Raw genomic sequence first — 56,521 nt, 5'->3', positions numbered from 1 at the left:
GTGACTGCATTCGCGCGGGATGGCAGAGGACGGCGCGACGCGCGCAAAGCACATGAAACCAAGCCTTGAGCAGATCATCGCAGAGCATGCGCACCGCGAAGGGCCGCTGCTGCCGATCCTCCACGATGTGCAGGCAAGCTTCGGCCATGTTTCCGACGACGCTATCCGATCCATCGCCCATGCGCTGAATCTCAGCCGAGCCGAGGTTCATGGGGTGGTCAGCTTCTACCACGACTTCATTCAGACGCCCGATCCGCGCCCATCGCTCAAGCTCTGCCGGGCCGAGGCGTGCCAAGCCCGCGGGGTGGAAGCGCTGGCCGCGACGATCACAGTGCCCGATGGCGTCAGGATCGAAACGGTCTACTGCCTTGGCCTGTGCAGCGTCGGCCCCAATGCCATGGCGCACGGCAAGCTGCACGCAAGGCTCGATGCGGCAAAGCTTGCGGCGCTGATGGAGATGCTGGCGTGACTGTGGTGCGCATCAGCAACGATTCCCTCGCGCTGGCCTGCGGCGCCGATGAAGTTGCAGCGGCCTTCGACGCCGCTGGCTGCACCGTCGAGCGCGTGTCCTCGTGGGGCATGCACTGGCTCGAGCCGCTGGCCGAAATCGACGGTCAGGGCTTCGGCCCGTTGCAGCCGCAAGACGTCGCGGCGGTACTGTCGGGCCAGTCCGCCAAGGCGATCGGCCCGATCGAGCAGCACCCTTTCATCGCCCGCCAGCAGCGCCGCACGTTCGTACGCGCCGGAAAGACGCGGCCGCTCAGCCTCGAAGACTATGCCGCAACCGGCGGGTGGGAAGGCTTGCGGCGCGCGCGCGACATCGGCAGCGAAGCGATCGTGACCGAAGTCACTACTTCAGGGCTTCGCGGCCGTGGCGGCGCGGGCTTTCCGACCGGCATCAAGTGGCAGACCGTGGCCCGGGCGCAGGCGGCGCAGAAGTACATCGTCTGCAATGCGGACGAAGGCGATAGCGGCACCTTCGCCGATCGCATGGTGATGGAAGGCGATCCCTTCCTGCTCATCGAAGGGATGGCCATCGCCGGTCTCGCAGTGGAGGCAATGCGCGGATACATCTACATCCGCAGCGAATACCCACATGCGATCGCCACGATGGAAGCGGCGATCCGCGCCAGTGCAGACATCGTCGCGCCATTCGTGCTGGAAGTGCGGGTGGGCGCGGGCGCCTATGTCTGTGGTGAAGAGACATCGCTGCTCAACAGCATCGAAGGCAAGCGAGGCGAAGTGCGCGCCAAGCCGCCGCTGCCTGCGCTCGAAGGCCTGTTCGGCAAGCCCACCGTGGTCAACAACGTGCTGACGCTGGCAGCGGTGCCGTGGCTTCTAGCGCACGGCGGCGCGGCCTATGCCGAAGTCGGCTTCAGCCGTTCGCGCGGGACGATGCCTATTCAAATCGCGGGCAATGTGAAGCACGGCGGCCTGTTCGAAACGGGCTTCGGAGTCACACTTGGCGACCTCGTCGACGACATCGGCGGCGGCACTGCATCGGGTCGTCCGGTGCGCGCGGTGCAGGTTGGCGGACCGTTGGGCGCGTATCATCCACCGTCCGACTTCCATCTGCCCTTCGACTACGAAGCCTTTGCTGCTGCCGACGGCCTCATCGGCCATGCCGGCATCACAGTGTTTGACGACAGCGTCGACATGAGCCGGCAGGCGCGCTTTGCGATGTCGTTCTGCGCGGCAGAGTCTTGCGGCAAGTGCACGCCCTGCCGCATCGGCTCTACCCGCGGGGTCGAACTCATCGACCGCATTAGCGAGCGCAAGGGCCGCGCGCCCGACCGGATCGAAACGCTGCCCCAGATGCACAACGCCCCCAAGGTGGAGCGCACGCTGGGCGACGAAATCGCGCTGCTGGAAGACTTGTGCGAGACGATGAAGTTCGGCTCGCTCTGCGCGCTCGGCGGGTTCACGCCCTACCCGGTGCTCTCGGCGCTGCACCGGTTCCCCGAGGACTTTGGCATCACGCCGGTGGTGGAGCCAGCCGAATGATCCTGGGCGCGGTCCTCGCAGGCGGCCGCTCCAGCCGCTTCGGCAGCGACAAAGCACTGGCCGAACTCAACGGACGCACACTGTTGGCCCGCGCGGTGGATCAGTTGCAGCCGTTTTGCGATGCCGTCGTGATTGTCGGCCGGATGGAAGGTCCTGCGCTTTGCATTCCCGACTGGCCTGCCCCGGATGCTGGCCCGCTGGGTGGCTTTGCCGGCGCGCTGAACTTTGCGCGGGCCAACGGCTACGCCTCGGTACTGACATGCGGTGTGGACTCTGTAGACATACCTGACGACCTGCCTGACCTGCTTTCGCCCCCGCCACGCTACATCGAAACGCAGCCGGTCATCGGCCACTGGCCCGCAGGTGCAGCCGATGCGCTCGAAAGACTGCTGCTGAGTCCCCGCAAGCATTCGGTGCGCGCTTTTGCCGAGATGATCGGGGCAAGACCGGTGACATCCCCGCATGCGCCCGCCAACATCAACACGCCAGCGGACCTGAAGGCCGCGCAGGAGCGAAGCCATGGGTTATGAGCGCCAGGCCGATTTCGGCACGCCGGAAGTGCACGGCGATCACCACGTCACCTGCACTATCGACGGACGCGCCGTCACCGTGCCCGCCGGCACCAGCGTGATGCGTGCCGCCGCGCTCGCCGGGGGATCGATCCCCAAGCTCTGCGCCAGCGACAACCTGAAGGCCTTCGGTTCATGCCGCCTCTGCCTTGTCGAGATCGAGGGCATGCGCGGCACCCCCGCTTCGTGCACGACGCCCGTGGCCGAAGGCATGAAGGTGCAGACCCAGACGCCACGCCTGCAGAAGCTGCGTCGCGGGGTCATGGAGCTCTACATCTCAGACCACCCGCTCGATTGCCTCACCTGCAGCGCCAACAACGATTGCGAGCTTCAGGACCAGGCCGCCGCCGTGGGCCTGCGCGACGTGCGCTACGGCTATGAGGGGGAAACCCATCTCGGCGCCGCGATCGACACCTCGAACCCCTACTTCGACTTCGACCCGTCCAAGTGCATCGCCTGCTCGCGTTGCGTGCGCGCCTGCGACGAGGTCCAGGGCACGCTCGCGCTGACCATCGAGGGACGCGGATTTGCCTCGAAGGTTTCGGCGGGCCTTGCCGGAGAGGACTTCTTCTCGTCCGAGTGCGTCTCGTGCGGGGCCTGCGTCCAGGCCTGCCCCACCGCCACCTTGCAGGAAAAGGCGGTCAAGGACATCGGCAAGCCCGAACGCGCCGTCGTCACCACTTGCGCCTATTGCGGTGTCGGCTGCACCTTCCGCGCCGAAATGCGGGGCGAGCAGCTCGTCCGGATGATCCCGTGGAAGGACGGCAAGGCCAACCACGGCCATTCCTGCGTGAAAGGCCGTTTCGCCTGGGGCTATGCCCAGCATGCCGACCGGATCCTTTCGCCGATGATCCGCGATGCGATCGACCAACCCTGGCGCGAAGTCAGCTGGGAAGAGGCGCTGTCCTATACTGCCCGTCGCCTTCAAGAACTGCGCGAACGCCACGGCCGCAATGCGCTTGGCGGCATCACTTCCAGCCGCTGCACCAACGAAGAGACATTCCTCGTCCAGAAGCTGGTACGCGCAGGGTTCGGCACCAACAACGTCGATACCTGCGCCCGCGTCTGCCACTCGCCGACCGGTTATGGTCTCAAGACCACGTTCGGCACCTCAGCCGGCACGCAGGATTTCGACAGCGTCGACGACAGCGACGTAATCCTCGTGATCGGCGCCAACCCCACCGACGCGCACCCCGTGTTCGCCAGCCGGATGAAGCGGCGCATCCGCGGCAAGGACGGCAGGCCGGGCGCCCGGTTGATCGTGATCGACCCGCGCCGAACCGACCTCGTTCGTTCGCCGCACATTGCGGCGGATTTGCACCTGCCGCTGCGGCCCGGCACCAATGTCGCGGTGCTGACCGCGATGGCGCACGTGATCGTGATCGAAGGTCTCGCCGATGAAGAATTCATCCGCGCGCGCTGCGATTGGGAAGAATACCGGCACTGGGCCGACTTCGTCGCGATTGATCGCAACAGCCCTGAGGTTCTCGCGGAGGTCACCGGTGTCACACCGCAGGATGTGAGGGCCGCGGCTCGGCTTTATGCGACCGGCGGCAATGCAGCAATCTACTACGGCCTCGGCGTTACCGAACACAGCCAGGGCTCCTCTACCGTCATGGCCATCGCCAATCTCGCCATGGCGACGGGCAATATCGGCCGGCGCGGTGTTGGCGTGAACCCGCTGCGCGGCCAGAACAACGTGCAAGGCGCCTGCGACATGGGCAGCTTCCCGCACGAGCTGTCGGGATATCGCCACGTCTCCGACGCCGCGACACGCGCGCTGTTCGAAGCGGAATGGGGCGTTCCGATCGATCCCGAACCGGGCTTGCGCATCCCGAACATGCTCGATGCGGCGGTCGAGGGAGCGTTCAAGGCGCTTTACATCCAGGGCGAGGACATCCTCCAGTCCGACCCGGACACCCGCCACGTCGCGGCCGGACTAGCCGCCATGGAACTGGTCATCGTCCACGACCTGTTCCTCAACGAAACCGCCAACTACGCGCACGTCTTTCTGCCGGGCTCGACCTTCCTCGAAAAGGACGGCACGTTCACCAACGCCGAACGCCGCATCCAGCGGGTGCGCAAGGTGATGGAGCCGCGCAACGGCCTTGCCGACTGGGAAGTGACGCAGGAACTCGCCAGGGCCATGGGGCTCGGCTGGAACTACACCCACCCTTCGCAGATCATGGACGAGATCGCGCGCCTCACGCCCACGTTCTCGGGCGTGAACTACGCAAGGCTCGATGCGGAAGGATCGCTGCAGTGGCCGGTCAACGCCGCTGCGCCCGATGGCAGCCCGATCATGCACGTCGACGGATTTGTCCGGGGCAAGGGCCGGTTCGTGGTCACCGACTACGTTCCGACCGATGAGCGAACCGGCCCGCGCTTTCCGCTGCTGCTCACCACGGGCCGCATCCTCAGCCAATACAACGTCGGCGCACAGACGCGGCGCACCGCCAACGCGATGTGGCACGGCGAGGACGTGCTCGAGATCCATCCGACCGATGCCGAGAACCGCGGGCTGCAGGATGGCGACTGGGTGCGACTTGCCAGCCGCTCGGGCGAGACGACGTTGCGCGCCAAGGTTACCGAGCGCGTTGCCCCCGGCGTCGTCTACACCACGTTCCACCACCCCGAGACGCAGGCCAACGTCGTCACCACCGATTTCTCCGACTGGGCCACCAATTGCCCGGAATACAAGGTCACCGCCGTCCAGGTTTCGCCCAGCAACGGCCCCAGCGACTGGCAGGCGGACTATGCCGAGCAGGCGCGCCGTTCGCGACGGATCGAACTGCACCGCGCAGAGCCTGCCGAATGACGATGGACCCGCTCGACAAGCTGGTGGCGATGGCCAACCAGATCGCCCGCAACCTTGCCCATGATGACGATCCGGCCGGCGCGACGGCAGCCCACATTGCGACCTATTGGTCCCCCCGGATGCGGGCGCAGATCGCGGCTTGCGAAGGCGAAGGGCTGACGGAGGTCTCCCGCGATGCCATAGCTCGCCTGGGCGTGCGCCATGCCGATTGACGGCGCCCGCACCGACGATTTTCTCGAACACTTTTCCGACGGTCGCCCCCAGCGCGAAGCCACCCGCGCGCTGGCGCTTGAGGCACCGGTTGCGATCGAGATCAACGGCATCGGCTACGCCGTGATGATGGCAACGCCAACGGATCTTGCCGACTATGCGCTCGGGTTCTGTCTCTCGGAACAGCTGATCGCCTCGCCGGCAGAGTTCGTGTCGGCCGAAGCGAGCGAAGTGCAGCACGGCGGCTGGATGCTGCGGATCCAGCTATCTAGCAAGGGCGCCGGCCCGCTGCTGGAACGTGCGCGATTGCGCTTGGCCGAGGGCAGCTGCGGCCTGTGCGGCATCGAAAGTCTCGAACAGGTCTTGCGGCCGCTCGAAGCCATTAAGGCTGCGCTCGCTGTCACGGACGACGCGGTATTTCGCGCGCTCGCCGCACTTAATGAGCATCAACCGCTGGGCGCCCATACCCGCGCCGCCCACGCTGCGGCGTTCTGCACGCCGGCTGGCGAAATCGTCATGGTCCGCGAGGACGTGGGACGTCACAACGCGTTCGATAAGCTGCTGGGCGGGCTTGGCCGAGCCGGGATCGATCCCGCAACCGGTTTCGTCCTACTCACCGCGCGGTGCAGCTTCGAGCTCGTGCAAAAGGCTATCATCGCTCGGGTTTCACTGCTCGTAACGATCTCGGCCGCATCGAGCTTGGCGGTCGATCAGGCGCGGGCGCACGGCTTGCGCTTGATGACGCTCGCACGACCGGACAGCCTGCTCGAAAGCTGACAAATCGCGCGTTGCTCCCATCGCCCGATCGGTCAGCTTGTGGTAATGTTGCGACAGATTAAGAATTGTACGATTGTACAAGTCAAGCACAGCAAGGCGCGCCGATGCCCGATCGCTATCGCAAGGTTCCTTCAGCGCGGCTGTCGCGGCTCGCAGCCTTCGGTCAGCTTGCGGGTGGCCTTGCCGGTGGCGTGATTGCCGAAGGCGCTCGGAGGCTTGCCAAGGGCGAACGTCCGCAACTTTCCAGCCTCGTGCTCACCCCCGGCAACGTGGGCCGGGTGACCGAGCAGCTGTCGCGCCTGCGCGGCGCCGCGATGAAGCTCGGACAGATGATCTCGCTCGATGCCGGGGATGTCCTGCCGGCCGAGCTCACGGAAATCCTTTCCCGCCTGCGCGACGCGGCGCACTTCATGCCGCCCGCCCAGCTCCAAAAGGTTCTTTCGGGCCATTGGGGACCGGATTGGCGCAAGCGCTTTGCGCGTTTCGATCCGATCCCGCTCGCCGCCGCGTCGATCGGGCAGGTTCATCGGGCGGAACTGCACGATGGCCGGGACGTGGCGGTGAAGGTCCAGTATCCGGGCGTCGCCTCAAGCATCGAGGCGGATGTCGACAACGTCGCCACGCTGCTTCATTTTTCCGGCCTGCTGCCTGCCGGGCTCGATATCGCACCCCTGCTGAGCGAGGCGAAGCGCCAGCTGGCCGAGGAAACCGACTACTTGCGCGAGGCCGCTCAGATGCGGCGCTATGGCGGGCTTCTGGCCGACGACCGGCGTTTCGTCGTCCCCTCGCCGATCGAGGAACTGACCGGACGGCAGGTGCTGGTGATGGACTTCGTGCCCGGCCGCCCGATCGACGATCTGGCGCAGGCCCCGCAGGAAGAGCGCGATGAGGCCATGGGTGCGCTGCTCGGCCTGGTCCTGGGCGAACTGTTTCGCTTCGGCTTCATGCAGACCGATCCCAACTTCGCCAACTATCGCTGGCAGCCCGATACTGGCCGGATTGTCCTGCTCGATTTCGGGGCGGCACGCCCGGTCGCTCCGGAAACGAGTGCTGCATACACGCGGCTGATGCGCGCCGGGCTGGCAGACGATCACGATGCCCTGCGCGAAGCCCTGCTCGACATAGGCTTCGTATCGAACTTGCAGCTTGGCAAGCACCGCGTGCAGATCGACGCCATGATCGCCGTCCTGCTCGCGCACGTGGGCAAGCCCGGTCTGTTCGATTTCGCCGATCGCCGTTTCGTCGAACAGGTCCGCGAACATGCCATGCCGGTGTTCGAAGATCGCGCCAGCTGGCACCTTCCCCCGGCCGAAACCCTGTTCGTCCAGCGGAAGGTGAGCGGTACAGCGCTGCTCGCCGTGCGGATGAAGGCCCGCCTGCCGCTGCGCGACATGGTCGAGGCCGCTGTCAGTAACGCCGAAGCAGATCAGGCGGCGTAGCGCTCCAGCCGCAATTCGCCGGGCACGTCGAACTGGAACCGCGCCACTGCGCCGGCAAGGTTGCGCGATGTTTCCGCCATGCTCCTCGTCGCGGCGGCCGTCTGCTCCACCATCGCAGCGTTCTGCTGCGTCATCAGGTCCATTTCGGCGATCGCGCGATCGACCTGCGCCGCGTTTTCCGCCTGCTCCTGCGTCAGGCTTGCCGCGTCCGAAACAGCCCCGCTGATATCAGTCACGCGGCCGATGATGCCATGCAGCATGCCACCCGCGCTCTTCACCAGCTCGGCACCACGGTCGACCTGCTCGCGGCTGGTGGAAAGCAGCTTCTTGATGCTTTCGGCGGCTTCGCCGGATCGCTGGGCGAGCGCCCGGACTTCATTGGCCACCACCGCGAAGCCGCGGCCAACCTCGCCGACACGGGCCGCTTCCACCCCGGCATTCAGCGCGAGTAGGTTGGTCTGGAACGCGATTCCGTCGATGATCTCGGCAATCTGGACCACTTCCTGCGCGCTGCGCTGGGCATCGTCCATCGCGCTCACCGCCTGGCCCACCGCCGTGCGACCCTCTGTGGCCTGCCGCTCGGTCTCGCCCGCCGACTTGCGCAGCGCGGCCATGGCCTCCGAACTTTCTGCGAGCGCACGGGACAGCGAACCGATCGCGGCCGCGCATTGCTGGACGCTGTCGGCCTGCCGTTCGGTACGGCTGGCGAGGTTTTCGGATGCCGCGCGGATTTCCTCGGTCCCATTGGCGATGCTTCCGCTGCTCGCCGCCACGATGCCCAGCGTCTGGGCCAACTGCGCGACGGCAGCGTTGAAATCCTCTTCGGCCTGCCGGTAATCGGCGGGCAGCCCGCTCATCCGGGTGGTGAGATTGCCGACCGCGAGCGAGCGCAATGCGCTACCCATCTGGCCCAGGACGATCTCTCGCGTGTTTTGCTCGGCCTTGGCGAAGTAGGTCGACAGCGCCAGGTCCATGTCGATCATCGCCGCCTTGACCAGCGCCGCCGTATCGCGCGCCAGCCGCCTTTGCCCGGGAAGGAAGCGGCGGATTCCGCGCAGCGCCATGCTCTCGATCAGATGCTCCAAGATCAGCGCATAGCCGCCGATGTACCACTGCGGGGCAAGGCCAATGCGCGCATGCGTCATGCCGATGTGATTGGCGCGCTCGAAATAGGCCTGGTCGATCCCGTGTTCGAACAGCTTTACCCAATGGTCGCGCTGGGCGTTCCGCGCGTAGTCGATCTTCTGCTGCGAGGAAAAGAAGCCTGACAGCGCCGGCGTGCTCGACAGCTTCTCGTAGAATTTTGCTAGGCCCTGATCGACCGACCGCGCGATCACGGCGCCGAGGCGCGCGAAGCTACCCCGGTTGCGCTCCAACTCATAGAATTCGATGCGCTGCTGCAATTCCTGGTTGTTTGCCACGGCCGGTTGGTCCCTGCTGACGAGTTGCGATCCTCGTTGCAGGAATGGCGAATAGGAACGAATTAGTCTGAAATTGTAACCTCGGGTGATTCCTGATGTACCGAAGGGCAAGAGCCGGCCTTAGAGCCAGCCCGCTTCGCGATACCAGGCCGCCGTCGCGTGAAGGCCCATCCTCGTCTCGACCTTGGCGCGCCACAGCGCCTCGGGCGGCTGGTTGCTCTCACCCGCAAGCCAGTCGGGATGGCACATGTATCCGACCCGGTCCTCGGTCAGCTTGGCCTTGTCCTTGCGGAAGAAGCGATCCGCCCGGGCGCCGAAGCGGAGCAGGCCAGGTGGCAGCGACATCGGCGTCACGCGCCGCCCCACCGCAACGCCGATCGCTTTTGCCAGCGAATGATGGGTCCATCCGCCCGGCTGTCCATCATCGGGCTCGAACACCCGGCCGGTGACGTCTTCGCCGGGCGGCAACAGCGCAAGCAACAGCCTTGCCAGATCGTTCACGTGGATGATCGACAGTCGTCCCTCGGGCGGCAAAGGCATGAAGCCCTTGCGCGCCAGCCGGAACAGCTCGAGCATCTCGGTATCGCGCGGGCCGTAGACCGCAGGCGGGCGCACCACCGTCCAATCGAGCGGCGCCGCCTTTACCAGTCGCTCGCCCTTCAGCTTGCTGGCGCCATACAGCGAAAGCTGCGGCTCGCGCGCCGAAAGCGACGAGACATGGACCAGCCGTGGAACGCCCACACGCAGCGCGGTCTCGATCACGTTCATCGTCCCCGTGACGTTTCCTGCCTCGAAGCCAGCCGCATCGGGCGCGTTCACCACGCCGGCGATGTGCACCACTACCGTCGCCCGGCCGAACAGCCGCCGCAGCGCAGCCTTGTCGGCCAGATCGCCCTGCACCCATTCCACCCCGGCGCGCGGTTCCTGCGGGCGCCGGGCCAGCGCCCTCACCTCGAGCCCGCGCCGCTGTGCCAGGTCGAGCACCGCCTGCCCGACGAACCCTGTCGCGCCGGTTACCGCCAGCAGGTCTGCTCCCATCAGATCAGGACCAACTGGTCGCGGTGAATCAGCGCGGAACGGGGGGCATAACCAAGAATGTCCTCGTGCTCGCGGCTGTGGTGGCCCATGATCCGGGCGCATTCGGCGGCGTCGTATTCGCTCAGCCCCCGCGCCAGCGTGGTCCCGTCGGGGCCGAGCACCGCGATCGCATCGCCCCGCTCGAAATCCCCGTCGACCGCGCGCACACCCGCGGCAAGCAGGCTCGATCCCCGCCCCAGTGCAGCCGCAGCGCCTGCATCGACATGGACCGCGCCGCGCAGGCGCATCCGGCCGCCGAGCCAGGCCTTGCGCGCCCGCTTTCGCCCGCGCGGTACGAACAGGGTGCCCCGATCGGACTCCAGCGCCGTCGCCACTGGCAGAAGCGGCTGCCCGTCGATGATGGCCAGCGCCATGCCCGCCAGTTCGGCGATCTCGGCCGCCTGGAGCTTGCTGGTCATGCCGCCTGAGCCGAGGCCGGAGGACGAGCCGCCCGTCGCCATCGCATGAATGTCGGCCGTAACGCCGCGCACTACCGGGATCCGCACCGCGCCCGGCTGGCGCGGATCGCGGTCGTACAGCCCGTCGATGTCCGAAAGCAGCAGTACGCCCTTTGCCGCAGCGGCCTGCCCCACGCGCGCTGCCAGCCGGTCGTTGTCGCCGAAGCGGATTTCCTGCGTCGCAACGGTGTCGTTCTCGTTGATCACCGGGACGGCACCAGCCGCCAGCAATGTGCCCAGCGTTGCCGTCACGTTCAGATAGCGGCGCCGGTCCTCCAGATCCTCGAGCGTCAGCAGGACCTGCGCGGCCGTCAGGCCGTGGGCCGCCAGCAGCTCGGCCCAGAGCCCGGCCAGCGCGATCTGCCCAACCGCAGCAGCGGCTTGCGCATCCGAAAGGCTGCCCCGACCGCCCTTCGCCAGGCCGAGCCTGCGCGCGCCGAGTGCAATCGCGCCCGAAGACACGACGATCACTTCCTGGCCGCGCGCCCGCATGGCCGCGATCTCGCCCACCAGCGCAGTCAACCACTCGCGGCGCGGTGCGCCATCCTTGCCCACGAGCAGCGCCGACCCGACCTTGACCACGAGACGGGGACAGGCGGCGGAATCGGCTAGGTCTGCGAGCTGGTGGATGGTCATGGCCGCACGGGGCTTAGGTGAATTGTGGCACAAGGTGAAGGGCGGTTCGGGCCGCGCAGGGCACGTCCCGACGAACGCTGCCCACCGCGATGCATTACTGGCCGGATCACCTGGCCAAGCAGCAGGTGGAGCGCTTCATCCGATCGGCGACCACGGCTTGCGGTCTTCCTCTTCCTCGACTTCCCCATCGGGCCGCTCGGTCACGGTCGCGGCGGGCAAATAGTCGAGCACGGCGTCGAGCAACGCTTCGATGCCCCGCCCGGTCGCGCCCGAAATCGGGAAGACTTCGTCTGCCCCTGCCGCGAGCAGCTCCTCGCGGAACGCCTGGATCAGTTCCTTGTCGACAAGGTCGATCTTGTTGAGCGCAACCAGGCGCGGCTTTTCGTCCAGCCCCGCGCCATAGGCTTCGAGTTCGCCCTCCACGATGCGCATCGCCTCGACCGGATCGGTCTCGCTATGGATGTCGATCAGGTGGATCAGCACGCGGCAGCGCTCGATGTGCCCCAGGAAGCGATCGCCGATGCCCGCGCCCTCTGCCGCGCCCTCGATCAGGCCCGGAATGTCGGCCAGCACGAATTCGCGACTGCGATGGCTGACCACGCCGAGCTGCGGCCGGGTCGTGGTAAAGGCATAGGCGCCCACCTTGGCCTTGGTATTGGTGACCTGGTTGATGAAGGTCGACTTGCCGGCGTTGGGCAGCCCGACGAGCCCGGCATCGGCCAGCAGTTTGAGCCGCAGCCACACATACATTTCCTGGCCCGGCCAGCCCGGTCCGCACTGTCGCGGGGCCCGGTTGGTCGACGTCTTGTACGACAGGTTGCCACGCCCGCCGTCGCCGCCACGCAGCAGCACTTCGCGCTGACCGGCCTCGACCAGGTCGAGCAGCACCGTCTCGCGATCGTCGTCGAGCACTTGCGTACCGACCGGAACCTTGATGACCAGATCATCGCCGCCAGCGCCGGTGCGGTTCTTGCCCGCGCCGCCCATCCCGCGCCGCGCCTTGAAATGCTGGGTGTAGCGGAAATCGATCAGAGTGTTGAGCCCGGCCACCGCCTCGAACACGATGTCGCCGCCCTTGCCGCCGTTGCCGCCGTCAGGGCCGCCGTACTGGAGGTACTTTTCGCGACGGAAGCTGACAGCGCCGGGTCCGCCCGCGCCCGAACGGATGAAGATCTTGGCCTGGTCGAGAAAATGCATGGGCTGGGCAATCCGAAGCGAGAGACGGTAACTTGCGCCGGGGCGCTCGGGTCTGCAAGGCGCATCGGCAAAAGCGAAAAGGCCGCCGGAAGACCGGCGGCCTTTCAGGATCTGGTGGAGCCGAGGGGGATCGAACCCCTGACCTCGTCATTGCGAACGACGCGCTCTCCCAGCTGAGCTACGGCCCCGTTCCAGTATCAACCCTCTCGAAGCCTCGCAGGACGAAGCGCCGTTCGGGAGCGCGGCCCTTAGCGCAGGCGCCAAGCCCTTGCCAAGAACAAAATTCGCCGCCGAAGGTTCAGAAGGCGCCAGTCCCTGCCCCCGCCTGCACGGTCGGCAGCACGATCGCGGGCGCGGAAGATGCAGACGGCGATCCCATTCCCCCGCCAGTGCTGGTCTGCCCCGCAGCGGTCTGGCCATATTGCGACTGCCAGGTCGCCAGATCGGCGCGATACTTCTCGTACCGGCGATAGAAGTCGTCGAACACCACCTCGATGTTTGGCAGGTTCACCGCCGCGAAGCTCTCGAGATCTGCCGGCTTGACGGCCACGCCATCACGGCTGACCGCCAGCACCGCATCACAGAAGTCCGACAGCGTCGGCGGCAACGCAAAGTGGTTGTAGACTGAAGTCATGTACGCTTCGCGCGGAGCGACGAACTTGGCGCCGTACTTCTTGCGGAATTCCGCATCGACCGTCTTGTTGGCGGCCGTCAGCACTTTGGCGTTGCTGGTCAGGAAGGCGCGATAGCGCACCAGGATGTCAGCGTGCTTGGGCGCGCTGCAGTTCAGCGCCGCGACGTTGTAAGCCGAACGCAGGTTCCACAACGCCTGGGCCGGGCTGATGTTGCGGTTGACCGACTGGCGAAGGCCGAGCGCATCGACCGGCGGAATGTCGAGATTGTTGCTCGCACCGTTGGGCGGCATCGGCTTGGGCGGGATCACCACGACCTTGGGCGGCGGTGGAGGCGGCGGCGGTGGAGGCGGCGGCTTGGCGCACGATGCCAGCAAGACGGCGAGCGAAGTCGCTGCGATGAACGGTACTGGACGGAACAGCACCCCAAGGCGCTTCGAATTCGACATCAACACTCCCCCGAGATCCCCGCTACGACGTAACGCCATGAACCGTTGGGACTTTCTCCAGACTGAACAGCGACGATAGCGGCATTGTCCAGCAATGAAAATGCCCGGCCGGCTTTCAGGGCCAACCGGGCATCGCAAACCTGTGCGTTAATCCCGAACGATCAGCGACGATCGCCCATGAACTGCAGCAGGAAGGTGAACATGTTGATGAAGTCGAGGTACAGCGTCAGCGCACCCATCACCACCGCCTTGCCAGCAAAATCGGTGCCGGCAAGATAGGCATACTGGTCCTTAAGGCGCTGGGTATCGTAGGCGGTCAGGCCCGCGAAGATCAGCACGCCCAGGAAGCTGATGCCCCAGGCAAGACCCGGCGACTGCAGGAAGATGTTGATCAGCGATGCGATCAGGATCCCGAACAGGCCCATGATCAGGAACGTGCCCATGCCCGACAGGCTCTTCTTCGTGGTGTAGCCAAAAAGGCTAAGGCCAGCGAAGGCGCCCGCCGTGGCGAAGAACGTCGCCGCGATCGAAGGACCGGTGTAGACGAAGAAGATCGAAGACAGGCTCATGCCCATCACCACGCTGAACGCCCAGAACAGGCCGCGCACCGCGTTGGTCGACAGGCGGTTGATGCCGAAGCTCATGATCATGACGAAGGCGAGCGGCGCCAGCGCCACTAGCCAGCGCAGCGGGGTGCCGAACACCGCGGCCGCGGCGCCAGTCGTGGCGAACAGCAGCGCAACGATGCCCGAAAGCAGAATGCCCGAGGCCATGTAGTTGTAGATCGACAGCATGTAGCGCCGCAGGCCCGCGTCGAAGACCTCGCTGCGGCTGGTGGCGCCCGAAAGGCTCGGAGACGCGCCGAAGCCCGTCCGGGGCTGAGGGTCGTTCCAGTTTGCCATAATGCTCGTTTCACTCCATGCGGAACCGGGATCGGCTCCAATGCATGCGAATATCGCGCTTGGGGGCCCGGGTTTCAAGCGAAACCGGAGCCCTGCCTTTGTGACAAATTGTAAATCAGCCTTTCGGAATCCGGTCAGGATTTGCGGGCTTCGCGGGTCATCTCTGCGCTGCGATCCCGCGCCGCGCGCAACGTGTCCTGCATCAGGCGCAGCATCCGCTCGTCCGCATCGAGCACGTCGAGGCCTTTTTGCGTCGTGCCGCCTGGGCTCGCGACACGGCGCGCAAGCTCGCCCGGCGCGTGGGGCGATTGGGCCGCCAGCAGCGCCGCACCTTCTACCATGGCCAGCGCCAGCCGATCGGCCTGCTCGCGCGGAAGCCCCAGATCGGCCGCGCCCTGCGCCAGCGCATCGATGAAGCGGTAGACGAACGCCGGACCCGATCCCGCCAGCGCGGTAACCAGGTCCATCTGGTCCTCGCCCGAGAGCCATTCGCCCTGCCCCAGCGGTTTCATCAGCGCATCGGTCAGCTCGCGCGCGGCTCCTTCGGCATCGCCCACGAGCGCGATCGGCGATTTGCCCAGCGCGACCGAAAGATTGGGCATGACCCGGACGATCGCTCCCGCATCAGGGAAAGCGCCGCGCAGCGTTTCCATGTCCACGCCGGCAAGAATCGACAGGACGAGCGTGTTCGCGCCGACATGCGGGGCCACGGCGGCAATGGCCTCGGCAAATTGCTGCGGCTTGAAGCCCAGCAGCACGACATCGCCCGGTGCTTCACCCTCCGGCGCGGCGCGCAGCAGTCGCACGCCATCAGGCGCGCTTTCCAGAAACGGATCGACCACGGTGAAAGTGTCTGGCGCCAACCCGCCTGCCAGCCACCCGGCGAGCATGGCGCCGCCCATATTGCCGCAACCGAACTGAAGGATGTGCATCGGAATTTCCTGCTTCATGCTTCGCCGGCAGCGTCGACCAGCGCGCTCGCCAAGGCATCAGCCGGACTCTTGTCGCCCCACAGGATGAACTGGAAGGCGGGATAGAAGCGATCGCATTCGTCGATCGCCGCTTCAACCGCGGATTGCGCCTGACCAAGACTTAGCAGGCCATCGTCGCCAAGCATCAGCGCGTGGCGATAAAGCAGCACCGAACCGTTCGACCACACGTCGAAATGGCCCAGCCAGACCTGTTCGTTGATCAGCGCCATGACTTCATAAACCGCGGCGCGCTTGTCATCGGGCACGCGGATGTCGGGCAGGCACAGGATCTGCAGCACATGATCCTCGGTCCGCCACACGCAGCGAACCTGATAGGTGGCCCATGACCCCTGGATCTCGCCGTGGATCTCGTCGTCGGAAACGAACTCGCAAGGCCACCCACGCGCCTCGAACAGCGAGGCGAGCATGTCGACGGGCGCCGCATCGTCGCGTTCGCTGTCGTCGTGGCCGGTCCGCATCATCGCTCTCCGGGGCCGGAGCCCATGGCGGTCGGGAGGATCCCGACGCGCGCTCCCCGGTTCCATCGCGAAGTACGGCCGGGGGAACAATCACAGGTTAACAGCCGCTTGGGCAAAACTACACAAGCCTGTGCAAAAGCTGTGGACAGACGGTGAACGCGCGAGATGCCCCGCCGGTTTCAATCAAGCGGAAGAGTGTCCACCGGCTGGCCTGCCGGGCTCGTCCACTGATAGCTCGAAACCCCGTCCTTCTTCAGCGACTTGACGAAATCCTGCGCAGCCGCGTCGCTTTCGAAGGGCCCGGTCAGAAGACGGAAATTGCCGCGCCAAGGACTGAGGTAGGGCTTGCGCCCCTTCAGCACGGCGGCGTCCTTGACCAGCCGACGCCATTCCTTGCCCATCTGGTCGCGGTTGCCGCCGGTCAGGACCTGCACCCAGATCCGGCTCGGATGGCTCGGAGCCGCCTTGCCCTTGGCATCCTTCGCCGACTTGGCGTCCTTGCTCGACTTGGCATCCTTCGTCGACTTGGCGTCCTTGTCCGCCTTCGCGTCCTTGCCGGTAGTGCCTTTGGCACCCTTGGCAGACTTGTCGCCCTTGCCCGGCACGGTCTCATCGTCGGCTTGCGCGACGCGGACTTCCTTCTCGGTCGTGCGCGATACCGCGGTCGGCCCGTCGGGGCGCTCGCCCCGGGCTCCGACGCGACCGGCCGTCCTGGCATCCCTGGCACCCAGCGGCGCGTCCGTGGTCGCCACCTTCTCCGTCTTTGCCGATGCGACGGCCTTGGCGTCGCTCGTCCGCGGGCGCGGGCGGATCGTCGACAGATCGACCGCCGCCACCGCGCTCTTCTGCTCGTCCTCAGGCGCCTTGAACCCGTCGAAGAGCGCGCGGAAATCAGCCGGGGGCGGCGGCGCCTCGACACTCGCCACACGCGTCGACGTTGTGGCGGCGCCTGTCGCCGGCGGCGGTGCCGGCGTCGGCTGCACCACGGGGCTCGCCACGAGCGAAGGCCCCGCTGCCGCGACCGAGGACGCGGGCGCCGAAGCAGCCTGCGCCGACGCGAACGTAGTCGAAGGCGAACTCGCCACGCCTGATGGTGATGGCACCTGGGCCGCAAGCACGGGCGTGCCGGGCGTTGCAGCCGTGGCGGCAGCGGGTGCAGGCACGCTCTGCCGCGGCATCGTGAAGGTCTGGACCGAGCTCGCTGGCGCGCTCGCAAGCGGTCCGGGCCCGGAAGCGGAAGCAACCGTACCCGGCGCGCGCGTCACGGGAATGCTCGTGACCCGGGGCGGCAGCGGCGCACCGGGCGGCAGGTCGAGTCGCGACAGCGGGTAGTTGGCGCCGGCTGCCGAAGAACCCTTGGCGAGAGCAGTCCCCGCCCCACCGCTAGAGATTGCCGCCAGCCCTTGCGGCTGGGATGACACGCCCGCCCCTGCCACGGATTGTATTGTCGCGGATTGCGCCGGCGCGGATTGAACCGGCGTGGGCTGGACGACAGGAACGGCAACAGACGACGCTGCAACGCTCGTCGCCGGCGCGCGCGAAGGCGTTGTCAGCAGCGAGCTGGAGGTTGCCGGTCGATTGGCGCTCGCCGCGGGCGTTGCCAATGCCAGTTGCTGGTCGCGTCCGGGCCTGCGCCGCTTCTCGCGACTGGCCACTTGCGTGCCCTCGCCACCGAGAGCCTCACCCGCAGGGATCAGGCTGCGGTCGACGCGCGGCGCGCGTGGATGAAGCGCGGCATACTGCACGACCTTGGGATCGTCGCGCCCGATGTCCGCCGCCCGTGGAAAGCGACCGAGGTTGGCCGCAGCGGCCTGTTGCGCCGGCGTGAGACGTGGCATGAACCGAAGATACGGCGCGATGCCCGAGGCGAGGTCCTGCGGCATCGACGAGTACGCGACCGAAACAGCCTCGTCCGGGTTGCCGCTGATCGCCATGATAAAGGTACGAGCGCGCCACGCCGCGCGATCCTGCCGCTGGATCAGCGGCGCCAGCACGGTTTCCGCTCCGCGCCGGTCACCCGCGATGGCCAAGCTCAACGCATAGCGGCGGACCAGCTCGTCGTTGCTGCCCCGCGCCATCGCCTGCTGATAAAGCCGCTGCGCCGCCGCGTTATCGCCAACCAGATCGTAGGCGAGCCCACGGTCCTGCGCGAACATCGACAGATCCGAGCCTGCCGCCTGCGCTTCATCGAAATAGCGGATCGCATCGAGCGGCTGGTCGGCCTTGAGCATGGCCGTGGCAATCTGCGCCTTGACCTGCCCGTTGCCCGGCGCAACCTCGTTGGCGCGCGAGAAGAACCCGACGGCCGCATCGGTATCGCCAAGCTGCAGCGCCGCCGTGCCCGCGTCTATCAGCGCCGTCAGGTTACGCGGATCGCGCGCCAGCCGAGTGAGCGCCGAATTCAGCGCTTGGGTCGGTGACAGGGTCCCTGTGCCCGTGGTCGACTGGACCACCGGCTGCGAAGTCGTGGCGGTCTGGGCATCTGCGACCAACGGCACGGCCGACAGGGCGATCAGGCAGACGCCACGGCGAAGCATGGCAAAGGGCGAGCTGGTTGTCCGGCGCATCATCGTGCCGACCCCATAGCGGCGCTGACCTTAAGCGGCGGCAACGAACCGACCGCCGCGTGGAGACGGCGCCACTCGCAAGCAAGCGGCGCCATGTTCCGGTTTACTGGTTGTTCTGGCGACCCAGGAAGCGAGGGATGTTGAGCGAACCGCCATCATCCTGCGCCTCGTCTTCAGATGCGCGCGACGTCCCGCGCGAAAGGTTCGCCATGCGTTCGAACAGCGTGCTGCCCGCCGCCGGCCGTGCCGGCGCAGGCTGCGGAGCTGGAGCTGCACGGCCAAAGCGCGGCGGCGTGGGCTCTTCCTCCGCCGGACCGAGTTGCAATTCGTCAGCAACCGGCGCGGAAGGCGCGGGCTCGGCCTGTTCTTCGCTCAGATCGAGCGTCAGGTCGAGCGCACTTTCCTCGGGCTGTTCGAGCGAGGCAAAACCGGGCTGGACCGGCGCCGCAGCTGGCGCCGGCGTCCAGGCGTCGGGCGCAGGCTCGGCCACCGAAGGCGGCTCAGCAGCGGCAACCGGGGCAGCCGGGGCTGCCGGCACGGCGGGGCCACGCGCGGGCGCGGCGCCCGGGAAAGCGGGACCACGCGATGCGCCGGGGATCGAGGCCGGGCGGGCGGCGATCTCGGCCTGCTCGGCGCTCTGCTCGATGCCGGTGGCAACGACCGAGACGCGGATCTTGCCATCGAGGTCGGGATTGAAGGCCGAACCCCAGATGATGTTCGCGTTGGGATCGACCAGTTCGCGAATGTGGTTCGCGGCTTCGTCGACTTCGAGCAGCTTCATGTCGTCGCCGCCGATGATCGAGATGATCACGCCTTTGGCGCCCTGCATCGACACGCCGTCGAGCAACGGATTGGCGATGGCGCGCTCGGCGGCTTCCAGCGCGCGGTTCGGGCCTTCGCCCTCGCCCGTGCCCATCATCGCCTTGCCCATCTCGCCCATGACCGAGCGCACGTCGGCAAAGTCGAGGTTGATCAGGCCCGGCATGACCATCAGGTCGGTGATCGAACGCACGCCCTGCTGCAGCACTTCGTCCGCCAGCTGGAACGCTTCCTTGAACGTGGTCTCCGCCTTGGCGACCAGGAACAGGTTCTGGTTCGGAATGACGATCAGCGTATCGACGTGCTTCTGCAGCTCCTCGATGCCGCTGTCGGCGCTGCGCATGCGGCGCGTGCCTTCGAACAGGAACGGCTTGGTCACCACGCCAACGGTCAGTACGCCCTTGCGACGCGCTGCCTCGGCGATCACCGGCGCAGCGCCGGTGCCGGTGCCGCCGCCCATGCCGGCCGCGATGAACACCATGTGCACGCCTTCGAGCGCGCGCTCGATTTCCTCGATCGTCTCTTCGGCGGCGGCACGTCCGACTTCTGGACGGGCGCCCGCACCAAGGCCCTGCGTGATATCGGGGCCCAGCTGGATGCGGGTATCCGCGATCGAGTTGTTGAGCGCCTGCGCGTCAGTGTTGACGACGATGAAGTCCACGCCTTCGATACCGGCGTGGATCATGTTGGCGATGGCGTTGCCGCCTGCACCGCCCACGCCGATGACCGTGATGCGGGGCCGAAGTTCGTCGATCGCCGGCGGTCCGATGTTGATGCTCATGTCGGTCTCTCCCTCAGCGGGTCAGATTGGTGGCGCGACGCGTGAGACGCCGTGCGATGCGGCTTTGCACAATCCTTGGCACACAACGTTTCGTCGAATCAAAGTTAAACTCGGCTTTTCCACAGGATGGAGTGGCGAAATGCTCCGCTTTCCAGCCGATCCGGGCGCCTGCCCTGCTCAGAAGTATTCCCGCAGCGCGCGCCAGACGCGGTTGATGAGCTTCATCCCCTTGTAGCTGCTTTCCGCGGGGTTCCATTTCGGTCCCACCGCGCGGATATCGACCGGGTCTGCGGCGGCGTAGAGAACCAGCCCGACAAGCGTCGACGAACTCGGCGTCGCATGCCCCGGTGGCAGGCCCAGCATCGTCGGCGGGGAGCCGATGCGTACTGGCCGGCCCAGCGCGCCTTGCGCGAAATCGGCAAGGCCAGGAAGCTGTGCCCCCCCGCCGGTCAGCACCACCTGCTGGCCACTCTGTCCCGTAAAGCCCATGGCCTTCAGCGCCTTGGCCACTTCTTCGGTAAACCGCCCGAGCTGCTGGGTGATGACCGAGATCAGTTCGGCACGCGGGATGCGGTTCTTGTCGTCGGCATGCCTTGCCACCGGCCCGCCTTCGGGATCGCCCGGAGCGTTTACCGGGATCATCTCGCGATGGTCGGCGGGGCTGGCGATGGCCGAACCCGACATGCACTTCAGCCGTTCGGCCTGATAACGGCGAATGCCGAAAGCCGAAGCGATGGCATCGGTAATGTCGCCCGATCCGAACGGGACCACCTGCATGCCAAGCAGCATGCCCGCTGCGTAGACCGAAACCGTGGTCACTTCCGCGCCGAACTCCACCAGAGCGACGCCAAGCTCGCGCTCCTCGGGCGTCAGGCAGGCATGGCCCGCCGCAACCGGCGATCCGACCACCGCCTCGACCTTCAGGTGCGCGTTTTCGACGGTTTCCTTGATGTTGCGGATGGGAGCGCCATCGGCCAGCATCACGTGGATGTCGACCGCCAGCCGTTCGGCGTGGAGCCCCTTGGGGTTTGGCACGCCGTGCGCACCGTCGAGCGTGTAGTGCGCAGGCTGCGCGTGCAGCACGGTGCGGCCATCGGGCTGGATCACCTCGCGTCCGGCGACCAGCAGGTGCTCGATGTCGTCCTGTTCGATCCGCCGCCCGCCGACTTCCACCTCGACCCGGGCTGTTGTGCTGACCAGCCCGGCGCCCGAACAGCCGATCCACACCGACTGCACGCTGGCATTGGCCATCTTCTCGGCCCGTTCGATGGCGTCGCGCACCGAATGGGTCGCGGCCTGCATGTCGGTGACATAGCCGCGCTTGATCCCTTGGCTGGCGCGATGGCCGGACCCGAGGACGACCATCTCGCCGGTTTCCGAAAGCCCGGCGATCATCGCCGACGTCCGGAACGAGCCAAGATTGACGGCGGCAAAGACCTTGGTGATGCGCGGCACGGCCATTGGTCAGTCCTGCGCGGTCGCGGTGGGCTTGGGCAGCGCCGCCGCGCTCGATGCGGCGACCTGCCGCCCAGCCTTGGCGGCCGCCTTGGCCTGCGCCGCTGCCTTCTGCTGCGCTGCCAGTTCGTCGGCATGGCCTGGCACCCGCAGGTAGATGCGGTCGGGGGCCCGCATGTCGAAGCTGGCGACCCGGCCACCCAACAGGCGATCGACGCCATCCATCCTTGCAAAGGTCACCAAGGCAGCCGCTGATTCATCCTCGCCTTCGGGAAGGGCAAGGATCTGTCCGGTCTTGAAGGTCAGGTTCCAGCGCCGGTTGCCGATCCACTCGGCCTCTGCCACCTGCGGCTTCAACGCGGGCGCGGCTTCCAGCAGCTTGCCCAGATCGATGACATGACCTTCGGCCCCTTCGCCCGAAAGCACGAACATGCCCTTGGCCTTGGTCGCGCTCACCGGCTCTAGCTCGTGCCCGGTCTCGTCGATCAGCACCAGCTTGCCGCCCTCGCGCATCACCGCGTGCGGGCTGCGCTCGACCACGTCGACCACCAGAGTGTCGGGAAGCTGGCGCGAAACGCGGGCGTCCTTCACCCAGGGAAGCTGCAGCAGGCCATCGCGCAAAGCCGCAAGGTCCAGCCTGCTCATCGCCTGATCGCGCTGGCCCAGCACGTGCTCGTAGATCGTCAGCTCGTTCATGCGATTGACGCCGCGCACTTCGACCCGCTTGACCTCGAAGCCGGAATTGGCGGCGACTTGCGCCAGCTTGTCTTCGGCCAGCGCAGGCACTCCGGCCACGCTAGCAAGCGTCCATACGAGCGCCGCGGCAATCGCCAGGAACCCGGTCAGCAGAATGCGGTGGAGCGTTTCGTCGCTGAACGGCAGCCAGCGACGCGCTTGGTTGACGGCGCTGCCGGTCTGCTTCTTCGCGGTTGCCACTTTCGCGCGCGCGCCCTTGGCTGCGGTTGCCCGCCGAACGCCTTTGCCTCCTCGCCGGATCGTCTGCGCCATGGCGACCTAGCCCTTCCCCCCGTCGGATGCCTTGCCCGCCGCTGCGTTGGCCTTGCCGGCCAGCGCATCGGCGATGATCGCCTCGACCAGCTCCTCGTAGCTCATGCCCAGCTTGCGCGCCTGTTCGGGCACAAGGCTCAGCGGCGTCATGCCCGGCTGGGTGTTGACCTCCAGCAGGAACAGCCCGTCGATCCCCTGCTCGTCATCCCAGCGGAAGTCGCTACGGCTGGTGCCCTTGCAACCCAACAGGCGGTGCGCCCGCAGTGCAATATCCTTGCACGCTTCGGCCACATCTTCGGGGATTTCCGCCGGACAGATGTGGTCGGTCATGCCTTCGGTATACTTGGCATCGAAGTCGTAGAAGCCCGACTTGGGCTTCAGTTCGGTCACCAGCAGGGCCTTGTCGGCGATGACGGCAGTCGTCAGTTCCTTGCCACGGATGAAGGGCTCGGCCAGCAGCTCGTCGAACTCCTGCCACGGACCGATGCTGTCGCGCGCGATTGGCGTGCCATAGTTGCCGTCGGCGGTCACGATCGCGACGCCGACCGAGGATCCCTCGTTCACGGGCTTGAGCACGTAAGGACGCGGCAGCGGATCGCGCTCGAACAGCTCGGCGGTCTGCACGATGCGCCCGCCCGGCATGGGAATGCCGTGGGGCACCAGCGCCTGCTTGGTCAGCTCCTTGTCGATGGCAATAACTGATGTGGCGAGGCCGGAATGCGTATAGGTCAGCCCCATCAGGTCCATCATGCCCTGCACGGTTCCGTCCTCGCCGGGCGTGCCGTGCAGCGCATTGAACACGACATCGGGCTTCGCCTCGGCCAGCCGCAGCGCCACTTCGCGATCCATGTCGATGCGCGTCACCGTATGGCCGCGCGCTTCCAGCGCCTTGGCGACGCCCTCGCCGCTCATCAGCGACACCGGCCGCTCGCTCGACCAGCCGCCCATCAGCACTGCGACGTGAAGTTTGGGAAGGGTCACTGCTTGCCTACTCTCTGAATTTCCCACTGCAGTTCGACGCCCGACTGCTCTTTGACCCGGCGTCGCACTTCCTCGCCCAGCGCTTCGATCTCGGCGCTGGTCGCCGCGCCGGTGTTGATCAGGAAGTTCGTGTGCTTCTCGCTCACTTGCGCCCCGCCCAGCGTCAGCCCGCGGCAACCGGCCTTGTCGACCAGTTCCCACGCCTTCGCGCCATCTGGGTTCTTGAAGGTCGAACCGCCTGTCTTGCTGCGCAGCGGCTGGCTGGCTTCCCGCGCGGCGCTGATCCGGTCCATCTCCGCCTGGATCGCGCTCGGCTCCCCCGCTTCGCCCCGAAAGCGCGCGGCAACCACGATGGCGCCATCGGTCAGTTCACTGTGGCGATAAGTGTAACCAAGCTCCGAAAGCGGCATGGTGACGAGTTCGCCAGAACGAATTACAACATCGCAATCGATCAGGATGTCCTTGACTTCCCTGCCATATGCGCCGCCGTTCATGCGCACGAACCCGCCCACCGTGCCGGGGATGGAGCGGAGGAACTCAAGCCCCGCGATACCGCTGTCCCGCGCCGTGGAGGACACCAGGATCCCCGATGCCCCACCGCCGCAGTCCAAAGTCTGATCGTCGATACGCGTGACCTTGGAAAAGTTCTTCCCCAGCCGCACCACAACCCCGGGCACGCCACCATCGCGGACGATCAGGTTCGAACCGAGGCCCAGCGCCATGACCGGAACGTCGGGTGCAAGGCCTGCAAGGAAATCCTGCAGGTCCGCCACGTCCTTCGGCTCGAACAGCCATTGCGCCTTGCCGCCGGACTTGAACCACACCAGCGGCGCAAGTGGAGCGTCGGGGGTGAGCTTGCCGCGCACCGGCGGCAGGGCAAGCGCGGTCACACCGCCGCCCTTTCCTGCTCGATGGAACTGGCAAGGCCCGCGGCCCACTTGGTGATGTCGCCTGCGCCAAGGCACACGACCATGTCGCCAGGTTCGAGCGTGCCGGCGAGTTCCTTTGCTAGCGCGGCGGGTCCGTCGATCAGGTGGGCGCTGCGGTGGCCGCGGGCCTTGATCCCTTCGACCATGGCGGCGCTGTCGACGCCCTCGATCGGCTGCTCGCCTGCCGGATAGACCGGAGCTGCATAGACCACGTCGGCGTCGTTGAACGCGCCCTGGAAGTCCTCCATGTGATCGCGCAGCCGGGTAAATCGGTGCGGCTGCACCACGGCGATCACGCGGCCGCGCACCCCTTCGCGCGCCGCAGCGAGCACCGCGCGGATCTCGACCGGGTGATGGCCGTAATCGTCAATGATCGCAGCGCCCGAAACCTCACCCACCTTGGTGAAGCGGCGCTTGACCCCGCCGAACTTGGCAAAGCCGGTGCGGATCAGATCTTCGGACACGCCCATCTCGCGCGCCACGGCCACCGCCGCCAGCGCGTTCTGCACGTTGTGACGGCCGGGCATCGGCAATTCGATGTCCTCGATCCGGCGGAAGCTGCCATCGCGCTGGCGCAGCACGGCGGTGAAGCGGTTGCCGCCCGGGATAGGCGTCACGGCTTCGCCGCGCACGTCGGCCTGCGCCGAAAAGCCGTACGTCACCACGCGGCGATCGCGCACCTTGGGGATGACCGCCTGAACTTCGGGGTGGTCGATGCACAGCATCGCCGCGCCATAGAATGGCACGTTCTCGATGAATTCGACGAAGGCATCCTTGACCCGCTCGAACGAGCCGTAGTGATCGAGATGCTCGGGATCGATGTTGGTGACGACCGCAATGGTGCCGTCAAGGCGCAGGAACGAGCCGTCGCTCTCGTCGGCTTCAACCACCATCCATTCGCTGTCGCCCAGCCGCGCGTTCGAGCCATAGGAGTTGATGATGCCGCCATTGATCACGGTCGGATCGATCCCGCCGGCATCGAGCAGGCAAGCGACCATCGAGGTCGTGGTGGTCTTGCCATGCGTTCCCGCCACGGCGACCGTGCTCTTGAGCCGCATCAGTTCGGCGAGCATTTCCGCGCGGCGCACAACCGGCACGCGTGCTTCGAGCGCGGCAACGACTTCGGGGTTGTCGCGCCGGACCGCAGTCGAGGTGACGACGACCGAGACGCCCTCGACGTTTTCGGCGCGCTGGCCGATCATCACCTTGATGCCCCGGCTGCGCAGCCCTTCGACGACATAGCTTTCTGCAAGGTCCGAGCCTTGCACGGCATAGCCCATGTTGTGCATCACTTCGGCAATCCCCGACATGCCGATGCCGCCGATCCCGACGAAGTGGATCGTGCCGATATCGATGCCGACGCCCTTCACCGAGCCGCTCCCTGTGCCCGTGACTGACGCGCCAGCGCCTCGTTCGCCTGCGCGAGCGCGCTCTGCGATTCGCCAACGCGGATCACGTCCATCAGCGGCGCGCCGCCGAACCCTTCGACAAGGTCGGCAAGATCGCTGACGGCATTGGGCAGGCCGCAGTTCCAGGCGGCGTGCGCGGCATTGGCAAGGGTCTGGGGATGAAGCGCCATCGTCTGGATTTGCTTTGCGAGTTCCTTGGGGGTGAAGCCGTTCTGGCGGATGGCACGCGCCCCGCCCGCCCGCACCAGTTCGCGCGTGTTCGCGGCCTGGTGGTCGTCGGTGGCGATCGGCAAGGGAACGAGGATTGCAGGCCGACCGACCGCGGTCAGTTCCGCGATGGTCGATGCCCCGGCGCGCCCGATGAACAGGTGCGCGTCGGCAAGCCTGCTTGCCATGTCTTCGAAATAGGTACCGAGTTCGGCGGGAATCTGGTGGCCGGCATAGCGCGCGCGCACTGCTTCGAGATCTTCAGCCCGGCACTGCTGCGTCACCTGCAGGCGGTGGCGGAGAACGGCGGGCAGCATTGCCAACCCGTCAGGCACGACATCGGACAGGACCGATGCACCCTGGCTACCGCCTGTTACCAGCACGCGAAACAGCGTATCGTCGCCGAAATCGGGGAACGGCTCGCTGCGCAAGGCCAGCACTTCGGGCCGCACGGGGTTGCCGACGCAGTGCACCTTGCCATCGAGCTTCGGGTCGAGCCGATCGACTTCGGCATAAGCCGTGGCGATGGCATCGACGCGCGGCGCAAGGTAGCGGTTGACCCGCCCCAGCACGGCGTTCTGTTCGTGGATCACCGTGGGGATCTTTGCCGCGCGCGCCGCCAGCAGCGCGGGGAGCGCGGGATAGCCGCCAAAGCCGACCACGCAAGATGGCTGGAAGCTATCGAACAGGCGCAGCGCCATCGCCCGGCCACGCCAGATCGCGGCCAACCCCTTGGCCAGCGCCACCGGATTCCTGCCCAGGCGCCCCGCCGGCAGCACGTGCGCGGGCATGAAGTCGGGCTTGCCAGGGATCTTCGCGCCGCGCTCGTCGGTCACCAGCGCAACGTGGTGGCCGCGCCGTTCAAGTTCCACTGCAAGCGCGAAGGCGGGCAACATGTGCCCGCCCGTACCGCCTGCTGCGAGGACGAAGTGCCGCGAGACACCCGGTGGCCTGGTACCGCTCATTTGCGGGGAAGCTCCCTGAAATCGAAGGATTCGCGGCTCAGATAGGGATTTCGCCGGGTAATGGCGAGCAGGAAGCCGACGCCCAGGAGCAGTGCGATGGTCGAAGAGCCGCCATAGCTGATGAGCGGCAGAGTCATCCCCTTCGACGGAAACAGCTGCAGGTTGACGAGGATGTTGATGAACGCCTGCCCCGCCAGCTGCGCGGTCAGGCCAGCGCCGGCAAGGATCGTGAACAGGTCGTCTTCGTCGACCAGGCGAAGCATCACGCGCACCACGATCGCGCAATAAAGCAAAACGATAGCGGCGCAGGCGATCAGGCCGAATTCTTCGCCGATGACCGAGAAGATGTAGTCAGTCTGGGCTTCGGGCAGCGCCATCTTGCGGCTACCCAGCCACAGACCCGTGCCGTTCCACCCACCGTTGAGCAGCGTGCGCATCGCAAGGTCGACCTGGTCGAACTCGCTGCCGCCCGAAATGAAGCTGTCGATGCGGTGCGTTGCGTTGGGGTAGAACAGGTAGGCGAGGATCACGACGACGATGCCGCCCGCCATCGACCACAGGATGCGATTGACCGGCAGGCCTGAAAGCAGCACCAGCACGAACCACACGCCGCCGAACAGCACGGTCGAGCCGAAATCGGGCTGCGCCATCAACAGCACGCCCGTCAGCCCCATCAGCCCCATGGTGATGGCAATCACCGGGATATTGGGATCGCGCAGCCGCCACGACAGGATCCAGGCGACAGCTATGGCGAAGCCGGGTTTCAGGAATTCCGACGGTTGCAGGCTGAACCCGATATAGAGCCAGCGCTTGGCGCCCTTCACTTCGCTGCCGACGAGCGGCACGAGGACGAGCGCAACGAGCATCGCACCTGCGATCAGGATGGCTAGTCGCCGCGCCGATTCCTTGGGCAGGAGCGAAGCAAGGAACATCGCCACCAGCCCCACCGCCAGCCAGCGCAAGTGCAGCCAGAAGAAATACAGATCGCCCAGCGTCTTCTGCGCGGTCGACAACCGGTGCGCGCCCGCCGGCGACGCTGCTGCGACGGCGATCATGCCGACGACGACCAGCGCCATGATCAGGCCGAGCAGCACGCGATCGATCTCGCGCCACCAGATCACCAGTTCGCTACGCCGGCTGCGGCGATAGCGGTTGCCCCGGCCGACGACGCGAACGCCGCCATCCTTGGTCGGCGTGGTGACGTGGCGGGTCGGCTCGGCCGTCGTGCTCACGCGCCATCTCCTGTCGGACAGGGCGCATCGCGATCGGCGATCAGCGCCTCGACGATCTGGCGAAAGCTGTCGCCCCGCGCCTCGAAGTTGCGGAACTGGTCGAAGCTGGCGCAAGCGGGCGACAGCATGATCACTTCCCCGGGCTTGGCCGCGTCCATGGCGTGGCGCACGGCATCGCACAGCATTTCGCTGCGCTGCACGGGCATGATTGGATCGAGGATCTCGGCAAAGCGCGGGCCGGCCTCGCCGATGGTGTAGGCCTGGACCACGTGCTCGAAATAAGGGGCGCACTCGTCCAGATCGTCGCCCTTTGGCAGGCCGCCGAGGATCCAGTGAATTCGCGGGAAGGCGCCGAGCGCCGGCGCGGTCGACGCCGGGTTTGTCGCCTTGCTGTCGTTGATGAACAGCACGCCGCCCGCTTCGGCGACGCGCTCCATCCGGTGCGGCAGGCCGACGAACGTCTCGAGCCCCTTGCGCCAGACGTCCTCGCCGATGCCGAGCGCCGAGACGATGGCAATCGCGATGGCCGCGTTCTGCAGGTTGTGCGGGCCCTGTAGCGATGGCCAGGCAGCCTGCCCCGCGATCGCATTGGGATCGACGATCTGGACCAGATCGCCTGGCCGGCTGCCCGACACTTCGCCCGCAATGCGCAGGGTGTGCGGATCGCCTCGTCCGAACACGGCGTGCTGTTCGGCCCGCTGCAGCGCGAACAGCCGCGCCTTGGATGCTGCATAGGCATCGAAGCCGTCGTAGCGGTCTAGGTGGTCCGGGCTGAGGTTGATCAACGCAGCGACGTCGGCTTGCAGGCTGTAGGTCAGATCGATCTGGTAGCTCGAGAGTTCGAGCACGTAGACCCCGCCTGCGGGCAGCGGGTCCTGACCCAGCACCGGCAGGCCGATATTCCCGCCCATCCGCGTGGGAATGCCCGCCGCCTTGATCAGGTGGTGGACCAGTGCGGTGGTGGTCGACTTGCCGTTCGTTCCGGTGATGCCGACGACGCGGTGTGCCGGCAGGCTGGGCCGCGCCAGCGCGAACAGCTCGATATCGCCGATCACCGGCACGCCGAAGCTCGCCGCATGAGGTCCGATCGGGTGACGGTTGAGCGGCACGCCCGGCGAAACGACCACGCCGGCAAACCCGGTCAGGTCCATGGCCAGCGGATCGGCCAGCGTCGCCCGGCCATCACAGGCGGCGCGCGCTTCCTCGCGCGCGTCCCACGCAACGACATCCGCCCCGCTCTCCAGCAGCGTCTCGACACTGGTCAGGCCCGATCGGGCAAGGCCGAGCACCGCGTAGCGCTTGCCGGAAAAGGCGGGCGAGACGATCATCCGCTCATCGGACCTTCAGCGTGGCGAGGCCGATCAGCGCCAGAACGATCGACACGATCCAGAAGCGGATCACGACGGTCGATTCCTTCCAGCCCAGTTGCTCGAAGTGGTGATGGATCGGCGCCATGCGGAACACGCGCTTGCCGGTCCGCTTGTAGACGAACACCTGCACGATGACCGAGACGGCCTCCATCACGAACAGACCGCCGACGATGGCGAGCACGATTTCATGGTGCGCCGAGACCGCGATCACGCCCAGCGTGCCGCCCAGCGCGAGGCTGCCGGTATCGCCCATGAACACGGCGGCGGGTGGCGCATTGAACCACAGAAAGGCAAGCCCTGCCCCCATCACGGCGCCGCAGAAGATCGCAAGCTCACCCGCACCGGGCACGTGCGGGATGCCGAGGTAATGCGCAAAGTCCGAACGGCCGGCGAGATAGGCGATGATCGCGAACGTACCCGACGCGATGATCACCGGCATGATGGCGAGGCCGTCGAGCCCGTCGGTCAGGTTCACCGCGTTGCCCGCACCGACGATCACGAAGGCGGCAAAGACGTAATAGAGCGGGCCAAGCGGAATGTAGAGGTTGCTGAACACGGGGACGTAGAGGTTCGTCTCCGTCACCACCAGGGCCGCGGCGATGCCTGCCACCACGAACTCGCCCAGCAGGCGCACCTTGGCCGGAACGCCCTTGTGGGCGTACTTGGTCACCTTGTCGTAATCGTCGAGGAAACCGATCAGGCCGAAGCCCCAGGTCACCGCAAGGCACGCCCAGACATAGCGGCTGGTGACGTCCATCCACAGCAGCAGGCCCAGCGTCGCCGAGATGACGATCATCAGCCCGCCCATCGTCGGCGTGCCGCGCTTGGCAAGGTGGCTCTGCGGTCCGTCCTCACGGATCGGCTGGCCTTTGCCCTGGCGGATGCGCAGCATGTTGATGAAGCGCGGGCCTATCACCAGACCGATCAGAAGCGCCGTCAGCAACGCCGCCCCGGCGCGGAAGGTCTGGTAGCGGAAGAGGTTGCTGAACCCCTCGTAGTGAAGCAGGTGCGCCAGCAGGTAGAGCATTCAGTTTTCCCTGGCCGTCAGGGCACGCACCAGCGCACCCAGCCCGACCGAATTCGACCCTTTCACGAGGATGGCGTCACCACCCTGCGGTCCTTCTGCAGCAAGGCATTCCGCCGCTTCGGCCGCCGTAGGGACATGATCGACTTCGATCGCCCGGGCAAGCGCGCCACCATCGCTTTTCCCCAGTGCCTGCGCCAGCGCGGCCATTTCCGGCCCCACCAGGATGACCCGGTCGATCTTCGCGGCGAGCAGCGGTTCGGCAAGGTCGCGGTGGTAGCGCTCTTCCTCGGCACCCAGTTCGCGCATCGAACCGAGAACGGCGACGCGGCGCGCTGCCGGCGTTGCGCCCAGCTGCTCGATCGTCACCCGCATCGAAGCGGGATTGGCGTTGTAGCTTTCGTCGATCAGGAGCGCTTCACCCGACCCATCGCCCGCGCGCGCGGCCACGGTATGGCGCGCCCCGCGGCCGGCAAGGCCCTCCATCTCAGCAAGCGCAAGGCCCGCCGCGCCCAGGTCGCCGCCGATTGCCTCGACCGCGGCCATCACCGCCAGCGAATTGGCGACCCAGTGCGCGCCGGGCTGGGCGATGGTGTAGCACAGCTTGCGGCCAGCCAGTTCCGCCGTCACCAGCGTGCCGCCGCCAGGTGCCGCCACCGCGTCCAGCAGCCGCGCATCGGCATGGGCTGCGCTGCCGAAGGCGATGATCCTGGCGGCATGCTGCGCTGCCTTGGCGCGCAGGCGCTCGTAGTGGCGATTGTCCGCCGGAATGATCGCAACGCCGTCCGCTTCGAGCCCTTCGAAGATCTCCGCCTTGGCATCGGCGATCGCTTCCTCGCCCGAGAAGTGCCCGATATGCGCGGGCGCGATCGTGGTGACGATGGCGACGTGCGGACGCACCAGCCGGGTCAGCGCGGCCAATTCGCCGGCATGGTTCATGCCCATCTCGAACACGCCGAAGCTCGTGCGCGATGGCATGCGCGCCAGGCTCAGCGGAACGCCGACATGGTTGTTGTAGCTCTTCACCGAACGGTGCGCGCGGCCGCGGCTGCCGCGGTCGAGCGCAGCGAAAAGGGCTTCCTTGACCCCGGTCTTGCCCGCCGATCCGGTAACGCCGATAATCCCCGCATCGACACGGTTTCGCGCGGCTTTTCCAAGATCCTCAAGCGCACTTGAGGTATCCGATACAAGCACATGCGGGTGCTCGATCGCCCGATCCACGATCGCGCCAGCAGCCCCTTTGTCGAAGGCGCCGGTCACGAAGCGGTGACCATCGGCACTTTCGCCCTTGAGCGCAAAGAACAGGTCGCCATCGCGAACTTCGCGGCTGTCGATTTCGCAGCCCGACACTTCGAACGGGCCGGATGCCACCCCGCCTGTTGCCGCAACGATCTCTTCGGACGTCCACAGCGCCGTGCCGCGCGCATCAGCCGGATCGGTCGGCCATGCCATCAATGCGGGGCGAGCGGTCATGCGGTGCACTCCCTTGCCACCTGCACATCATCGAAGGGCAGTACCCGAACCGCGTCGCCGCGCCCGATGATCTGGCCCTGTTCGTGGCCCTTCCCGGCCACGAGCACGATGTCGTCACGGCCAGCCATGGCGATGGCGGCGCCGATGGCCTCGCGCCGGTCGCCGATCTCCTGTGCCTTTGCGTCGCAACCCGTCATCACCGCGGCACGGATCGCTGCCGGATCTTCGCCGCGCGGATTGTCGTCGGTCACGATCACCACGTCCGATCCGGCACAGGCGCTACGGCCCATCTCGGGGCGCTTGCCCCCGTCACGATCGCCACCAGCGCCGAACACCGTGATCAGCCGGCCGCCGACGTGCGGGCGAAGCGCCGCAATCGCTGCCTCGATGGCATCGGGCGTGTGGGCGTAGTCGACATAGACCGGCGCACCCGCCCGATTGATCGCGGCGCGTTCCAGCCGACCCCGCACTGGTTGCAGGCGCGACAGCGCATCGAATGTGGCGGACGCTTCGCCGCCGCTCGCCAGCACGAGCCCCGCCGAAACGAGCGCGTTGGCCGCCTGGTAGGCGCCAATCAGTGGCAGCGTAACCTTGCGGCGCGTGCCCTCGTGCTCGATCTCCAGCACCTGGCCGAGCTGTGTGGGGGTACGGGAGAGCAGGCGGACCGCAGTCCCCTGCTCTCCCACCGTGAGCAGCCGCAACCCCCTACGTCCGGCATGCTCGACTGCCCGTTGCGACCAGGCATCGTCAGCCCAGATGACGGCGGCACCGTCACTGGCGACAACCTCGTCGAACAGGCGCATCTTGGCCGCAAAGTAGTCTTCCATCGTCGCATGGTAATCGAGATGGTCGCGGCTGAGATTGGTGAAGGCGCCCGCGACCACGCGCAGGCCCTCGTTGCGGAACTGGTCGAGCCCGTGGCTCGAAGCTTCGTAGGCGACATGAGTCACGCCTTCGCGGGCAAGGCCGGTCATGTTCGACAGGAAAGTGACGATATCCGGCGTGGTGAGGCCGGTCGAAACGCTCTCGTCGGCCGTGGTCACGCCGAGCGTGCCGATCGAGGCCGCCGGGTGCCCGGCCATGCGCCACAGCTGGCGCGTCATCTCCACGGTCGATGTCTTGCCGTTGGTCCCCGTCACCGCAACGATCGTCGCCGGCACCGGGGTAAAGAACCCAGCTGCCAGCCGCGCGAAGGCGCGGCGCGGTTCGGCATCGGCGATATGCGCCGCGCCTTCGACTTTCGCGTCCGGGCGCGCCACGATCGCCACCGCACCGGCCTGCACGGCGGCTTCAATGAAATCCTCGCCATTGAAGCGCGTGCCAGGGAACGCGCCGAACACCGTGCCGGGCGCCACCTTGCGATGATCGATGGCAAAGCCGGTGACGTTGGCATCGCCATCGCCGCTCGCGCCGAGCGCCAAGCCCGCCTGCGCGATGAGCGTTGCCAGCCTCATTCACCCTCTCCATTGCCGATCAGCGGGCTGAGGTCGGAAATATCAACGTCGCGCGTCGCATCGGGCACGACGCCGAGCAGCGGCCCGATGCGCGGGACCACCCGGCCCACCACCGGCGCCGCGTTCCACGCCGCCGTGCGCTGGAACGAAGTCGCCTGCGTGCCTTGCGGCTCGTCAAGCATGGCGATGACCACATAGCGCGGCTTGTCCATAGGGAAGGCCGCCGCGAACGTCGCGATGAGCGAGGTCTTGCGGTAGCCGCCGCTGCCGGGCTTTTCTGCCGAGCCGGTCTTGCCGCCGACGCGGAAGCCGGGCGCATCGGCTTTCTTGCCGGTGCCGTCGACCACGATCATCCGCAGCAGCTGTCGCAGGCGGGCGCTGGTCGACGCCTTGAACACGCGCTGGCCTTCGGGAACCTTGTCCGGCGCTACCTTGAACAGCGTCGCCGGGCGCCACACACCGCCGTTGACCAGCGCGGCATAGGCCGAGGCGAGGTGCAGCGGGCTCACCGCCATGCCATGGCCATAGCTGACCGTCATCGTGGTGATCCGCGCCCAGTCGCCCTTGGGCCAGATCGGAAAACCACGGGCGGGCAATTCTATGCCCGGCCGCTCGTTCATGTGCAGTGCCATCATCGTGCTGCGCAGTGCCGGCCCGCCGAGCTTGTCGGCAACCTGCGCCGTCACGATGTTCGACGAGTGGATCAGCGCTTCGGGCACGTTGAGCGAAGCGCCGAAATTGTGGCTGTCGTGAATGGTGAAGCGGCCGATGTGCAACTGTGCCGCGGGATAGCGCACGGACATGTCGCCGATCACCCCCGCATCGAGCGCCGAGGCGACCGTCACCGGCTTCATCACCGAACCGAGTTCGTAGACCTGGTTGGTCACGCGGTTGAACACCAGCCCGTTGAAGGCCCGGTCCGAACGGTTGGGATTGAACGAAGGCAGCGAAGCGAGCGCGATGACCTCACCGGTATCGCTGTCGAGCACCACGCCTGCGGCACCCTTGGCATTGGATTCGAGCATGCCGCGGCTGAGTTCGTCCTCCAGCGCGCCCTGCGCCCGCGCGTCGATCGACAGGGCGAAGGGCTGGCCGCGCTGCGCCGGATCGAGCAGCCGCTGCTGCAGCACCTGCTCCATGCCGACATGGCCCTCGCCCGCTTCGTCGACGTAGCCGAGCACGTGCGCGGCAAGGGAGCCTTGCGGGTAGTAGCGCTGGTTCTCGCGCGGGAATTCCAGAGCCGGCTCGCCCAGCGCGAAGACCTTGTTCGCTTCTTCCGGCAGCACCCGCTTGCGCAGATAGCTCGGCTTGTCCGACTTCAGCCGCTCCACCAGGTCGGCATAGTCGGCGTCCGGAAAGATCGTCATCAGCGCCTTGGCGACTTCCTCGGGCGTCTTGACGAGTGCGGAACCGCCTTCGCCCAGTGCCTTGGGATTGAACCACAGCGAATAGGACGGGAACGCCCGCGCCAGCACCACGCCGTTGCGGTCGGTAATCTCGCCGCGCGGGGGGAGCAGCGCTTCGGCCATCGAACGGCGCTCGGGCGCATCCTCAAACAGGCCCAGTTGGCCGATCCGCACCAGCGCGGTCAGCGTGGCGAAGACGAACAGCAGCAGCACCCACAGCGCGCGCACCTTGGCCGTCACCAGCGAGCGCTGGCGGACGTTGGCCAGCTGGACGCGGCCAGAAGCGATCGCGGCCGAGGCGGTCAGCGCGTTCACTTGGTTGCCTTCACCTCCCTCTTGCCCGCCGCAGCAGGCTTCTTCGCAACCGGCGACTTAGTCGCCGATGCAACCTTTGCGGAAGGCTTGGCTGAGGGCTTGTCCACCGGCTTGTCCTTCCTGGTGGCAACCTTGGCCGGCTTGTCCTTGCTGTCGGCCTTGGCCTGCTTGGTATCCTTCGCAGGCTTTGCCTTGCGGGCAGACTTGACGCTGTCGTCGCCATCCTTGGCGACGAGCTGACGGATGCGCGGCTTGACGGTCGCATCATCGCCACGATCGACCTTGGCCAGCCGCTCGCCGAGAGATGCCGCGGCCTTGGCATGGTCGATCTTTTCCGCCTTGGGCTTGTCCTCGTCCGCCTCGGCGCCAAGCGGCTTGCCCGAGAGCGGCGAAACCATCGCCGGGAAGGCCGCCTGCGCCACCACCGCATCGTCGGCGCTGGCCACGCGGATCGGCTCGGGCGCATCGGGCTCGACCGGCTTCGACAGCGCGGCAAGCTGGCGCTCGTTCTCGAGGTATTGGCCGGCAGTCGGCGCAACGTAGCCGAACTCGACGTCGTTCCAGGCCTTCAGCTGCTGCTGGTTGGCACGCGTCTCGAACTCGGTTTCGAGGTACATCTTCTCCTGGCGCAGCGCGACGATCTTCATCTCGGCGTGGTGCACCTGGCTGCGCAGCGCGTTGACGCGGAAGGCGAGCACCATGACCAGCGCGGCGCAGATCGCGAGCAACGCGATCCAGCCGATCGAACGCAGGCGATGGGCGGTGACGATCATGCCGCGATGCTCCCCTGATGTTCCCGCGCCGGGGCGGACGTGCGGACCGCCCAGCGCAAGGTTGCCGACCGCGCGCGTGGATTGCGCGCCTCTTCCGCAGCGGTCGGACGGATCGCGGCGGAAGGCTTCTCGAAAACGGGCTTCAGGGTGGGCGCGGTCTGCGGCAGGTGGCGCGAGCCGCCCGGCGTTGCGCCCGCGCCTTCGCGCAGGAACTGCTTGACGATGCGATCTTCCAGGCTGTGGAACGTGACCACCGCCAGCCGGCCACCCGGCGCCAGCACCTTTTCCGCCGCAGCAAGACCCGCCGCCAGCTCGTCGAGCTCGCCGTTGACGTGGATGCGCACCGCCTGGAAGCTGCGGATCGCCGGGTCCTTGGGCGCATTCTTGCCGCGCATGCCGGGGACGTAGCCCAGCGACTTGCGCACCACCGCCGCGAACTGCCCGGTCGTCTCGAGCGGCCGCGCCGCGACAATGGCGCGCGCCACGCGGCGCGACTGACGCTCTTCCCCGTAGCGGTAGAGGACGTCGGCAATTTCCCCCTCGTCGGCTTCGTTCAGGAAATCGGCCGCGCTTGGCCCCTCCTGCGACATCCGCATATCCAGCGGCCCATCGACGGAAAATGCAAACCCGCGCTCGCCCTGGTCGATCTGCATCGAAGAGACGCCGATATCGAGCACGACGCCCTGAACCTGCGCAATTCCGGCCTCTGCAAGCCCTTCGGCAAGCTCGGAAAAGCGCCGGTGGTGCAGCACCAGCCGCACAGGATTTCCACAGGTTTCTCCCCAGAGTCGCCCGGCTTCGATCGCATCGGGGTCCCGATCGAAGGCGTGGACGGTAACCCCGGCGGCGAGCAGGCGGCGGGTATACCCGCCCGCACCGAACGTACCGTCAACCACCACGTCGCCGGCGGCAGGCGCCAACGCCTGTTCGACTTCATCGAGCAGCACGGGAATGTGCGGGGCGTCGGCGGGAAGATCGGGATACTGCGTCACTTGCGCCGCCCCTTGCTCGATGCCTCGGCCATCAGCGCACGGCAGGTCGCCTTGGCGGCATCCCAGCCCGCGCCCATCTCGAACAGCACTTCGGGCGCCCAGATGGTGAAGTGCGAACCGCCGCCATGGAAATAGAGCGCCTCGCCGATCGAGGCCTGCTCCCCCAGGTGCTCGGGCAGGACGAAGCGGCCCGAATCATCGAAGCTCACGCGCATGAAGCCGAACAGCTGCGCGGCGCGCATGTCGGGGTCGAACTCCTCGCGCCGTTCCAGCGCGACGCGCTCTTCGTGGGCAATCTGCTCGGCAAAGCTTTCGGCGCGGGACAGGCCGAAACCGACGAGGCAGGGATGCTTGGCATGCTTGTCGAGACACAGCACGCGCTGGCCGGCGGAGGCATCGCGGACGGTGCTGCGGAAATCTGCGGGGAGGACGAAGCGGCTCTTTTCGCCGCGCGGCGAAAAGCCCTGCCCCCAATAATTTGACGGCCCTCCAGCCACGTCAAAAGCCCCCGCGCCCGAGACAAAAAGCTCCTGCCTTCCGGCAAGCGCTAGGCGCTGCCGGCCATCCCCCGCGGATGCGACATGGAGTTCGTCCCGATGAACCTAAGTCTTAACTCGGGAAGCAGCGGGCCACAACGGGATTTTACGGGAATTTGCGGTCAGGCGTTCGTTTTGCTCGAGTTTTTCGCAAGCAATGATCCACTATCGGCCGACAATGAATAGTGGGGAAACCACGATCACCCGCACAAATCCGCGAGTTTTAGAAAATGACCTGCACCCGCCCCAGCCGATCCCTCTGCCCTGCCCGTATTTTCCCGTAAAAATCCGGACCCCACCCGATCGCGCCCGCTGAGATGGCGAATCGGCAAGTCAGCCGCGGTCACGGCGTGCGCCGAGCCGCACACGGTGACGGTATTCGGGATGCTGGAGGAACAGGCGGCCGAACCGCCGGCCGATCAGGGCTTGGGCCGCGCGGCGGGTTGCTGTGCGGGCGCGGCGGCCCCGCCGCCGTTGACCGGAAGCTCGGGCGCGACGCCCATGTCCACCAGCGGATCGTTGGCGGCGCTCGAACTTGCTGCCGCGTCGGGCATGGCGGCTGCGGAATCGCCCACTTGCGCGCGGTCCATGATCACGTTGGCCAGGCTGACCAGCAACAGCATGCCGGCAAGCCCGAACAGCCCGACCTGCAGCCGGTGTACCGCCTGCGCCCGCAGAGCGCGCGGGGACAGCGGCACGTGGTGGATGGGGGCAATCGGCGCTTCCGCCCGTGCGGCCGCACTTTGTGTCTTGCGCTTGGGAATGCCGGGGAACGCCATTCCCGCAATCCTAGCTTATTGCTTGAGCCAGGGAAAGACCGGCAGCCCCTTGGCCTCGAGCCAGGCGGGATTGTACAGCGATGACAGATAGCGGAAGCCGGTGTCGCACAGGATCGTCGCAACCCGGCTGCCCTTGCCCAGCTGCCGGGCCAGCGCCACGGCCCCCGCCACGTTGATCCCGCTGGACAGACCAAGGCACAGCCCTTCCTCGGCGAGCAGCCGCTCGACCCAGTAGAGCCCTTCCTCGTCCGAGATGCGGAACTGCGTGTCGATCGGCGCGCCTTCGAGGTTGGCGGTGATCCGCCCCTGCCCGATGCCTTCGGCCACCGACGATCCTTCGGCCTTCAGCTCGCCATTCGCGTAATAGTTGTACAGCGCCGCGCCATGCGGGTCGGTCAGCGCAATCGTCACGTTCTCGTCGAACGATTTGAGGCCGAGGCCCGTGCCTGCGATCGTCCCGCCGGTGCCGGCAGCGCAGGTGAAGCCGTCGATGCGGTGGCCCATCTGCTCCCAGATCTCGGGCGCGGTGCTTTCGATGTGAGCGCGGCGGTTGGCGATGTTGTCGAACTGGTTGGCCCAGATCGCGCCATCGGTTTCCTCTGCGATGCGGCGCGAGGTGTGGACGAAGTGCCCGGGGTTGGAGAACGGCGCTGCAGGCACCAGCACCAGCTCCGCCCGCAGCGCGCGCAGCGTGTCCATCTTTTCGCGCGAATGCGTCTCGGGCATCACGATCACGGTCTTGTAGCCCAGCGCATTGGCAACCAGGGCAAGGCCGATGCCCGTGTTGCCGGCCGTGCCTTCGACGATCGTCCCGCCGGGCTTGAGCAGGCCCTTCTCCTCGGCATCGCGCACGATCCACAGCGCGGCGCGGTCCTTTACCGACGCACCGGGATTGGCAAATTCGCACTTGCCATAGATATCGCAGCCGGTCTCCTCGGACGGGCCGGCAAGGCGGACGAGCGGCGTGTTGCCGATGAGCGAAAGCGAATTGGGGGTAAGCGCAGAAACGGTCATGGCGAACGAGTTAGGATGCGTCCGCGCAATCGGCAACGAAATTGCGCTTGGGTGAAGGCAAGTGCCTATTCCCGGGCCGCGCGCAGCGCCGCGCCGCCGGCAAAGGGCGCTATGGCGAGCGCGGCGAGGCTGCTCGCACCAAGCAGGGCAAGACCGCCTTCTCCGCCCGGCTGCAGCGAACCTGCGCCAAAGATCAGCAACGGCACGGCCAGCGGGATCGCCAGCATGCCGCCGAGTGCCGACCCTGCGCGCAGCCCGGCCGTCAGCGCGGCGATTGTCACGCCGATGGCGGCAAGCCCCGGTGTCCCCAGCAGCAGGCCCTGCTCGATCGTGATCAGTTGCGCCCGGTCGAGTGACAGCAGCCCGGCCGAAATCGGCGCGGCCAGCATCAGCGGCACGCCAAAGCTCAGCCAGTGGGCCACGATCCGCACCATCAGCACGGCTTCTTCGGCAAGCCCGCGCAGCGCCCACTGGTCGAAGAAGCCCGCCTCGACATCGGGTTCGACCAGCCGGTCGAGCGGCAGGATCGCGGCAAGCAGCGCCGCCACCCAGATCACGCCGGCGCCGGTGCGGCCCAGCAGCTTCGCATCCGGCCCCACCGCGAACGGGAACAGCATCGCGACCGCCAGGAAGAACAGCAGCGGAAGCACCGCCCCGCCGCGCCCCAGCGCACCCTTGAGCAGGAGTGCAAGGTCACGCGCAAAGATCGTCGCCAGTGCTTTCCCGGCGTTCCCGGTCCCGCCACTCATGGCAGGTGCTCCAGCAACGAGATGGTCCGCAACCGCTGCAGACCTAGCGGCTGGTGCGAGGCTATCACCGCGATGCCGCCCATCGCCCGATGCGCCTCGATCGCCGCCTGCGCAGCCGCGCCCCAGTGCGTGTCGAGTCCATTGAGCGGCTCGTCGAGCAGCCAGATCTGCGCCCCGCTTGCCGCCAGTCGCGCAAGCCCGGCGCGCTTGCGCTGCCCGGTCGAAAGATAGCCGACCGGCACGTCGCGCAGGTTTTCAAGCCCGAAGTCGGCGCGCGTCGCCTCGCCACCGTCGATCCGCTGCCAGAACGCCAGTGCCTCGCCCAGCGGCCTGTGCGCATCGAGCGCCAGCCGTTCGTCCGACAGCGCCAGCGCGCCTTCGCGCTCGACATGGCCCCAGGCCGGGCGGAGCAGTCCGGCGAGGATGCGGATCACGCTCGACTTGCCGATGCCGTTGGGGCCCGCCAGATGCAGCGCCTCGCCCGGCTTCAGATCGAACGACAGCGCGCGCACCAGCACCCGGTCGCCGCGCCGGCAGGCGATATCGTAGGCGGCAAGGCGGGCGGGTTGCATGAACGCGCGCGATAGGGGAAAGGACGGGGCCTGCCAAGGAGAGCGAAACAATGGCCATCGCGCGCCTGTCCCAGTCAGAGATCGAAACCGCGCTTGCCGATCTGTCCGGCTGGGCCCTGCGCGAAGACGGCCTCGCCATCTTGAAAGCCTTCCGCTTCGCCGATTTCAGCGAAGCGTTCGCCTTCATGTCGCGCGTCGCGCTGGAGGCGGAAAAGACGGACCATCATCCCGAATGGTTCAACGTCTACAATCGCGTCGATGTCACGTTGACCACCCACGATGCGGGCGGGATCAGCGCGCGCGATCTTGCCATGGCTGCCGCGATGGAGCGGTTCGCACGCTGATGCGGCGGCTGCTTGCGGCGCTCGTCGCCCTCTGCCTGCTGCCATCGCCCGCATTCGCCAAGGCTCCGTGGCCCGAGGGCTTGTGGCGCGGCACCCTCGGAACGGCGCCGGTACAGGTCTGCCTCGAACGCAACGGCCTCGACGAACTGGAGGGATCCTATTTCTATCTCAGGCACCTGCGCCCGATCGCCCTGCGTCTCGACGGCAAGCTTCTGCAAGAGGACGGCGGCGCCATCTGGACGCTGCGCAAGGGGACTGGCGCAAACCTTGAAGGCACGTGGCAACGGGCGAAGCGCGCCCTGCCGATAAGGCTGATGCCCGTCGCGTGGAAACCGGCGGAGACATGGGATGGCCCTTGCGGCAGCCGCGCCTTCATCGCGCCACGGCTCAAGCCGGTCACCATCTCCCGCCGCGCGCCCCAGGCAAAAGCCAGCCTCGGCTACGACGAACTGCATTACGATGTCGGCGCGGCTTTCGATTCGGTGGACATCGCCTCTTTCGCGCTGAAGCCGCAGCTGCCGGGCGACGCCGCGATCAATGCCGCGGTGGCGCTCGATCCGCTCAAGCCCGGTTCGGTCGCCGACTTTGCCGAATGCATGGCCGGCAACCTTTCCAGCCTTGGCACCGATGGCGATTTCTCGCTGGCACTGACGCCACAGGCGGTGCGTGGCGACTTTCTGACCGTCGCGGTCGCGCAAGGGTACTTCTGCGGCGGCGCACACCCAGACGCCGTCACCACCTACCGCACGTTCGATCGGCGCACCGGCAAGGAATTCGCCCTTACTGACTGGTTGGCATCCTCCGCCCGCCAGCCGATCGACGGCGATACCAGCGCCGGCAGCCTCATCCAGCCGACCGAAGCGCTGCGCAAGGTCATCCTCGCGCACTTCCCGCGCCCTGCCGACGACACCGAGGGCTGCTTCGATCTTGTCGCAAGCTCGGAGTTCTGGACCGTGTCGCTGACAAGCGATGGCTTCGCCTTCGAACCGTCGCTGCCCCATGTGGCGGCGGCCTGCGGCGATGTCGCGGCGCTGCCATTCGCCGCGCTTGCGCCCTACCTTTCCTCCGCCGGGAAGGCAGGGGTTGCCAGGATCACGCGCCGCTGAACGTCAGAGCGCGCCGGCCCGCCCGCGCACCTGCTTGCGCACCAGCCCGGGCAGCAGCCGCGAAAACAGCGCCATCCGCTTTGCCGTCGGTCCGACCAGCGTGTGCAGCCTTTCCCCATGCACCGCAGCCCAGGCCGCCTCGGCCACGTCGCTCACCGGGCTGATCTCCAGCCCCGCGCCTTTCACCCGCGATCGGATGTCCTCGTTGCTCGCGCGGTTGGCGTTATGATCGAGCAGCGGCGTGTCGATGAACGCGGGCATCAGGTCGCGCACCGCGATCCCGTCTGCCGCCCATTCGCCGTCGAGCGACTCGGTCACCGCGCGCACTCCGAACTTGGTCGCCGAATAGACGCTGGCACCCGGCGTGCCATAGATCCCGGCCGCGCTCGCGGTGTTGAGCAGGACCGAGCCCGGCGCGCTGGCCTTCAGCCATGGGTAGGCCGCCTGCGCGCCAAAGATCACCCCCTTGAGGTTGATGTCGAGCGCGCGCTCGATCTCGTCTACTGCAAGTTCGGCGAGCGGCCCGCCAACCGGCACGCCGGCATTGTTGAACACAACGTCGATCCGGCCGCCCGCCGCCTTGGCGAAGTCGGCCAGCGCCGCATCCCACCCCGCCCGGTCGCGCACGTCGAGCTTGTGGATCGAGCTTGCCCCCTTCGGCAGGAGCGCGGCTGTCTCGGCCATCCCGCTCTCGCTCACGTCGGCCAGCCCGACGAACCAGCCCCCGCGCGCGAACCGCTGGGCCACGGCGCGGCCGATGCCGGAGCCCCCGCCGGTGATGAAGATCGTCCTTGCCATCGCCCACTTCCTCCTGCCCTCGCTTTACTTGCACGAATGTCAGTAAAGTCAAAGCGCCGGATTGTTGTAGCAATGCCAGGTGAAGATCGCCGCCGCGCCGCGGTGCGGCCGCCAACCCTCGGCCAGCTCGCGTGTCAGTTTCTCGCTCGGCCGCTCTTCCAGCCCGAGCAGCTTGCCAAGGCCGACCTGAACGGCAAGGTCGCCTGCCGGCCAGATGTCGGGCCGCCCTTCGGCAAACAGCAGATAGATTTCCGCCGACCAGCGCCCGATGCCCTTGATCTTGACGAGTTCGGCAATTGCCTCCTCGTCATCGGCCGGCAGCGCGTCGAGATCGAGCTCGCCCGACACCACCAGTTCGCACAAGGACCGGGCATAGCCCTGCTTCTGGCGCGACAGGCCGCAGGCGCGCAGCGCGTCGAAGTCGGCGGCGAGCAGGTCGTGCGGGGGCAAGTCCTCGCCCAGCAGCGCTTCCAGCTTGTTCCAGACAGAAGCCGCCGCCGCGACGCTCACCTGCTGCCCCACGATGGTGCGCAGCAACGTGGCATAGCCGGTCGGGCGCAGCCGCGGCTCGGGATAGCCGACCCGTTCGATCGCCGCCGCCATCGCCGGATGGCTGCCACCGATGAAATCGAGCCCTTCCCTGATCTGCTCCGCGCTCAATCCCATTGCCCTACACCCTTCTCATGCCTGCTCGTTGTGCGACCTTGCCAAAGCGCAGGCGACGCGATAGCAGCCCGGCCCAAACGGGAACAGTGGGCCGGCAAGGCCCCCGACAGGAGACCTTGACGATGCCGAAGCTTGTTGTCGTGAACCGCGCGGGTGAAGAAAAGACCATCGACGCCGATGCCGGCCTGTCGGTGATGGAAGCCATCCGCGACAACGGCTTCGACGAACTCCTCGCGCTGTGCGGCGGCTGCTGCTCGTGCGCCACCTGCCACATCTACGTCGACCCCGCTTTCGCCGACAAGGTTCCGGCGATGAGCGAGGACGAGAACGACCTGCTCGACAGCTCGGATCACCGCAACGAAACCTCGCGCCTGTCGTGCCAGGTCCAGATCACCGGCGACCTCGACGGCCTCAAGGTCACGATCGCCCCGGAAGACTGATCCTTCCGGTCAGGCTGACGAAAGAAGGCCCGCGCTCCATCGGCAGCGCGGGCTTTTTTTGTGTTTGCTGTTCGCTGTCAACCCCGTCCGCCCTGAGCTTGTCGAAGGGCCGTTCTTCCTGCGCGATCCCGCGCTCGCCTTCCAGACCAAACGCACTTCGCCAGGCTCAGCACCAACTCAAACAGGATCGGCTGGATTACAGCCGCAGGCCCGCCGTCTCGTCCAGCCCGGCCATCAGGTTCAGGCTCTGCACCGCCGCCCCGCTCGCGCCCTTGCCCAGGTTGTCGAGCACGGCGACCAGCCGCGCCTGCTCGCCATCGGCGCTGCCCATGACGTGGAGCGTCAGCCCATCCCACGGCTCCATCGAAGCGCGCAGCAGCATCTCGCCACTTTCGGGCAGGTCCTGCGCCACGGTCACCACCTTCGAACCTTCGTAGAACTGAGTCAGCGCCGCGCGCAGCAGTTCCGGTGGCACGCTGCCCGGCATCACGCCCAGCGGCAGCGGGATTTCCACGACCATGCCGCGATGCGCCGCAACCACCGCCGGGCTGAACAGCGGGGCGATCATCAGGCCAGCATAGCGCTGCATTTCCGGCACGTGCTTGTGCCCGAAGCTCAGGCCATAGCCGCGCCAGGCGATGTCGCGATCTTCCTCGAACCGCCCGATCAGCGCCTTGCCGCCGCCCGAATAGCCCGACACGGCATGCACGCTGTAAGGCCACGCCGCCGGCAGCAGCGCATTGTGCACCAAAGGCGCGAGCAGCGCGATGAACCCGGTCGGGTAACAGCCCGGGTTGGAGACGCGCTTGGCTTCAGCCACCGTGTCCCGCCCGACGATCTCGGGAAAGCCATAGGTCCACCCGTCCGCCACTCGGTGCGCGGTCGACGCATCGATCACGCGGGTGCGGTCATTGGCGATCATCGCCACCGCGTCCCTCGCCGCATCGTCGGGCAGGCACAGGATCACCACGTCGGCGTCGTTGATCGCCTCGCGACGGGCGGCGTCGTCCTTGCGCCGCGCTTCGTCCAGCGTGATCAGCGCAAATTCGCTGCGCCCGCCGAGACGTTCGGCGATCTCCAGCCCGGTCGTGCCGACTGCCCCGTCGATGAAGACCGAGGTCGTCACAGCGCCTGCACCGCACCCAGCGGCACATAGCCGACGAAGCCGTCATCGCCCTGCTGGCCCCAGGCCCAGCCGCCCGCCATGTCGAGCACGTTGAACGTCTCGCCCGCTGCCAGAGTCACGATCACCTCGCCCGTTTCGCTGCCGGTCTTGCGCAGCTCGGTCGCGCCCAGCAGCTTGTGCGGCATCGGCACCGCATAGTGCGGCACGAACACCTTGCCGGCCAGCGCCACGTGGGCCAGGTCACCGCGCACCGGGCGGTGCAGCGGGTCGAGCTTGACCGAGGGACCGGACAGCACGAGTTCGCCGGAATCCGGCAGCTGTTCGATCAGGATATCGTCATTCGAAGCGGGCAAGTCTGCGCCTTCCCGGAAAAGGAAAGCCGCGCGCTTACTGGCATCGCCCCGCCGGTTCAAGCGCCGAACCGTTCGAGCAGGAATCCCCATGCGGCACGCAGGCCCAGCGCATCGCCGCCCTTGGGCCGTCCAGGCTTGCCGGCAGGACGCCAGGCGAAGGTGTCGAAATGCGCCCAATCAATGGCTTCGCCCACGAAGCGGTCCAGGAACAGCGCCGCAACGCTGGCCCCGGCGAACCCGCCCGACGGCGAATTCTGCAGATCGGCCACATCGGACTTCAACCATTCGCGATAGCCATCGTGCAGCGGCAGGCGCCAGCAAGGATCGTCGCGTTCGAGCCCTGCGCGAAGCAGCCCCGCCGCCGTTTCATCGGTCCGCGCGAACATCGCCGGCAGGTCCGGGCCCAGCGCCACGCGCGCCGCGCCGGTCAGCGTGGCAAAGTCGATCACGAGCTCGGGCTTCATTTCGGTCGCGCGGGTCAGCGCATCGCCCAGCACCAGCCGCCCCTCGGCGTCGGTATTTGTGATCTCCACGCTCAGCCCCTGGCGCGAACGCAGGATGTCGCCGGGGCGGAAGGCATTGCCCGAAATCGCGTTCTCGACCGCTGGAACCAGCAGGTGCAGCCGCACCTTCAGCCCATGTCCCATGATCAGTCCGGCGAGCGCCAGCGCATGCGCCGCGCCGCCCATGTCCTTCTTCATCAGCGCCATGCCCGATGACGGCTTGATGTCGAGCCCACCCGAATCGAAACAGACGCCCTTGCCGACGATGGCCACGCGGGGATGCGCAGGGTCGCCCCATTCCAGTTCGATCAGCCGTGGCGCATGGTGGCGCGAAGCGGCGCGGCCCACGGCATGGACCATCGGATAATCATGCTCCAGCGTATCGCCCGCATGGACGTGGACGGTGGCGTGGTGCGCCTTGGCCAGCGCGCGCGCTTCGGCCTCCAGCTGTGCCGGTCCCATGTCCTCGGCCGGCGTGTTCACCAGATCGCGCACCATCATCACCGCGCTGGCTTCGGCAAGCGACGGTTCGATCGCCTTTACCGCCTTGGTCAGCAGCACGCGCGGCTCGACCGCCTTGGCTTCCTTGCGGTAGCGGTCGAAGCGGTACTGCGCGGTCAGCCAGCCGTGTAGCGCCGGCGCCACGCCAGTGCCCTCGCCTCCCAGCGCTTCCTCGCGGGCAAGGCGATAGGTGCCACCCGGAAGCACTTCGGCAAGCCGCGCGAGGCACCAGCTTGACAGCGATGCCGTGCTGGCAACGCCGCCGACGGCGGACCAGCCGTCGCCGTCGGGCACGATCGCCACTTCGCCTGCACCGCCTTCGAACTTCTGCGCCGCAAGCGCGGAACGCTGGCCGGCGTTCAGCGTCTTGGTCCAGTCGGCAAGGCTGGCCTTGTCGACAAGGTGGAGGGCAATGGCGCTCTGGCCATGATCGGGCTGGATCAACGCGTTTCTGTCGGTCATCTTGGAACCGACCTTGCCGCAGCCGCCCTGCGAGCGCGAGAGGAAAACGATCTGTGAAACCGACTTTTGCCAGCGCAACGCTGCTTCTTGCCTCTACTCTGGCGCTGGCCGCCTGCGGGTCGGGCACGCCCACCACGGCGCAGTCGTCGGCATCATCCCCGGCATCCGCTTCGGCCAGCGCCTCCGCATCCACGGTCACCAACGGCCCCGTCACGCCGCCTGCCCCGCCTGCACCAGCCGCCGCTGCGCTCAGCGTGAAGGAAAGCAACGATCTTTATTCCTTCACCTATTCCTATCCTGGCGCCGCCGGAGCTATCCCCGCACTGAAGGCCTGGCTCGACGCCGATCTCGCCAAGCAAAAGGCCACCCTCGCCAAGGATGCCGGCGCGGGCCGTGTCGAAGCCAAGAAGAACGACTTCCCGTTCCACCCCTATGAATTCTCGACCGAATGGAAGGTCGTCACCGACCTGCCCGGCTGGCTTAGCCTTTCGACCATCATCGGCACCTATTCGGGCGGCGCACACTCGAACTACGCCTACGATGCGATCCTGTGGGACAAGCAGACGGCACGCCGCATATCTGCGATCGACCTCTTCACGTCCAAGGCCGCGCTTTCTGCCGCGATCAGGAAACCGTTCTGCGCCGCGCTGGATCGCGCACGCCGCCAGAAACGCGGGGCGGACTGGAAGAGCGACGGCATTTCGGATTTCGACAGCTGCATCGCCCCGCTCGATCAGGTGCTCATCCTTGGCTCTGCCGGCAGGCGCGCATTCGACCGGATCGGCTTCCTCATCGCGCCTTACAACGCCGGGCCTTTTGCCGAGGGCAGCTACGAAGTGACGCTGCCCGTCACCCCCGCCGTGCTCGCGGCGGTGAAGCCCGAATATCGGGCCGCCTTTTCGTCGCAATGAATCCTAGCGCGCGTACCTCGCAATTGCCGGGATTAATCGCTACATCGCCGGCATGACCGACTATGTGATCGCCGACGAAACCGACGTCCAGCCGCGCGACGGCACCATCAAGCTGCATGGCCCCGCCGCCTTCGAAGGCATGCGCAAGGCCGGGCGCCTCGCTGCAGAGATCCTCGATGCACTGGCCCCGCTGGTGGTGCCGGGCGTGCGCACCGATTACCTCGACGATGTCGTGCGACAGATGACGCTGGATGGCGGGGCGATTCCTGCTACGCTGGGCTATCGCGGCTATACCCATTCGTGCTGCATCTCGATCAACCACGTCGTCTGCCACGGCATTCCGTCGGACAAGACGCTCAAGGACGGCGATATCGTCAACATCGACGTTACCCCGCTGCTCGATGGCTGGCACGGCGATACCAGCCGCATGTACCTCGTCGGCGACGTTCCGCTGAAGGCACGTCGCCTTGTCGACGTCACCTACGAATGCCTGATGATCGGCATCGAACAGGCCCGCCCCGGCGCCCGCCTGGGCGATATCGGCGCGGCGATCCAGGCCCACGCCGAAAAGCACCGCTATGGCGTGGTGCGCGAATTCTGCGGCCATGGCCTCGGCCGCCTGTTCCACGATGCGCCCGAAGTGGTCCACGCCGCCCGCGCCGGCACCGGCCCTGAACTGCGCCCGGGCATGTTCTTCACGATCGAGCCGATGATCAACCTCGGCAAGGCGGCAGTGAAGATCCTCGACGATGGGTGGACGGCGGTGACCCGCGACCGCTCGCTCTCGGCGCAGTTCGAGCACTCCATCGGCATCACCGAGGATGGCGCCGAGATCTTCACGCTGAGCCCTGCCGGCCTGCACCAGCCGCCCTACGCATGAGAGGCAGCCCTGCCTAAAAAACAGGCAGGGCTTGCGTAAAATTTATGCACGAAAAAATCGCAGCCGCGTAACAATCTGGCGTCGATGCCGCGCCAGGCATTCACATTGTTGCACAACCCCTGCAATTCCCGCTTTCGCAACCGCGAGCGATGGCCTAGTGAAAACGTCTAGAGCGTGGCACGATTCTTGTTAGGTCGGGTCACAAGGGACAACCGCCCGCCGCTCCGCAGCGGTGGGCCTCGCGTTGCAGGGGTCTGACCAGGTGAAGAAGGTCGAAGCGATCATCAAGCCGTTCAAGCTGGACGAGGTAAAGGAAGCGCTGCACGAGATCGGCGTCTCGGGCATCACCGTTACCGAAGCCAAGGGCTTTGGCCGCCAGAAGGGCCACACCGAACTCTATCGCGGCGCCGAATACGTCGTCGACTTCCTGCCCAAGGTTAAGCTCGAAGTCGTCGTGGGCGATGCCCTCGTCGACCGCGTGGTCGAAGCGATCGCCTCTGCCGCGCAGACCGGTCGCATCGGCGATGGCAAGATCTTCGTGATGACCGTCGATGCCGCCGTGCGCATCCGCACCGGCGAGCGCGACGACGACGCGATCTGAAATGTCGCCCTCCGGTCCAGGTGCGCCGGGACGGGGGGCTGCAGCCGGGGGTGGCCTTGGGACGGGCGGCCTCCACGATATCCACCCCTGAAACCTGCGCGGCGCTCACAGACCGACGCGGGAGAAAAGAAGGATCAGCGATGGCAAGTGCAAAGGACATCCTCGGCCGGATCAAGGACGAGGAAATCGAGTGGGTCGACCTGCGTTTCACCGATCCCAAGGGCAAGTGGCAGCACCTGACCATGGTCGCCGGCGTCCTGGGTGAGGACGAGCTGGAAGACGGCCTGATGTTCGACGGTTCGTCGATCGAAGGCTGGAAGGCGATCAACGAGTCGGACATGATCCTCAAGCCCGACCTCGACTCGGTCTATGTCGATCCGTTCTCGGCCACGCCGATGCTGATCATCAACTGCGACATCGTCGAACCGTCGACCGGCGAGCTCTACTCGCGCGATCCGCGTTCGACCGCCAAGCGCGCCGAAGCCTTCGTCAAGGCCTCGGGCATCGGCGACACCGTCTACGTCGGCCCGGAAGCCGAATTCTTCCTGTTCGACGACGTCAAGTTCTACGACGGCTATGACGGCAACGGCTTCCGCATCGACGACGTCGAGCTGCCAACCAACACCAACAAGGAATACGAAGGCGGCAACCTCGGTCACCGTCCGGGCGTCAAGGGCGGTTACTTCCCCGTCGCGCCGATCGACAGCTGCGTCGACATCCGTGGCGAGATGGTCAAGACCATGCTCGAAATGGGCCTGCCCTGCGACAAGCACCACCACGAAGTGGCCGCCGCGCAGCACGAACTCGGCCTGACCTTCGGCACGCTCGTCCAGACCGCCGACCGCATGCAGGTCTACAAGTATGTCGTGCAGCAGGTCGCTGCCGCTTACGGCAAGACCGCCACGTTCATGCCCAAGCCCATCAAGGGCGACAACGGTTCGGGCATGCACACCCACATGTCGATCTGGGATTCGGGCAAGCCGCTGTTCGCCGGCAACGGCTACGCCGGCCTGTCGGACATGTGCCTGTACTTCATCGGCGGCGTCATCAAGCACGCCAAGGCGCTGAATGCGTTCACCAACCCGACCACCAACAGCTACAAGCGCCTGGTGCCGGGCTACGAAGCCCCTGTGCTGCTCGCCTACTCGGCGCGCAACCGCTCGGCCTCGTGCCGCATTCCGTACGGCGCCGGCGCCAAGGCGAAGCGCGTTGAATTCCGCTTCCCCGACGCGATGGCCAACCCCTACCTCTGCTACTCGGCGCTGCTGATGGCCGGTCTCGACGGGATCAAGAACAAGATCCACCCGGGCGAAGCCATGGACAAGAACCTGTACGACCTGCCGCCGGCAGAGCTCGAACTGGTCCCGACCGTGTGCGGCAGCCTGCGCGAAGCGCTGGACTCGCTGGCCGCCGACCACGCCTTCCTGCTCGAAGGCGGCGTCTTCACCGAAGACCAGATCGAAGCCTACCTCGAACTCAAGTGGCCCGAAGTGCTGCGCTGGGAAACCACGCCCTCGGCCGTCGAGTTCGACATGTACTACTCGGCCTGATCTTTTCGGATCAGACGAGACAAGAAAAGGGCGTCCGGGAAACCGGGCGCCTTTTTCTTTCGTGCCCCAATCCGCCTCTGCAAACGACCACGCCCCCACTTGCTGACATTGCCGATTGATGGAATGTTTCGATGATGAAGGGTATGTTGGCAGGCATCGTCGGGATTTTTTTGCTGGCGCACCCCGCTTCAGCCAAGCCCCTTTCACCTCTCGACGTCGAAGCGGTCGGACGCCTTCACAATCTATCCTATGATCCAATCAATGATCTTGATGACTTGCTGGGGCACGGTCGGATTACGGCTCGCTTTCAGATATTTCGCTTCTTACATGGCACGACTGCAAGTCGTTCGATCACCATCCAATATGTTGCGCACACTTATATGAGCGAAGACCATCTGGTCCGGCTTAAATTGCGAGCCCGGCCGGATGGGATTTACCAGGTCTGCGCAAAGCCGGACGGGGAAGGCTTGAGGTGTGGCGAAACCCAATAAGGGCATCAGCTCCCCGGATTACCGTCATCCCAGCGAAAGCCGGGATCGCTCGCCTCCCTGCAAAACACCAGCGGGCGGCAGCCAAAGCGCTAGGCCGCGCGCGATGACAGCCTGCACTGGCCTGACGGCAACGGTGCCGACCTCTGATAAAACGGAACCGTTCTACCCACCGCATCCCGGACGATGACCCCAGCCGCCTCCATCGCCGCCCTTCTTCGCGCCGATGCGCTGCGCTGGCATTTGCTTGGCGTGGTCGCTGGCCTGCATCTGCGCGATGGCTGGATCGCCGCCGGGTTCGTTCGGAACGCCGTGTGGGATCACCTCCACGACCGCGCGCCACGGGCGCCAGACGGCGACGTCGATGTGATCTACCACGATCCCGACGACGCAACCGCCGAGCGCGACCGCGATCTCGAGCGTCAACTCGCACAGTTGGCGCCTGGCATCGACTGGTCGGTCAAGAACCAGGCCCGCATGCACCTGCGCAATGGGGACGCGCCCTATCGGTCATCCGTCCATGCGATGGTGAACTGGCCAGAAACGGCAACGGCCATCGCAGCCCGCCGCATCGACGGGGAAGTATGCGAGATCGCGGCTCCGCTTCAGGTCGACGATCTTCTGGGACTGGTGCTGTGCCCCGGCCCTGACTTCCGCGAAGACAAGCGAGCGATCTTCGAGCAGCGCGTCGCCAGCAAGCGCTGGCTGGAACGATGGCCCCAGCTCGTCGTCCGGGATGCATAAGCCGATCACATTGTGATCGATCCCCGGGCTCTCCCCCCGACGCAGGGAGAGAGCTCGGGATTTGTTGTACCATCAGCCGCCGGTGTCGACCGCCTTGCTCACCAGCACGTTGACCGCAACGCGGCGGTTCTGCGCCTTGCCTTCGGGCGTGCTGTTGTCCGCCGCCGGGTCGGCCTTGGCCATGCCGGTCGGGGTCAGCATGCGGTAGGGCTTCCAGTGGCAGACCTGCTGCAGGTAGTTGGTCACCCGCGCCGCGCGCTTTTCGCTCAGCGTCTGGTTGTAATCGTCGCCACCGACCGAATCGGTATAGCCGATCACCAGCAGCAGCGCGTTCTCGTTGGTTTCGGCCTGGCTCGCGGCGGTGCACAGCTCAGCCTTTGCCTGCGGCGAAAGGTTCGACTTGCCGGTGTCGAAATAGACGTTGCTGGTGCTCTTGACGTTGTACTTGTCGATGTCGCCGAAGCGGGCGCGCAGCGCCTCGGTGGCCGCGCTCTGTTCGGCAAAGCCCTGCGCGGTGCCGGTGCGGATCATGTTGGCGGTCTTGAGGTCGCCGTTCTTGAAGGTGATCTCGCTCGCCATCAGCGCGCCGCCGGCCTGCAGTGTCTTGATCGAAACCGGAAGGCCGTTGATCAGCGCCGCCTCGTTCAGCTTGGCGCTGCCCTGAAGGAAGCCCTTCTTGGCGCGGATCTTGGTGGCATCGCTCACCGTCACCACGGTGCGCGTGCCATCGGCGGCCAGCACTTCGATCTGGTCGCCCTTGCGCGCCGAGATGTTGCCGTTGAGTTCGGGCCCGGCAATCGCCTGTGCCGACGCGCTCGACTGCAGCGCTTCGGGCGCGGGTTCGGCCGCGGTCGGCTGGGCGGCGGGGTCGGGCTGGCCCATGCCTTGCGCAAAGCTCGCGCTGGCCGAAGCGGCCAACAGCATGGCCGGGGCGATCAGCCCGGCCGTCTTGAGGGTAACACGCATCTCTTCACTCCTTAAAAGTGCGTCTGAAAGGTGTCCGGTGTTCAGCGCCGTATTGCTGGCGCATGAATGCAGTTGCACGACAGGTCGTTCCTGCGGGCAGCCCGTCACGAACTTGCGACGAACCGAATGAAGGCGTCAATTCGCCCTGCCATGGGCCTCGGCCTGTCCTACACCGCGCGAATCCGGATATCCTCGCGCGATGGAAAGCTTTCAGCCACGCGGGATCACCCAGTTTCGCCCTCATGCGGCGGTGCACCATTGCAGCGCGATTGATCTACTTTCTCAATCAATTGCGCCTTACAGATCGAATGCAATTATTCCCCAGGACACTGTCAACTTTGTCAACTTGGGGTTGTGTCGGGCTTCGTGATGCGCATGCAAAAAGTTTGTTTGGGGCGGGAACCGGCAGGCCTCCTCGCGAATTTTATCCACAGCCTTCGCACATGCGGGATGAACCGTTGGTCGTGCGGGGCAGGCTGCGCCGTGCCTGTCTGTGCGAATCCGCACAGCGCTTTAGAACGGCCTGCATGCTTCGTGTCGCGCTCGCTTCCCTCATCGCCTTCCTCTCGATCGCCCTGCTTCCCGCTGAAGCCAATGCCCGGCTCCAGTGCGTCGCCTACGCCCGGCAGATCGGTGAAGTGCACCTTTCCGGCAACGGCCGCGACTGGTGGGGCAATGCGCAGGGGGTCTACGCCCGCGGCGCTCGCCCGCAGGCGGGCGCGGTTCTCGCATTCAAAGGCACCGGCGCGATGCCCTATGGTCACGTTGCCGTCGTCAGCAAGATCGTCGACAGCCGCCACATCCTCATCAACCACGCCAACTGGTCGGCCCCCGGCATGATCGAGCGCGGCGTGGAAGTGGTCGATGTCTCGACCGCCGGCGACTGGAGCCAGGTCCGCGTGTGGTACGGCAAGACCCGCTCGCTCGGCCTGCGTCCCTCGCCCACGTTCGGCTTCATCTATCCGCGCAGCGCACCTGCGGACGCCGCGCCCTCGATCGTCCTGCCGACCGTCACCGCCAGCGTCGACGTCGCCAGCGCTGCTGCGCAGGGCTGATTGCAAACAGTCTAATTGCCGGCCGACCGACAGCTTGGCGTTGTGGCGGCCGCCAAAGCGGCAGAACTTGCGCTTTCCTACAAAGCTTCGGCTGATATTCTCCCCGCCCAAGGCGTATCGAGCCCCGGGTCGCACCTGATGTTGCCGTTGCAGCTGCAGGAGGAAGACGGGGATGAACCGCAAGCCGATTTTCGACGCCGTGCGCAAGCTGCTCGGCCGTGGCTTTACCGCTGACGAAGTCGCCGCCATCGACAGGGCGATCGACATGGCAACAGGCGCACTCCCCGCGAATGTCGCGCCTGAACCTCCCGACACCCCTACCGTGCCCGAACGCAAAGCCGAGCCCCGCGCGCTCGGGGCCGCGGGCGAAAAGCTGATCAAGGCGTGGGAAAGCTGCGGCCGCCTGCGCGCCGATGGCAAATACGATGCCTATCCCGATCCCGGCAGCGCCGATGGCAAGCCCTGGACCATCGGCTGGGGATCGACCGGCGCGGACATCGCCCGCGGCACGGTGTGGACCCAGGCGCAATGCGATGCCCGCTTCGCCCAGGAGATCCAGCGCTACGCCGCGGAAGTCGAGCGCGCGATCGGCGATGCGCCGACCAGCGCCAACCAGTTCGATGCGCTGGTTTCATTTCACTACAACACCGGGGCGATCTTCTCGGCCTCGCTGACCACGCTGCACAAGCAGGGCAAGTTCGCGCAAGCGGCGGCGGAATTCGGCAAGTGGATCTACAACAATCACAAGCCGATGACGGGCCTGGTCAAGCGGCGCGCTGCCGAAGCGAAGCTCTATTCCACGCCTTGACGGGCCTAGCCTGCGGTGATCGGCTTATCCCGCCAGCCGCAGGTTCTCGCCGCGTTCGCGCCGCCACAGCAGGCTGCGCGCCTCGCTTACCGGCAGGGCCTTCCAGAACAGGTGGCCCTGCACCAGCTCGCACCCCGCCGCCTGGACCAGCCGGCGCTGCACCTCCGTCTCCACGCCTTCGGCCACCACCTTCATCCGCAGCGTGTGGCCCAGCGAAACAATCGCGCAGAGGATCGAGTGTGCATCCATGTCGCCCTCGATGTTCTGGACGAACGAACGGTCGATCTTGATGCGGTCGAACTGGAACGAGCGCAGGTACGACAGCGAGGAATAGCCGATGCCGAAATCGTCGAGCGCGATGCGGAAGCCCATCCGGTTGAGTTCGCGCAGCACGCCGAGCACGTGCTCGGACCGATCGAGCATGATGCCCTCGGTCACCTCGAGCACGATGCGGCGGGGATCGACGCCGGTTTCGGCGATGATCCCGGCAATGGTCGGCAAGAAATCGGCCGCCATGATCTGCAGCGGTGACAGGTTGACCGATACGTCGCAGGCGGGCCAGGTGCGACATTCGCGGAAAACGTGGCGCAGCATCCAGTTGCCGAGCGGGATCATCAGCCCGCCCTGCTCGGCGATCGGCACGAACAGGCCGGGGCGGATCTCGCCCCGCTCCGGGTGGGTCCAGCGCAGCAGCGCCTCGAAACCCTGGATCTCGCCGTTTTCGACCGCGACGATTGGCTGGAAGGCGACCGACAGCTCGTCGCGGGCTATCGCGCGGCGCAGCTCGGTCTCCATCTCGCGCCGCAGCTTGACAGAAGCATCCATGTCTCGCGTGAAACGGCGATAGCGGGCACGGCCGCGCTGCTTGGCGCGATAGAGCGCGATGTCGGCGCGACGCAACAGCTCGCCGGGGTCCTCGCTCTGTTCGGGGCCCCAGCTGATCCCGCAGGAACAGGTCACGTCCAGCGCGTTGCCGGAAATGACGAATGGCTCGCGCATCAGGTCCATGATCTCCCGTCCGAGCTGGTCGGCCGCCTGCCGCCCGCCGGTGGCGCGGCGCATCAGCACGAACTCGTCGCCGCCGAAGCGCGAAAGGAAGTCGCCATCTGGCAAAGCGCGCCGCAGCCGCAGTGCGACCTGGCGAACCAACTCATCGCCGACGTGGTGGCCAAGCGTGTCGTTGACGACCTTGAAGCTGTCGATGTCGAGATAGGCGACGAACACGTCGCCCTGCGCCCGCCCCTCGATGCAGGCGGAAAGCTCGGCGCGCAGGCGCTGCATGTAGTGGACGCGGTTGGGCAGGCCCGACATCGCATCGTGCAGCGCATTGTGCTGGGCCTGTGCCTCGCTCGCCAGAAGTTCGCGCGCGG

General features: G+C 66.5%; 54 protein-coding genes and 1 tRNA gene (1 of these 55 running past the window's edge). 18 read left to right on the top strand and 37 right to left on the bottom strand.

The genetic code is table 11. The features are described 5' to 3' along the window. The first annotated feature begins 52 nt into the window (after positions 1-52). The 7 genes from HHL27_RS02440 (at position 53) to HHL27_RS02410 (ending at position 7,817) form a co-directional block, all read left to right on the top strand. Positions 53-469: an NAD(P)H-dependent oxidoreductase subunit E gene (locus HHL27_RS02440; protein ID WP_206069323.1), complete on the top strand. Its 417-nt coding sequence runs from the start codon at positions 53-55 to the stop codon at positions 467-469. Then, on the top strand, positions 466-2,004 hold the full coding sequence (locus tag HHL27_RS02435; protein ID WP_169491764.1) for an NADH-ubiquinone oxidoreductase-F iron-sulfur binding region domain-containing protein: 1,539 nt from the start codon (positions 466-468) through the stop codon (positions 2,002-2,004). Before HHL27_RS02440 ends, HHL27_RS02435 begins: the two co-directional genes overlap by 4 nt. Next, a complete protein-coding gene (gene mobA / locus HHL27_RS02430; RefSeq protein WP_169491763.1) occupies positions 2,001-2,534 on the top strand; it encodes a molybdenum cofactor guanylyltransferase in 534 nt (177 codons plus the stop codon). Before HHL27_RS02435 ends, mobA begins: the two co-directional genes overlap by 4 nt. After that, a complete protein-coding gene (fdhF, locus tag HHL27_RS02425) occupies positions 2,524-5,391 on the top strand; it encodes a formate dehydrogenase subunit alpha (RefSeq protein ID WP_169491762.1) in 2,868 nt (955 codons plus the stop codon). Before mobA ends, fdhF begins: the two co-directional genes overlap by 11 nt. Next, positions 5,388-5,603: a formate dehydrogenase subunit delta gene (locus tag HHL27_RS02420; RefSeq protein WP_240959257.1), complete on the top strand. Its 216-nt coding sequence runs from the start codon at positions 5,388-5,390 to the stop codon at positions 5,601-5,603. Before fdhF ends, HHL27_RS02420 begins: the two co-directional genes overlap by 4 nt. Continuing rightward, complete coding sequence (gene fdhD, locus HHL27_RS02415) at positions 5,593-6,378, top strand: formate dehydrogenase accessory sulfurtransferase FdhD (protein ID WP_169491761.1); 786 nt, start codon at positions 5,593-5,595, stop codon at positions 6,376-6,378. Before HHL27_RS02420 ends, fdhD begins: the two co-directional genes overlap by 11 nt. 104 nt (positions 6,379-6,482) lie before the next feature. Continuing rightward, on the top strand, positions 6,483-7,817 hold the full coding sequence (locus HHL27_RS02410) for an ABC1 kinase family protein (protein ID WP_169491760.1): 1,335 nt from the start codon (positions 6,483-6,485) through the stop codon (positions 7,815-7,817). Here HHL27_RS02410 and HHL27_RS02405 read toward each other — a convergent pair. The 30 genes from HHL27_RS02405 to ccmA form a co-directional block, all read right to left on the bottom strand. Continuing rightward, positions 7,805-9,238, bottom strand: coding sequence for a methyl-accepting chemotaxis protein (locus HHL27_RS02405; protein ID WP_169491759.1), 1,434 nt, complete (start codon positions 9,236-9,238; stop codon positions 7,805-7,807). The genes HHL27_RS02410 and HHL27_RS02405 overlap by 13 nt on opposite strands. A 120-nt stretch (positions 9,239-9,358) precedes the next feature. Next, entirely contained in the window at positions 9,359-10,276 is a 918-nt protein-coding gene (locus tag HHL27_RS02400; RefSeq protein ID WP_169491758.1) for an NAD-dependent epimerase/dehydratase family protein, read from the bottom strand. Next, positions 10,276-11,409: a glutamate 5-kinase gene (gene proB / locus HHL27_RS02395; protein WP_169491757.1), complete on the bottom strand. Its 1,134-nt coding sequence runs from the start codon at positions 11,407-11,409 to the stop codon at positions 10,276-10,278. Before proB ends, HHL27_RS02400 begins: the two co-directional genes overlap by 1 nt. Positions 11,410-11,544: 135 nt before the next feature. Further along, entirely contained in the window at positions 11,545-12,606 is a 1,062-nt protein-coding gene (obgE, locus tag HHL27_RS02390; protein ID WP_169491756.1) for a GTPase ObgE, read from the bottom strand. Between the two features lie 112 nt (positions 12,607-12,718). Next, positions 12,719-12,794, bottom strand: a tRNA-Ala gene (locus HHL27_RS02385). A 110-nt stretch (positions 12,795-12,904) separates the two neighbouring features. Further along, positions 12,905-13,687 (bottom strand): hypothetical protein, encoded by a 783-nt coding sequence (locus tag HHL27_RS02380; protein WP_169491755.1) that lies wholly within the window; start codon positions 13,685-13,687, stop codon positions 12,905-12,907. Positions 13,688-13,848: 161 nt separating this feature from the next. After that, positions 13,849-14,589, bottom strand: coding sequence for a Bax inhibitor-1/YccA family protein (locus tag HHL27_RS02375; RefSeq protein WP_169491754.1), 741 nt, complete (start codon positions 14,587-14,589; stop codon positions 13,849-13,851). Between the two features lie 134 nt (positions 14,590-14,723). Continuing rightward, positions 14,724-15,521, bottom strand: coding sequence for a pyrroline-5-carboxylate reductase (proC, locus tag HHL27_RS02370; protein WP_169491753.1), 798 nt, complete (start codon positions 15,519-15,521; stop codon positions 14,724-14,726). Between the two features lie 14 nt (positions 15,522-15,535). Continuing rightward, complete coding sequence (locus HHL27_RS02365) at positions 15,536-16,039, bottom strand: type III secretion system chaperone family protein (protein WP_169491752.1); 504 nt, start codon at positions 16,037-16,039, stop codon at positions 15,536-15,538. Positions 16,040-16,218: 179 nt separating this feature from the next. Continuing rightward, entirely contained in the window at positions 16,219-18,609 is a 2,391-nt protein-coding gene (locus tag HHL27_RS02360; protein ID WP_169491751.1) for an SPOR domain-containing protein, read from the bottom strand. Positions 18,610-18,709: 100 nt separating this feature from the next. After that, the gene (gene ftsZ / locus HHL27_RS02355) at positions 18,710-20,206 is read right to left on the bottom strand and encodes a cell division protein FtsZ (RefSeq protein WP_169491750.1); all 1,497 of its coding nucleotides are present in this window, start codon (positions 20,204-20,206) and stop codon (positions 18,710-18,712) included. 177 nt (positions 20,207-20,383) lie between these two features. After that, a complete protein-coding gene (gene ftsA, locus HHL27_RS02350) occupies positions 20,384-21,667 on the bottom strand; it encodes a cell division protein FtsA (protein WP_169491749.1) in 1,284 nt (427 codons plus the stop codon). A gap of 3 nt (positions 21,668-21,670) precedes the next feature. Continuing rightward, positions 21,671-22,669, bottom strand: coding sequence for a cell division protein FtsQ/DivIB (locus HHL27_RS02345; protein WP_169491748.1), 999 nt, complete (start codon positions 22,667-22,669; stop codon positions 21,671-21,673). Positions 22,670-22,675: 6 nt separating this feature from the next. Then, positions 22,676-23,650, bottom strand: coding sequence for a D-alanine--D-alanine ligase (locus tag HHL27_RS02340; protein ID WP_169491747.1), 975 nt, complete (start codon positions 23,648-23,650; stop codon positions 22,676-22,678). After that, the gene (gene murB, locus HHL27_RS02335) at positions 23,647-24,540 is read right to left on the bottom strand and encodes a UDP-N-acetylmuramate dehydrogenase (protein WP_338114804.1); all 894 of its coding nucleotides are present in this window, start codon (positions 24,538-24,540) and stop codon (positions 23,647-23,649) included. Before murB ends, HHL27_RS02340 begins: the two co-directional genes overlap by 4 nt. Beyond that, positions 24,537-25,949: a UDP-N-acetylmuramate--L-alanine ligase gene (gene murC, locus HHL27_RS02330; RefSeq protein WP_169491746.1), complete on the bottom strand. Its 1,413-nt coding sequence runs from the start codon at positions 25,947-25,949 to the stop codon at positions 24,537-24,539. The genes murB and murC overlap by 4 nt, the downstream gene beginning before the upstream one ends. Further along, positions 25,946-27,160 carry an undecaprenyldiphospho-muramoylpentapeptide beta-N-acetylglucosaminyltransferase gene (murG, locus tag HHL27_RS02325; protein ID WP_169491745.1) on the bottom strand — a complete coding sequence of 405 codons (1,215 nt, stop codon included), beginning with the start codon at positions 27,158-27,160 and terminating at the stop codon, positions 25,946-25,948. Before murG ends, murC begins: the two co-directional genes overlap by 4 nt. After that, a complete protein-coding gene (locus HHL27_RS02320) occupies positions 27,157-28,392 on the bottom strand; it encodes an FtsW/RodA/SpoVE family cell cycle protein (protein ID WP_169491744.1) in 1,236 nt (411 codons plus the stop codon). The genes murG and HHL27_RS02320 overlap by 4 nt, the downstream gene beginning before the upstream one ends. Continuing rightward, a complete protein-coding gene (gene murD, locus HHL27_RS02315) occupies positions 28,389-29,720 on the bottom strand; it encodes a UDP-N-acetylmuramoyl-L-alanine--D-glutamate ligase (RefSeq protein WP_169491743.1) in 1,332 nt (443 codons plus the stop codon). Before murD ends, HHL27_RS02320 begins: the two co-directional genes overlap by 4 nt. 4 nt (positions 29,721-29,724) lie before the next feature. Further along, the gene (mraY, locus tag HHL27_RS02310) at positions 29,725-30,789 is read right to left on the bottom strand and encodes a phospho-N-acetylmuramoyl-pentapeptide-transferase (RefSeq protein WP_169491742.1); all 1,065 of its coding nucleotides are present in this window, start codon (positions 30,787-30,789) and stop codon (positions 29,725-29,727) included. Next, complete coding sequence (locus tag HHL27_RS02305; protein WP_169491741.1) at positions 30,790-32,259, bottom strand: UDP-N-acetylmuramoyl-tripeptide--D-alanyl-D-alanine ligase; 1,470 nt, start codon at positions 32,257-32,259, stop codon at positions 30,790-30,792. Beyond that, positions 32,256-33,713 (bottom strand): UDP-N-acetylmuramoyl-L-alanyl-D-glutamate--2,6-diaminopimelate ligase, encoded by a 1,458-nt coding sequence (locus HHL27_RS02300; RefSeq protein ID WP_169491740.1) that lies wholly within the window; start codon positions 33,711-33,713, stop codon positions 32,256-32,258. Before HHL27_RS02300 ends, HHL27_RS02305 begins: the two co-directional genes overlap by 4 nt. Beyond that, complete coding sequence (locus tag HHL27_RS02295) at positions 33,710-35,434, bottom strand: penicillin-binding transpeptidase domain-containing protein (protein ID WP_169491739.1); 1,725 nt, start codon at positions 35,432-35,434, stop codon at positions 33,710-33,712. The genes HHL27_RS02300 and HHL27_RS02295 overlap by 4 nt, the downstream gene beginning before the upstream one ends. After that, positions 35,431-36,207 carry a hypothetical protein gene (locus HHL27_RS22170; RefSeq protein ID WP_206069322.1) on the bottom strand — a complete coding sequence of 259 codons (777 nt, stop codon included), beginning with the start codon at positions 36,205-36,207 and terminating at the stop codon, positions 35,431-35,433. The genes HHL27_RS02295 and HHL27_RS22170 overlap by 4 nt, the downstream gene beginning before the upstream one ends. Continuing rightward, a complete protein-coding gene (gene rsmH / locus HHL27_RS02285; RefSeq protein ID WP_169491738.1) occupies positions 36,204-37,199 on the bottom strand; it encodes a 16S rRNA (cytosine(1402)-N(4))-methyltransferase RsmH in 996 nt (331 codons plus the stop codon). The genes HHL27_RS22170 and rsmH overlap by 4 nt, the downstream gene beginning before the upstream one ends. Beyond that, positions 37,196-37,696, bottom strand: coding sequence for a division/cell wall cluster transcriptional repressor MraZ (locus HHL27_RS02280; protein ID WP_169491737.1), 501 nt, complete (start codon positions 37,694-37,696; stop codon positions 37,196-37,198). The genes rsmH and HHL27_RS02280 overlap by 4 nt, the downstream gene beginning before the upstream one ends. Positions 37,697-38,154: 458 nt before the next feature. After that, positions 38,155-38,514, bottom strand: coding sequence for a hypothetical protein (locus HHL27_RS02275; protein WP_169491348.1), 360 nt, complete (start codon positions 38,512-38,514; stop codon positions 38,155-38,157). A 15-nt stretch (positions 38,515-38,529) separates the two neighbouring features. Further along, positions 38,530-39,528: a cysteine synthase A gene (locus HHL27_RS02270; RefSeq protein ID WP_169491736.1), complete on the bottom strand. Its 999-nt coding sequence runs from the start codon at positions 39,526-39,528 to the stop codon at positions 38,530-38,532. A 65-nt stretch (positions 39,529-39,593) separates the two neighbouring features. Further along, complete coding sequence (ccmB, locus tag HHL27_RS02265) at positions 39,594-40,277, bottom strand: heme exporter protein CcmB (protein ID WP_169491735.1); 684 nt, start codon at positions 40,275-40,277, stop codon at positions 39,594-39,596. After that, on the bottom strand, positions 40,274-40,849 hold the full coding sequence (gene ccmA, locus HHL27_RS02260) for a heme ABC exporter ATP-binding protein CcmA (protein WP_169491734.1): 576 nt from the start codon (positions 40,847-40,849) through the stop codon (positions 40,274-40,276). The genes ccmB and ccmA overlap by 4 nt, the downstream gene beginning before the upstream one ends. Before the next feature lie 50 nt (positions 40,850-40,899). Here ccmA and HHL27_RS02255 point away from each other — a divergent pair, with 50 nt between their 5' ends. Continuing rightward, entirely contained in the window at positions 40,900-41,193 is a 294-nt protein-coding gene (locus tag HHL27_RS02255) for a 4a-hydroxytetrahydrobiopterin dehydratase (protein ID WP_169491733.1), read from the top strand. Beyond that, the gene (locus HHL27_RS02250; RefSeq protein WP_169491732.1) at positions 41,193-42,299 is read left to right on the top strand and encodes a hypothetical protein; all 1,107 of its coding nucleotides are present in this window, start codon (positions 41,193-41,195) and stop codon (positions 42,297-42,299) included. Before HHL27_RS02255 ends, HHL27_RS02250 begins: the two co-directional genes overlap by 1 nt. A 3-nt stretch (positions 42,300-42,302) precedes the next feature. On the opposite strand, the gene HHL27_RS02245 is transcribed toward HHL27_RS02250, so the two are convergent. Both HHL27_RS02245 and HHL27_RS02240 read right to left on the bottom strand, forming a co-directional pair. Continuing rightward, positions 42,303-43,097 carry an SDR family oxidoreductase gene (locus HHL27_RS02245; protein ID WP_169491731.1) on the bottom strand — a complete coding sequence of 265 codons (795 nt, stop codon included), beginning with the start codon at positions 43,095-43,097 and terminating at the stop codon, positions 42,303-42,305. Between the two features lie 48 nt (positions 43,098-43,145). Beyond that, on the bottom strand, positions 43,146-43,763 hold the full coding sequence (locus HHL27_RS02240) for a DNA-3-methyladenine glycosylase family protein (protein WP_169491730.1): 618 nt from the start codon (positions 43,761-43,763) through the stop codon (positions 43,146-43,148). Positions 43,764-43,885: 122 nt separating this feature from the next. On the opposite strand from HHL27_RS02240, the gene HHL27_RS02235 reads away from it, so the two are divergent. Beyond that, positions 43,886-44,203, top strand: coding sequence for a 2Fe-2S iron-sulfur cluster-binding family protein (locus HHL27_RS02235; RefSeq protein ID WP_169491729.1), 318 nt, complete (start codon positions 43,886-43,888; stop codon positions 44,201-44,203). A 196-nt stretch (positions 44,204-44,399) separates the two neighbouring features. Here HHL27_RS02235 and argC read toward each other — a convergent pair whose 3' ends face one another. From argC to HHL27_RS02220, 3 genes are read right to left on the bottom strand one after another with little or no spacing between them, the layout of a single operon-like run. Then, complete coding sequence (gene argC / locus HHL27_RS02230) at positions 44,400-45,329, bottom strand: N-acetyl-gamma-glutamyl-phosphate reductase (RefSeq protein WP_169491728.1); 930 nt, start codon at positions 45,327-45,329, stop codon at positions 44,400-44,402. Continuing rightward, entirely contained in the window at positions 45,326-45,682 is a 357-nt protein-coding gene (locus tag HHL27_RS02225) for an SH3 domain-containing protein (RefSeq protein WP_240959256.1), read from the bottom strand. Before HHL27_RS02225 ends, argC begins: the two co-directional genes overlap by 4 nt. 56 nt (positions 45,683-45,738) lie before the next feature. Further along, the gene (locus HHL27_RS02220; protein ID WP_169491726.1) at positions 45,739-47,148 is read right to left on the bottom strand and encodes a leucyl aminopeptidase family protein; all 1,410 of its coding nucleotides are present in this window, start codon (positions 47,146-47,148) and stop codon (positions 45,739-45,741) included. A gap of 53 nt (positions 47,149-47,201) precedes the next feature. Here HHL27_RS02220 and HHL27_RS02215 point away from each other — a divergent pair, with 53 nt between their 5' ends. From HHL27_RS02215 to HHL27_RS02190, 6 genes are all read left to right on the top strand, one after another. Continuing rightward, the gene (locus tag HHL27_RS02215; RefSeq protein WP_338114803.1) at positions 47,202-48,059 is read left to right on the top strand and encodes a DUF4163 domain-containing protein; all 858 of its coding nucleotides are present in this window, start codon (positions 47,202-47,204) and stop codon (positions 48,057-48,059) included. Positions 48,060-48,111: 52 nt separating this feature from the next. Then, positions 48,112-48,939 carry a type I methionyl aminopeptidase gene (gene map / locus HHL27_RS02210; RefSeq protein ID WP_169491725.1) on the top strand — a complete coding sequence of 276 codons (828 nt, stop codon included), beginning with the start codon at positions 48,112-48,114 and terminating at the stop codon, positions 48,937-48,939. Positions 48,940-49,201: 262 nt separating this feature from the next. Further along, positions 49,202-49,540 carry a P-II family nitrogen regulator gene (locus HHL27_RS02205; protein ID WP_169491724.1) on the top strand — a complete coding sequence of 113 codons (339 nt, stop codon included), beginning with the start codon at positions 49,202-49,204 and terminating at the stop codon, positions 49,538-49,540. 140 nt (positions 49,541-49,680) lie between these two features. Next, positions 49,681-51,090, top strand: a complete 1,410-nt coding sequence (gene glnA, locus HHL27_RS02200; RefSeq protein ID WP_169491723.1) for a type I glutamate--ammonia ligase — start codon at positions 49,681-49,683, stop codon at positions 51,088-51,090. 131 nt (positions 51,091-51,221) lie between these two features. Then, positions 51,222-51,581: a hypothetical protein gene (locus HHL27_RS02195; protein WP_169491722.1), complete on the top strand. Its 360-nt coding sequence runs from the start codon at positions 51,222-51,224 to the stop codon at positions 51,579-51,581. A 183-nt stretch (positions 51,582-51,764) separates the two neighbouring features. Then, positions 51,765-52,322 (top strand): nucleotidyltransferase family protein, encoded by a 558-nt coding sequence (locus HHL27_RS02190; protein WP_169491721.1) that lies wholly within the window; start codon positions 51,765-51,767, stop codon positions 52,320-52,322. 72 nt (positions 52,323-52,394) lie between these two features. On the opposite strand, the gene HHL27_RS02185 is transcribed toward HHL27_RS02190, so the two are convergent. Further along, positions 52,395-53,288, bottom strand: a complete 894-nt coding sequence (locus HHL27_RS02185) for an OmpA family protein (protein WP_169491720.1) — start codon at positions 53,286-53,288, stop codon at positions 52,395-52,397. A 527-nt stretch (positions 53,289-53,815) separates the two neighbouring features. On the opposite strand from HHL27_RS02185, the gene HHL27_RS02180 reads away from it, so the two are divergent. Then, positions 53,816-54,343, top strand: coding sequence for a CHAP domain-containing protein (locus HHL27_RS02180; protein ID WP_169491719.1), 528 nt, complete (start codon positions 53,816-53,818; stop codon positions 54,341-54,343). Between the two features lie 172 nt (positions 54,344-54,515). Beyond that, a complete protein-coding gene (locus tag HHL27_RS02175) occupies positions 54,516-55,151 on the top strand; it encodes a lysozyme (RefSeq protein WP_169491718.1) in 636 nt (211 codons plus the stop codon). Positions 55,152-55,175: 24 nt separating this feature from the next. On the opposite strand, the gene HHL27_RS02170 is transcribed toward HHL27_RS02175, so the two are convergent. After that, positions 55,176-56,521, bottom strand: the 3' portion of a protein-coding gene (locus HHL27_RS02170) for a putative bifunctional diguanylate cyclase/phosphodiesterase (RefSeq protein ID WP_240959255.1). The gene runs 901 nt beyond the window's last position; the window shows 1,346 of its 2,247 coding nt (coding positions 902-2,247); its start codon lies off the right edge, out of view; the stop codon is at positions 55,176-55,178.

The sequence above is a fragment of the Novosphingobium olei genome (assembly GCF_012927405.1).
Taxonomy (GTDB): Bacteria; Pseudomonadota; Alphaproteobacteria; order Sphingomonadales; family Sphingomonadaceae; genus Novosphingobium; species Novosphingobium olei.
Note: the sequence above shows the minus strand (reverse complement) of the source record. Positions and strands in the feature narration are given on the sequence as shown.

Excerpts from the sequence above, each read along its gene's own strand:
- proC (WP_169491753.1), bottom strand. The coding sequence starts at position 15,521 with ATGCACATCCTTCAGTTCGGTTGCGGCAATATGGGCGGCGCCATGCTC.
- glnA (WP_169491723.1), top strand. The coding sequence starts at position 49,681 with ATGGCAAGTGCAAAGGACATCCTCGGCCGGATCAAGGACGAGGAAATC.
- HHL27_RS02400 (WP_169491758.1), bottom strand. The coding sequence starts at position 10,276 with ATGGGAGCAGACCTGCTGGCGGTAACCGGCGCGACAGGGTTCGTCGGG.
- ftsA (WP_169491749.1), bottom strand. The coding sequence starts at position 21,667 with ATGGCCGTGCCGCGCATCACCAAGGTCTTTGCCGCCGTCAATCTTGGC.
- HHL27_RS02245 (WP_169491731.1), bottom strand. The coding sequence starts at position 43,097 with ATGGCAAGGACGATCTTCATCACCGGCGGGGGCTCCGGCATCGGCCGC.
- HHL27_RS02235 (WP_169491729.1), top strand. The coding sequence starts at position 43,886 with ATGCCGAAGCTTGTTGTCGTGAACCGCGCGGGTGAAGAAAAGACCATC.
- HHL27_RS02345 (WP_169491748.1), bottom strand. The coding sequence starts at position 22,669 with ATGGCGCAGACGATCCGGCGAGGAGGCAAAGGCGTTCGGCGGGCAACC.
- ccmB (WP_169491735.1), bottom strand. The coding sequence starts at position 40,277 with ATGAGTGGCGGGACCGGGAACGCCGGGAAAGCACTGGCGACGATCTTT.
- HHL27_RS02410 (WP_169491760.1), top strand. The coding sequence starts at position 6,483 with ATGCCCGATCGCTATCGCAAGGTTCCTTCAGCGCGGCTGTCGCGGCTC.
- HHL27_RS02420 (WP_240959257.1), top strand. The coding sequence starts at position 5,388 with ATGACGATGGACCCGCTCGACAAGCTGGTGGCGATGGCCAACCAGATC.
- HHL27_RS02360 (WP_169491751.1), bottom strand. The coding sequence starts at position 18,609 with ATGATGCGCCGGACAACCAGCTCGCCCTTTGCCATGCTTCGCCGTGGC.
- murG (WP_169491745.1), bottom strand. The coding sequence starts at position 27,160 with ATGAGCGGTACCAGGCCACCGGGTGTCTCGCGGCACTTCGTCCTCGCA.
- murD (WP_169491743.1), bottom strand. The coding sequence starts at position 29,720 with ATGATCGTCTCGCCCGCCTTTTCCGGCAAGCGCTACGCGGTGCTCGGC.
- HHL27_RS02270 (WP_169491736.1), bottom strand. The coding sequence starts at position 39,528 with ATGACCGTTTCTGCGCTTACCCCCAATTCGCTTTCGCTCATCGGCAAC.
- HHL27_RS02365 (WP_169491752.1), bottom strand. The coding sequence starts at position 16,039 with ATGCGGACCGGCCACGACGACAGCGAACGCGACGATGCGGCGCCCGTC.
- HHL27_RS02380 (WP_169491755.1), bottom strand. The coding sequence starts at position 13,687 with ATGTCGAATTCGAAGCGCCTTGGGGTGCTGTTCCGTCCAGTACCGTTC.
- ccmA (WP_169491734.1), bottom strand. The coding sequence starts at position 40,849 with ATGCAACCCGCCCGCCTTGCCGCCTACGATATCGCCTGCCGGCGCGGC.
- HHL27_RS02250 (WP_169491732.1), top strand. The coding sequence starts at position 41,193 with ATGCGGCGGCTGCTTGCGGCGCTCGTCGCCCTCTGCCTGCTGCCATCG.
- map (WP_169491725.1), top strand. The coding sequence starts at position 48,112 with ATGACCGACTATGTGATCGCCGACGAAACCGACGTCCAGCCGCGCGAC.
- mraY (WP_169491742.1), bottom strand. The coding sequence starts at position 30,789 with ATGCTCTACCTGCTGGCGCACCTGCTTCACTACGAGGGGTTCAGCAAC.
- HHL27_RS02195 (WP_169491722.1), top strand. The coding sequence starts at position 51,222 with ATGATGAAGGGTATGTTGGCAGGCATCGTCGGGATTTTTTTGCTGGCG.
- proB (WP_169491757.1), bottom strand. The coding sequence starts at position 11,409 with ATGACCATCCACCAGCTCGCAGACCTAGCCGATTCCGCCGCCTGTCCC.
- HHL27_RS22170 (WP_206069322.1), bottom strand. The coding sequence starts at position 36,207 with ATGATCGTCACCGCCCATCGCCTGCGTTCGATCGGCTGGATCGCGTTG.
- ftsZ (WP_169491750.1), bottom strand. The coding sequence starts at position 20,206 with ATGAGCATCAACATCGGACCGCCGGCGATCGACGAACTTCGGCCCCGC.
- HHL27_RS02180 (WP_169491719.1), top strand. The coding sequence starts at position 53,816 with ATGCTTCGTGTCGCGCTCGCTTCCCTCATCGCCTTCCTCTCGATCGCC.
- HHL27_RS02300 (WP_169491740.1), bottom strand. The coding sequence starts at position 33,713 with ATGAGGCTGGCAACGCTCATCGCGCAGGCGGGCTTGGCGCTCGGCGCG.
- HHL27_RS02175 (WP_169491718.1), top strand. The coding sequence starts at position 54,516 with ATGAACCGCAAGCCGATTTTCGACGCCGTGCGCAAGCTGCTCGGCCGT.
- obgE (WP_169491756.1), bottom strand. The coding sequence starts at position 12,606 with ATGCATTTTCTCGACCAGGCCAAGATCTTCATCCGTTCGGGCGCGGGC.
- HHL27_RS02185 (WP_169491720.1), bottom strand. The coding sequence starts at position 53,288 with ATGCGTGTTACCCTCAAGACGGCCGGGCTGATCGCCCCGGCCATGCTG.
- HHL27_RS02275 (WP_169491348.1), bottom strand. The coding sequence starts at position 38,514 with ATGGCGTTCCCCGGCATTCCCAAGCGCAAGACACAAAGTGCGGCCGCA.
- mobA (WP_169491763.1), top strand. The coding sequence starts at position 2,001 with ATGATCCTGGGCGCGGTCCTCGCAGGCGGCCGCTCCAGCCGCTTCGGC.
- HHL27_RS02375 (WP_169491754.1), bottom strand. The coding sequence starts at position 14,589 with ATGGCAAACTGGAACGACCCTCAGCCCCGGACGGGCTTCGGCGCGTCT.
- HHL27_RS02220 (WP_169491726.1), bottom strand. The coding sequence starts at position 47,148 with ATGACCGACAGAAACGCGTTGATCCAGCCCGATCATGGCCAGAGCGCC.
- fdhD (WP_169491761.1), top strand. The coding sequence starts at position 5,593 with ATGCCGATTGACGGCGCCCGCACCGACGATTTTCTCGAACACTTTTCC.
- HHL27_RS02240 (WP_169491730.1), bottom strand. The coding sequence starts at position 43,763 with ATGGGATTGAGCGCGGAGCAGATCAGGGAAGGGCTCGATTTCATCGGT.
- HHL27_RS02440 (WP_206069323.1), top strand. The coding sequence starts at position 53 with ATGAAACCAAGCCTTGAGCAGATCATCGCAGAGCATGCGCACCGCGAA.
- HHL27_RS02255 (WP_169491733.1), top strand. The coding sequence starts at position 40,900 with ATGGCCATCGCGCGCCTGTCCCAGTCAGAGATCGAAACCGCGCTTGCC.
- HHL27_RS02305 (WP_169491741.1), bottom strand. The coding sequence starts at position 32,259 with ATGACCGCTCGCCCCGCATTGATGGCATGGCCGACCGATCCGGCTGAT.
- HHL27_RS02190 (WP_169491721.1), top strand. The coding sequence starts at position 51,765 with ATGACCCCAGCCGCCTCCATCGCCGCCCTTCTTCGCGCCGATGCGCTG.
- fdhF (WP_169491762.1), top strand. The coding sequence starts at position 2,524 with ATGGGTTATGAGCGCCAGGCCGATTTCGGCACGCCGGAAGTGCACGGC.